The sequence below is a fragment of the Candidatus Desulfofervidus auxilii genome (assembly GCA_030262725.1).
In the GTDB taxonomy this organism is placed as follows: Bacteria; Desulfobacterota; Desulfofervidia; order Desulfofervidales; family Desulfofervidaceae; genus JAJSZS01.
The window spans coordinates 1-52825 of the sequence record JAJSZS010000014.1 but is presented as its reverse complement, the minus strand read 5'-3'; the positions used below and the strand labels follow the sequence as shown (position 1 = coordinate 52825).

The following is a 52825-nucleotide window of genomic DNA, read 5'->3' as shown; positions in this document are numbered from 1 at the left end:
TTTAGCAATAAGGGGAAGAAAAAATGAGTGAAAATTTTGGAGGTATTGGAGAACTTATTAAAGAATTTTTAACTGGTAAAAGAAAATCAGTTAAATACAGATACGTTGAACCTGATTTACCTGTCCATGTATTATCAAAGGAAAATGGTGCGTTAATTTATACACTTTACTGGACTAATATATGTATTTTTGAGCCTTATAAAAATAACTACAGCTATTATAAGAGGAGAATTTTGACGCTGAATAATGGTGGTTATCTTACTGCAACAACAAGAAATGCAATGTGTATGTTCCTTGATAAATTATACTGGGTAAAGTTTATACCAAAATATTGTGGAGTTTTTAAATATGCCACTGTTTTTGAAATTGATAATAAGAGATTTAAAATTGAGCCAGCTTTACTAATATACTTCTGGGGTAGAAAATCTTATAAAAGAAAATTTGGAAAATTTACAGGTATAGCAAAAGAAATTATTTATGGTAACAAAAAAGGTGTTTTAATTTGGCTTAATGACTTTTTTGATAAAGTAGCTGTGGAAGCTGTTATTGGACGATTTATAAATCGATTGCCTAAATGTTTTGAGCTTGATAAAGGGCTGGATTATATGATTGAACTTGCGCCATATTTTATTGCTTTAATTTCTTTAATTAAGAAAAAATTTGTGAGGTATTTTGGTGATTGACTTTTAATGAAAAATATATCAAACTATTAAAAAACTAAAGGAGGCAATTATGGCAAAAAAAGTAACACCCTTTGAAGACCCAACAACAGACGAATTAGGAGAAATTGAAAAAATTCTTGAAAGTGTTGAAGAAAAGAAAGCCAAAAAAGAAAAGCAAGCACCTCTATCTGCTCCTTCTCCTGCTGCAAAAACTCTTGAAGCATTTACTAAAAGAAAGGTGGTAAAAGAACTTGAATCAATTAAACATCTATTAGGTGATAGTATTAAAATTAAATTCAAAAAAGTAGATGAGGAATATGGCAAACACACACCAATTGTTGTTTTGAGTAAGTCTGAAATAGACCAATATTCTAGTCTTGAAGAATATGTTTTACAATTTCTTGTTCCAAAAGAAGGGCGAGGTCTTTATATAGCTGAGGTAATTGCTGATGATGGGTCTATATTGAAAAAAATAGAAATAGATACAGGTAGAGAACCTAAAAAGGAAGAAGAAAAAAAGACAAAAGAAGAAATAAAAGAGAAAAAAGAAGAAAAACCTCCAACAGAAGAAGTAATCCAACAAAGTGTTAATGTCGTAAAACTAATGAATGATGTCCAACAACATTTATTCCAATTACAGGAACAAAAAGCAGATGTTATTAAGAAAATTTATGATGAGCAGATTAATCATCTGCAAAAGAAAATAGAAGAGTTATCAGAAAAACCAGGAAACGAACATTTAATTTTTATGCTTCAAAATCAAATTGAAAATTTAAAAAGAGAAATGACCAATGTTGATAGAAGTGCTGAATGGGTTAAAGTTTTAACTCCTCTTTTATCCCCAGTAATTCAAAAATTAATCGAGAAAAAAGAACCTAAAGAAAATGTTTTTAAAGAAACTGTTGATGTTATGACAAAAATTATGGACATAGGACATAAACAAACAGAAAAATTTGAAAAACTTATTGAAACTTTAAAAGAAGCATCTGCTAAAAAAGAAGAAAAATCTATTGTAGAAAAATTCATTGAGAATGTTTTCTCTAATCCAGATAAACTTGAAGATATAGTCAACAAATTTTCAGGTAAAGATGCTTTAGAAAAACAAGTTGAAATACTATCAAAACAACTTGATGAAATTAAATCTCAACCAAAAACTGATCCTTTAGATGAATTAGTTGAACAAGCCAAAAAATTTGAAACACTTCAAAAAATATTTAATCCACCAAATGAAAAGCCACCTGTAGAAGTAAAAGAAGAGACAAAAGACCCCATTGACCAACTTCTTGAAAATGTTGAAAAAATTGAAAAATTAAAAGCAATATTTGGTGGTAAAAGTAATTTAGCAAGTATTATAACAATAGCCACTGATGTTTTAAGTAAAGCTTTTCAACATTTAAGCCCATCTATTCAATACATAGTTGATGGATGGGTAAAAACAAAACAAATAGAACTTGAAAGACAAATTATAGAAAAAACTGGAATGATTCCTCCTTCTTATTTAAGACAAGTCCAGCAATATGGTGAATTACCTCAACCTGAAATTCAACAACCTCAACCTCAAGAAACAGAAGTTGAAAAAGAAAAGTTAGATGGTTTATTCAAAGAATATTTTGATAGAACACTTATTGATATAGTTGCTGGGCTTTCAGGAGTGATAACTGAAAAAGGAATTACTCTTGAAGACCTAGGAGGTATTTTAATCAAAGAGGTATCAGAAGAATTATTAAAAAATGAAAACTTACTTAATAGTTTTAAACATGGCATTGAAAACCTTGACAATTTAAAAGATGATATGAGAAAATCAATAATGAAAGTATTAGAAATTAATGAACAAGAGGCTTATGCTTTAACAGAGTTTATACTTAAAGAATTAAAAGAAAAAGTTTTAGGATAAATGCGATTAAGAGCTGAACATGAAGTAGGATGGGGAGAAACAGCAGATTGGGCAAGAGTTCAAATTATTGCAGACCTTATAGAAGAAGGTGGTAAAGATCCATACATTAGAGAATTTGCTGTTAAAATAGTTCGTTCCTGCCCACCTAAAGATTATCATTGTGAAGTTGAAAAAATTTTTAATTGGGTAAAGAAAAATATAAGATATGTAAAAGATGTATATTTTGCCGACAGTTATCATACTGCTAGAAGAATATTAAGTTTAAAAAGTGCCGATTGTGATGATTTTACAATTTTATTAGGAGCTTTATTAACATCTATTGGCTATCCCGTTTTAATAAGAATAGTAAGAGCAAAAGGAAAAAAGACTTTTCATCATATATACCCTCTGGTTGGAATACCACCTGATAGACCTAGCTGGTATCCTCTCGATGCTACTTTTGCTCAGAGTTATGTTGGTTGGGAGCCTGTGTATGTAGAAAAAAAAGATTTTAAAATAATATTTGAATAGAGGGAAGTTATGCTTGAATTGGAAGAATTAAAAAAGGAATATGAACCTTTCAGTAATTATGGTGCTATTCCTTATTTAACAAAAGGTATACATTATTTAACTGAAACTCCTAAAAAATTTAGCCCAGTTAAAGCTGCTGTTAAAACTACTTCTAAAGGTGGAATTTTTAGGTCTATATGGGGTGCTGTTAAAAAAGTTGGTAAAACAACATGGAATATTACTAAAGGCGTAGCTTCCACAATAGATAAAGTTGTAGGTTCAAAAACAATGCAAACAACTCTTCAGGCTGCTGGTGTTATATTACCTGCTGTTATTCAAATTAAAGCGCTTAAAGCAGCCAGAAAGCCACCTCCTAAACAAACAGTTGAATATGTATACAGATATGCAGATAATACTGTTAGAACAACACAAAGAGCAGGCACAGCCAGAGCAGCAGAAGAATATACTGAATATTTAGAGCCTTATGCCACAGAGGAAGAAAGACTTGCTGAAGCACGAAGGAGATATGTAATTAGAAAAATAAGAAGAAGAGAAGAGGAAGAAACAATACAAACTATAAAAAAATACTCTCCTTTAATTATTGGTGGTGCTGCTTTAACTGCATTACTTTTAGGAAAAAGTGAAGAAATTTAGGAGGCTAAAAATGTATGAGTATGAAGGTATAATTGATTGGATCAAAAGAAAATTAGGAATGAAAAAGGCTGAGAAAAAACCTGAAGAAGTAAAGAAAGAAGAAGCGATAGAAAGAGAAGAAATTAAAAAAGAATTAATTAAAAAAATAAAAAGACCTTTATTAAGAAGAACTAATAGGGGACCAGAGGTTGCAAATTTACAAAGGATTTTAATTATTCTTGGCTATTTAGGTAAGGGAGAAGATGACGGTATTTTTGGTCCAAAAACTGAAAGGGCTGTCAGGCAATTTCAAGTAGATGCTGGTATTAAAGTTGATGGAATAGTGGGACCAATAACTTGGGCAGCTTTAACTCAAGCTTTAATTTTAGAAAGAAAGAAGACAAAAAGAAAAGCAATTAAAGCTGTTACACAACCATCCATAGCTGAACTTTTAGCTATTTTAGGAGTTGGTTTAGCAATTTCTGGTTTAATACTGTTAAAACGTTGACAGATTCCACTTAAATTTGATATTCTTTAAATAGGAAGGTTTTGGAGGCAACTTATGGCGAGAAGAACTTTAAAAAGAGGAATGAGCGGTCCTGATGTTAAAAAATTACAAGAAATTTTAGCTTATAATTTAGGTTTATTATCCCCTGCCGATATTACTGGTCATTTTGGTCCTAAAACAGAAAGGGCAGTTAAAGAATTTCAAAGCGATTATGGTCTTAAAGTTGATGGCATAGTTGGTCCCAAAACCTGGGCGGCTCTTGATGATGCAGTTTATACTGTTGAAGAAGAAAAGAAAGAAAAAACATTGGGCAAAGGGTTATCAAACTTCATAAAACATCTTACTGAAACAGCTAAAACTGGACTGGGCATATGGAGGCAAGTGGAAGAAATTAGACTTATGAGTAAAAAAGCGGTAACTCCTACAATGAAAAATGGTAAAGTTGAGATTATTGTGCCCACTGCGCCTCGTAGACGTCCTCGTCGTCCTGGTGTTGTAGTAGAAGAAAAACCTATGTTAGCAAAAGTAATGCCAATTTTAACATTGGCTGGTGTTATTTTTGTAGTGGTTTATATTATTGCTAAAAGAACTTAAAGTATTGACAAAATTAAATGGCACTATGTAAAATTAAATAGGAGGTATAAAAATGGCAAAAGTATTAGTATATGAAGGAGGAGGGTCAAACATGTTTGGACAAGCAGCAGCAATTGATCGCACAATGTTAATGAACTTTTTTAAAGGTGGAGCTATAGGTGCTGGTGGTGTAACATTATTAGACATGATTATTCCTAAAATTCCAGTTATTAACAGATTATCTCCACTTATGAGAAATGTTGCAATGTTAGCTGGAACTGGAATTCTTGGAGCTTACTTATACAGACGTGGGCAAACTGATTTGGGAGTTGGAATTGGTTTAGGTGGTGGTTCAATTTGTGCTTATAAAATCGTTCAGCACATGTTAGGTAAAGTTGTGACTGTGCCAGCGTTAAGAGGCTATGGTCAGGCAGAAGAGGAAGAGGTAGCTCCAGAGGAAGCTGAGGTTACTGTTGAGGAGACACCACCATATGGCATTTTAACAATGACTGAATATGAAAAGCCATATGAGGAAGCAAGTGAAGGATTAGGACAAGAAGAAGAAATTTTAGTTGAAGAATATTAAAATTTAATAAGGAGGTCAATAAAATGGCTGTTGTAACTGTAAAGAGCCCTACAGGAAAAGTAATTACTAAGAAAAAATTAACAGATGCACGCCCATACTGGATTTATGATACTGCTACTTTAAGCACAAGTTTAGCCGACACATACGTATTCCAATCTCCTGAGGGAAGTGACAATAAGACAATCATTGATACCAACTTAAAGCAATTCAGCACCTTACAGGTAGGCTGGCAGTTTGTATGCAATAAGATTCGTATTATTCCACGCTTTATGTCCTATGGTGCTAGCACTGATGCTGTAAACTTAATGAAAGACATTGATACCATTTTCAGTTATGGTGTTTTAAGCTTCTTAAGAGAAGGTGATATTGAAGTATGGCGTGCTCCATTAATTCTTTTTGGAGCAGGTTGCGGACCTGTAGCTTCATTAGCAACTGCTGACAGCACAGACGCTCCTGCTTTAGCTAGCTGGAGCAATGGTTTACCAAGTGCTGGTTCTGTTATGGTATTACCAATTCCTATCATCTTGGTTGGTGGTAGAACCTTCACATTCAAGCTCTCATTTGCCACTGGAAAGACATTACAAGCTGAAAGGAAGTTGTGGGTCTGCTTAGAAGGAATGCTCAGCAGAGAAGTTGTAGGTGGGTAATTTAAAATAGCAAAAATCCCCACCATCTTTTAAATGCTAATTTCAAAGATGGTGGGGTTTTCTAGCCAATGTCTGCTAAAACACTTTTAATTTTAGGTGCTAGTAGTGCATTATTAAGTCTTGTTTTTTTACACAGGAAAGCTTTAGCCCATCCTTTTTGTTTAAGACCTGCTAAAATAACTCCATCTACTAAAGTATTAAGATGGAAAAATCTAGCTATTAAATATGGTAGAAGATATAACATAGACCCTGCATTAATTTTAGCCATTATTCATACAGAAAGTAATGGTAATCCTAAAGCATATAGATACGAGCGACACATAGAAGATGCTTCCAGAGGATTAATGCAAATTTTATATAGAACTGCCAGAGAAATGGGCTATTATGGTAAACCTCAAGGTCTTTATGATCCAGAAATTAACATTAATTATGGTGTAAAATATTTAGCAAATAGAATTAGAAAATATGGCTTTTATAAAGGTATTGCTGCATACAATGCAGGCTCACCAAGATATACAAAAGAAGGCTGTTTTATAAATCAAGCTTATGTTAATAAAGTTATCGGTGCTTATTATGTCTATAAAAGAGTTGCGTTTTGAGGTGATTTTATGTTAAATTAAAAGTAAATAAATGAGGGGGTTGAAAAATGTTAAAGAGGCAAATAGCTAGAAGTCCACAAAAAGTTACTAATATTGAATATGCTGGTAATCCTGAATATAAAGGTTATGAAGCTTGCCCACCAGGGTATGCAGTAAGTGTTGTTCCAGGTAAAAGATTTACTGCTATACCTTTTGATTTCAGTAACATTGCAGCAAGTGGCACAAGTAAAAAGAGATACACCTTATCTACAGGATTTCATTTTGTAGCTTTACAGATAAATGCTTATGGTGTAAATCATGGAACAACTACCGAAAACATGAATTTTACTGTTCTTATCAGGGATGAATTTACATCTCAAGACTTAACCAAAGATCCAGTTCATGCAAAGTGTATCACAGGTAGTGGTAAGAGACCTTATAACATGCCTTATCCATACAGGTTTTTAGGAGGAACAACAATAAGTGTAGAAATTAAAAATCTGGATAGTAGCAATGCCATAGACGTATATTTTGTCCTTATTGGTTATGAAGAACCAGCAACAGCATAGAGGTAAATTATGAATGGAATTAGACCAGAAAGAGCATTAATTATTAGCTGGATAACAAGAGTAAGAGATTATATACGCAAATATCAAAAAGAATTAAGTGGAGTAGATATTCTTTTACTTGAAGGAGAAATCTTAAAACTTGAACTTCTGGCTAATATATGTCTTTCATGCGCTCAAATAGCAGCAATGAATGGTGTAATTGCTTCTCCAAGAACTTACAAAATAACTGTTACACCATCTCCCACTGTTTTAGCAGGTCCTGTAAGCACTTTTAAGATTTTATGGGTATACAATAATGATATAGCTGAAGCCAAAACTTTATGGGTAGATTTTAAGCCTACTTTAAAAGTGGGAGAAGCTTTTCCTGTTGGTCCAGGAAATATTATTCCTTTTGGTTTAGAGCCTAATTTGATTCTTTATGGTATTTGTGCAGAAGCTTTATCAGAACAAATTGAAGTAAGAATTATGGAATTTGATATTTGTTAGGAGTAAGTTATGGCTTTGCAATTAAAAGGTGATGTTGGTCCTGCATTAATGATAACACTATGGGGCTGGAATCAAACTGAAGACACAATATATCCAGTTTATGTAATTGATAATGGTCTTAGAACAACTGCTAACCTTTATGCCTATGATGTTGCCAGTTCAGAATATAAAAAACTCACTTTAACTCCATCTATAGATGATAGTTTATCAACAGCAAATTTAATAAATGCTTTAAATGTTGTTTCATTATTATACGCATTTGATGGCACAAATTTTAGAAGACTAAATGTAGAAGCAACACCAGGTGAAAGCATTACTCCATCAAATTGTTTACATAATTGCTCTATTATATATGGATATGATGGAAGTTCATTTATTTGTCCAAGGATAATTGGCACTCCAGGAGCCACCATATCACCAGCCAATTTTTTAGGTGCTGTTACATTACTATATGGATACGATGGAGCAAATTATAGGCGTGTTTTAGTAAATACAAGTGGTAATTTAGAAGTTGTGCAAAAGCCTGATAAAACAGAAGGTAGTAGTAGTGGAACTACAACTGATTCTGAAACTGTTGTAGCAACAATTGATTTAAGAAATAAAAAAGGAGTAACTATCTTTGTTAAAAACAATGGGGATACAAATGATATGGATGTTAAAATAAAATCATATGTAAGATATTCTGGAACAATTGATTATGAAGAAGATAGCAAAGTTTTAGCACCAGGAGAAAAAATGAAGATAAATCTTGAAAATTTACAAAAAGTTACTGTATCAGTTAAATCTACTACAGCAGGTGCTTCAACGAGTTATATAGTTGAATATCTTAGTTATCAATAGGAGAAATTATGTGGTTAACTGGCTGGCAATATAGAAAGAAAATAACAATACAGGGGCAAAGTGGAGCAGGCAGTGGCTATCAGGTTTTATTAAAAGTTGGAGAAAGTTCAGGAGCTTCAGGATATGATTTTCACGTTGAAGGACACTCTGCAATTTTCCCATCTGGCAAAAATGATAGTGGAGATTTAAGATTTACTAAAAGTGATGGAATAACAGAGTTACCAATATGGGTAGAAGCTGTAGAAGGCACATCTCCAAATAGAGTTGCTTATGTTTGGGTTAAAGTTTCTGACAACTTGGATAGTAATGTTGATATATATTGTTATTATGGGAACAGTAGTGCTAGTAATGTAAGCAATGGAGATGATACATTTGACTTTTTTGATGATTTTGAAGGAACAGCTCTTGATTCAAATAAGTGGAATTCTATACAGCTTAGTGGTTCAGGAGGTTATCATTCGGTAAGTAATTCTGAATTGATAGTAATACAAACTCCTCAAAGCACTGAAAGCGTTTATAAAGTATACTCAAAATTAAATTACTTAAATAAATTTTTAGAGTTAAAATTAAAAATTCCAAATTATAAGATAAAAGATGGTCAATATGGTGGTAGTGGATTTGATGAATATAGCACTGAATTTAATAATCAAATAAAAACAGCAGCTTGGAATGCAATTAATATTATTAAAAGGTATCGTTGTTTTTCAAATGGGAATGAATCATATTGTGATATATCAGTAGATCCAGAAGATTATCATATTTATGGAATTTGGTGGAAAGATTCATCATTAGTAAAATTTTATGCAGATTTTAATCTTGATTGTGAAATAACATCTAATATACCAACAATAAATTTACCAATAGTGTTTCATACTCGCACATGGAAAAGCGATACAGTTGATGGCAAAGTTATATGTGACTGGGTAAGAATAAGAAAACGTGTTGATCCAGAGCCAAGTTTTTCTTCAGCAGCAAGTGAAGAAGAATCAAAAACTGCAAGTTCCATAACTGCAAGTAATCATTTTAAATTTAAATTAATGTCAGGAGATATAGACTTTGATGTCCATACATTCAAGATTTGCTTAATGCAAAGTGGATTTACCTTTGATAAAGATAACCATGCAACATGGTCTGATGTATCATCTTATGAGTTACCTACAGGTAATGGTTATACTCAAGGTGGCAAGACATTACAAAATGTTCAAGTTCAAGAAGATGATGTTAATGATAGATGTGTTGTTAGTTGGGATGACATTGGTTGGCAAGCATCTGGAGGAGACTTAGTAACGCCTGGAGCGATAGTATATGACGATGATACATCAGATGACACGATAGTAATGTATATTGAATTTGATAATGGAAATGATGTAACAGTAAAGGATGGTCAAAGCTTATATATAGAAAATATTAAAATTATCCTTTATTAGAAAAAATATGGCAGTTAAAAATGAGCGAAATACGAATAACAGATTGTCAACTAAATATACATGTATTAGGAAATATATGTTACGAGATATATACAGATTTACATATTGGAGAATGTATAGCAAATATAAGTTTAATATTTAATGCTGAATATGAAGCTAAAGAAAGTTACATTCCTGTTATTGCAAAAAGATTGAGAAAAAGGATAAAAAAATATAAACATAAGGAGTTAATTATGGCAGAAACATATAAATCAGGAAAAATTGAAGCAAGTGACAGCACTCCTCAGGAAGTTATATTGAAAGGAAGTGAATATATATGCTTACATTCAAAACAACTTGACTGGCAAATTAAAGTGTTAACAGTTAAAGACAAAATTAATGGTAAAACATATGATGATGTTGATATAATATACCTTGATGAAGGACAAACAATTGACGATTTATTAAATGTTTATAGTATTCAATTTATATGCCCAAATGCAAGTGGAACAACAAATGGAATTTTATATTATTATTCCAGTAAATAGGAGATAACGATGATTAACATTTGGGATTTTTTGAAGCATATTTTAACTAATGAATTGGTTCATATTGCACCAACAGGTCTAAGTATTGGAATACTTGTATATATTTATTTTTTAGATAGAAGAATAAATGATTTTAAAGAAAGAATAAGAAATTTAGAAAATAAAATAGAACGTTTTGAAACTATTATTTTAGATATTATTACAAGTAGAAAAAATGGCTAAAATTGTTGAGGTTAAAGGATTAGAAGGTTACGGTCAATTACCTGATGTATTAGCTCTTTTAAAGGAGACTATTATTCCTGAAAAGATTCGTATTAAATTAAATCTTTTACCAGATTTTACAATTGATGTTAGTAAGTTAATACAACCTAAACCAAAAGAAAAACCTTCTATATTATCTAAATTATTATCACCAAAAATTATTTTTTTAAAAGAAGGTAAAGCATATGAAGTAAATCCATTTGCTAAAGAAAAAATGAGAAGAGTGCCATTAACTATGGATTTATTAAAACCAACTTGGTTTGACCAGTATGCTCCTACTCTTGGAGTGCTTTTAATTGGATTAACAATTATTGGTTTTGCTTCAGTAATGAAGTTGATATATGAAGAGTTATTTGGTAAAAAAGGGAAATAAATTGAAGTTACCAGCAGGAACTCAATATAAAGGAGTAAAAAACGGATGGCATATATATTATCATCCATTATTTGGTAAATACTGGTTTATTAAAAAAACAATACTTGGTGATTTATTAGTTAAAGAAGAAAGGAGATGCCAATGTTAGAAACATACGAAGAATTTGGCTTTATACCATTAATTCCAATAGCTTTAGGTATTACAGGAATTAGTGGAGCTTTAGCCACCTATTTCATTACTCACCCTAAAAAACCAGCAGAGGTTGTTGCATCAAAAATAGAAAAATGTGCTAAAGAATTGCAAGAAGAAGGTTATAGCCCTGAAAAAGCAAATAGAATATGTTTAGAAAGATATAAAATAGCTCAGGAAGCTGTTGTAAAAGAAATTCAGAAAAAACCTTTAAGTATAACTGAAGTTATTTTTCTATTAGGTTTAGGCGCTTTAGGTTTATATGCTTATAAAACTTTTAAAAAAGGAGCTAAGTAATGCCAAAGCCAATTAAAATAGTCATTCAACCAGAAACACCAGAAGAAGCTAAAATTTTTGTTGAAAAAGCACATGAAATAGAAGATTTAATTGATTTTTTATTAAGGACAGAATTAACACCAGGTGATGTGAAAAATATAGTTGAACGTTACCTTGGTGAAGAAGTGGCATTAAGAAGAATTATAGGATACAGTGACCTAGAACTTGAAGGACTGGTTGAAATTGATGAGGGTTATGGTGGTCTTGTTATTGATGAAGCCAAAGCAGAACTTTATCCATGCACCTGTTATGATATAGGAGAAGGAAAAAAGCTTTGTTTTTCTAAAGGAATTATAGGAGCTTTAACTGAAGAGCAGATTAAGAAATATTGTAAAAAAGGAATCGTTCATAAAACTTCAGAAAGGTTAAAAGAGAGAATAATGAATTTTAGAAAAGCAGTCAGAACATGCTGGGCACGAGTTAAGGCTTTAAAAATTGAAAAGAAAGGGAAGAAATTAGAAAAATTCTGGCAATGCATGAGTGAATGGTTTTGCGATTAAACATCATGCACCTGTTGCGGTGAATATAAAACATAACTACATCCTGCTAAATCTCCATTCGCTTTTTCTGAATGTAATAATGACAAACTAGCACCATCAAATTTATATAGCTCCACATATCCATCCTGCCTTGAAATAATTATTAAGGACATATCATCTGATGAAGAAATATCACTTATTCTTGCTCCTATTGTTTTAGATACTTTTTCAACCAAACTACCTGCATTTTCATCAAAATAGTATATATAAAGATTATTAACAACAGTAGCAGCCAAGTAATTATCTATTAAATTTACCAAACCATTTACATTCGCTAATGCTTGATCTATAACATGATTAATAACTCCATCATATTTATAAACAGATATATTCCCACCCTGATATACTGCAAAATGGTCTTCAGATATTCTTTCAATATTTTCTACAGTTCCTGCTATTGTAACACTAGCTAATTCAGTAAAATAAATATCACGAACTTCTATTGTATTCCCATAACCAATCGCTATCAAGTCATCAGTAAGAAAACATGCAAAAACATCTTTATCAAAAGTTATATGAGCTAATAAATTACCCTGCAAATCATATTTATATAAAGTGCTTTTTTGAGTAAAAATTACAACATCATTTCTCACACTAAATGATGTAACAGAACTTAATACACCAGTATCTATTTCACATACTTTACTGAGAGTTTGATTTTCAAATTTAAGTATTTCTATTAAAGCCATTTTTTTTATAATACTCTTCTAAAAGTAATTGTCAATATTTTGATTTGACAAAAAAAACAATAATGGTAAAATAGGCTAGCAAAATAATGGAGGTCAAAAATATGGAATTAGAAGTAAAAGATTATGAAGAAGAAATAAAAGAAAAAAAAGAAGAAACAAAAGAAAAAGATGAATGTTTACCATGTAAGCTTTCAGGAGCATTAGAAATTTTATTATCACAGGCTGAACCAGAACAGAGAAAAGAACTTGTTAAAAAATATATCAGATGTGAGGCTACTTTAGAAGATATTGCTAAGGAAGTTAAAGCAGATCCAGAAATAGTTGAAGTAATCAAAAAAGAAGTCCCAATTGATAAAACCTGTTGTGAATTAAATGCATGTCAGATTAGTTTAGATAAAGAACTCGAAGATAAAGAAAAACCAGAAGAGCAATAAAATGTTCTGGATAGCTCTATCATCTTATGGATTTACTTTAGGATTTTTTGAGTTAATTCGCTATTTTAAATTAGCAAAAAAACTAAACTTCAAACCGTTTAATTGCCAAATTTGTTTATCTTTCTGGTATGGTTTTTTTATTTCTTTACTTAAAGGTTATCAACTTATAGATTGTATATTAATAGCTTTTTTGAGTATCGTTTTTACTAAAATTTTAGACAATTTTGCTCCTAATACAAATAATAAACTTTCTGAAATAGAAGTGGAATTATGAGAGAAATTTTGACACCTTTAAAACATTCTCAAAAATTAATACCTCCCAAACATTATTTTTCACTTTTATCAACCAATGGCTCAACTGTTAAAAATATAATTTATCAATGGGATACTAAAAATTTAACTAACATAACTTCATTAAATGTTTCTGTTTATAATAAAATGCATATTCCTAAAGGGCTAAAAACTTATCAAAATAAATATATAATCTCAAGATATACAGGAGTTGGTAGATGGATAGCTGTTGCTGATATAAGTTCACCATATTTTATTTTATTAGAATGGAAAGATGAAACTCAATTAATTAAAAAAGCTGAATATAATTTAGGTAATAGTGCATATGGAGTTGCTTTTTCTCCAAATGGACAATATATCGTATGTGGCACTGAAGGACATCCTAATGTTCACTTGCTTAAATGGGATGAAACTAATTTAACAAAAGTGGCTGAATATACTTTACCAAATAATGCAAATCATAATTGTTATAGTGTTGATTTCTCACCAGATGGTCAATATATTGTATGTGGATACCAAAACTTTTATGGAAATTATCCTTATGTATCTATATTAAAATGGGATGGAACAAATTTAACAGAACTAGATAATTACAACATTGGTGGAGACTGTTATGGAATAAATTTTAGTCCAAATGGGCAATATATTGCCTGTGCTCATATATACTCTCCATGTATCACTTTATTAGAATGGGATGGAACTAATTTAAAAAAAGTGGCTGAATATGATTTAGGGGGTAACTCTGAATGTAAATTAAAATTTAGCCCAGATGGTCAATATATAGCTACAGGACATAATAACAGTCCATATTTTGCTTTACTTCAATGGGATGGAAGCACTTTAACAAAAGTAGCTGACTATACACTACCTGATATTTGCTTTGGTGTATCATTTTCTCCTGATGGTCAATATATAGCATGTGCACATGCTGATTCTCCTTATTTTACACTATTAAAATGGGATGGAACTAATTTAACAAAAGTGGCTGAAAACAATTTACCAGTAAATTATCCATCAAAAGCATGTTCTTTTGATATAAGTGGTCAATACTTAGTTGTTACTTACACTAGAAGTCCTTTCTTAAGCGTTTTTAAATGGGATGGAACTAACTTGACCAGGTTAGATGATTATACCTTACCAGGTGAAAGCCATGATTGCGAATTTTATTAAAAACTTGCTTTTAAAAATATTTTTTGATAAAAAAATAGACAAATGCCAGTTATTGAAATTTTAAAATATGAACAAGAACAACTCAGTAAAATTGCTGAAATATCTTATGACATTACCTATCCAATTCTTTCTTTTGATACAATTGCTAGTTATATTTCAGTTACTACAAGAAAAAGCCCCAGTGAATATGCATTAAGCATTTTTAATTTAAGTGGTTCAAAATTAGGAGAAATAATTTATTACTCACCAATTATTAGCGCTTTTTTATCTTCAGAATATCTTATTGTTGGTAATTACACAACAATTGAAATGAGAACTATTGATTTATCCTTAATAGATTCCTACGATATTGGTTATCCAATTTCAAAAGTATTACGATTAACCTATCCATATTTTTTAGTCTATAGAGCTGGATCATTAGAACTTTATAAATTTGAAAACACAATAAGCAAGCTATCCTCAGTTGCCATTAATATTAGAAGTATGACTAATTTAACCAATAATTATATCGCATGTGATACGATAAATAAAGAATTATTAATTTATCGTTTTAATGGCTCTTCCTTAGAATTTATAACCAAAGCAACACTAACAGGTTATATTTCAGATATGGCATCCATAGATGGTCAATTAATAGCAGTAACAACTCACGATGGTAATTTGCATTTATATAATTTTGATGGGCAAACTTTAACTTTATTAAAAACAGAAAACATAGGAATTCACGCTGCTGGAGTTACTATATTTGAAAAAAAAGAAGAAGTTATAGACATATGATAATACCCAACTTAAAAAGAGAAAAACTTCATCCTCCACCAGAATATAAAATAGCAGTAATGTGTGAGGAAAGTTTAAAAACAAAGGTATATAAATGGAATGGAACTACTTTATCTCAATTAACTTCAAGAGATATGACCGTTTTTAATCATGCATATAGAGCAAAGGGATTAATAAATAACAATAAAAACATTATAGCAAGGTATTCGGATGGGCAGTGGATTACAATGTTTGACTCAGAAATGCACATTTTAAGTTTTAATGAAATAGAATTAAGAACAGTTAAAACATTCTATACAGAAGGATTCGATAAATTAACTGATGTAACAGGACGACCAATAGGAGTAGCAAATAATGACCGATACATTGCTATTCCAACAACTGTTCCTAATGTTATATTTTTAGGATGGAATGGAGAAGATTTTACAATTTTAGATACTTTATCCACTAACGATAGTCCTATTAGTTGTATTTTTAGTCCAGATTCAAATTATTTAATAGTTTTAAAATATTCTTCTCCACATATATTAGTTTTAAAAATAGAAGACGATAAATTAAATTTAGTAAATCAATATGATGTGCCATCAGGAAATTTAGCTAAAAGTGGTGCTTTTAGTCCAAATGGAAATTATTTTATAGTTTCTTATTTAGGAGATTCACAAATTTACGAATTTGATAATGGAACCTTAACGCCAATAACAACAATTGGTAACACAAGCCTAAGCTGGGACATTCAATTTTCTCCTGATGGTCAGTATATAGCATTTGTTGATTACGATAAAAATTTGCAAATATACAATTTCGATGGAAGTCATTTAACACATATTACTACTTATGGATCTAATGGAATGTCAAATGCTTGTGCATGGTCTCCTGATGGTAATTACATTGCTTTTGGTAAAAAAGAAGCATATGAAAATAAGTGGTATATCCAAATTTTTGAATGGGATGGCACATCTTTAAATTTAAAATATCAATCGCCTAATGTTGGTGATTACTTTCAACGCCCTTGTTTTTCAAAAGATCAAAATTATTTTGCAGTTGTTATCGGTTGCCAACTACATATATACCATTTTTTAAATGGTCAATTATACTATATTTGTCAAACTAGTGACACACATTTAAAATATGGTATAAAATTTTTAAATAATTTATAAAGGAGCAGACTATGCGACTCAAAGTAAAAGACATAATTTTTGATACAGATGAAATAATTGCTTATGGTAAGTTAGAAGTATCAATTGCTTCACCAGGTGTAGAAGGTATTGCTGGTCCTATGGTCATATCAAATCCAGCTATTATAATTTATTTAAAAGGTGGAGGACAGTTAGCTATAAGGTTTAATTCAGCAAAGGAAAGAGATGAGTTTTTTAATAGGTTGGAGAAAATATTACCTCCTCACGAGGAATTTATTTTGAACAAACATTAATAATGAGAAGAATTAGTCGTAGCTTAAAACATTTTCAAAAACTGATACCTGCAAAACACTACATTTCTATTTTATTGACTAGTGGAGGAATTAAAAACAAAATTTATCAATGGGATGGCAAAAATTTTAATAATATAACTTCATTAGATGTTTCTGTTTATAATAAATTACATATTCCAAAAGGTCTTATAAGTTATAGCAATAAATACATCATTTCTAGATATACTATGGCTGGCTATTTATGGGGGTGGGGACGAAATCAATATGGTCAATTAGGTTTTGCTAATGGTGTTGGCTATTATAAAACACCACAGAAAATAAGTGGACAAGAAAATATTTTACAAATAACTTGCGCCAATCATTCACTAATTTTAAAAGCTGATGGCACAGTTTGGGGAACAGGTTATAATGTTTATGGGCAAATTGGTGATGGCACAGAAGAAAATAAAAGTGAATTCACTCAAACATTAGGCATAGGAGGAAGTGGTTATTTAGAAAACGTTAAAGCTATTGCATGTTCAACGGCTGGTCATAGCTTGGCAATTCTTGCAGATAATACTTTAGCTGGATGGGGACGTAACTATGATGGTGAATTAGGAGAAAATGGAGGAGCTGGTGAAGAACATGTTCCAGTTTTATGTAATATAACTGATGTAATTTCAGTGCAAGCAGGTTATAACGCTACTATAGTTTTAAAATCTGATGGAACTGTTTGGGCATGGGGTTATAATGCTTATGGTCAATGTGGTGCTGGAGACACTGAAGCTTATAAAACATTACCAGTTCAGGTTATAAAAGAAGATGGAACTCCTTTAACAAATATAAAACACATTGCTGTTGGAGGAACGTGTAGTTTTGCCATAACAGAAAATGGAGAAGTTTATTGCTGGGGTAAAAACGGTTATGGTGAATTAGGATTAGAAACACTAGGAACCTATACAAAAGCTAAGTTAAATCCAAATATAAACGATGTTGCTAAAATTAGCTCAGGATGGGAACATACATTCTTTTTAAAAAATGATGGCACTCTTTATGCATGTGGTCATAATTATTATGGACAACTAGGTGATGGAACTACACAAAATAGAAAAACTCCAGTTTTAATTGATATTGAAGGAGCAGTAATAGATATTGCCGCAGGCTATCATCATTCTTTAGCGATAACCACTTAAAATTATCTTTCAAATCTTGCCTTTTAATATATTTTTATGGTAAAAAATAATTAAGATGAAGCCCGACATTTTAAAAGAAAGAGACAACATTATTTCAGAAATTAATAAAAAAGAAACAAGACTTAATAAAATTCCTGCTTTAATAGCATGGCATTCCCGTCAAATGGATATATTAGGCAGAGAATTAATATCTTTAGGTCCTAAATACACAAAAGAATTACAAAAAATAACAGCAGAAAAAAAAGCTGTTTTACAAAAATTAGAAAAAGATCCTACAAATGTTGAATTGGATAGAAAACTCAAAGAATTAATAAAAAAAGAACTTAATTTACCAGAAGAAATCAAAAGAAGAAAAAAAGAAGTTAAATCAAAAATAAAACAACATCAAGACACCATATTAAAACTATTTGATGAAAAAACTAAATTAAGAAATGAAATAGCTGAATTAAAATCAAAATTAGAAAAAATTGAATTAAAAATAAAAGAAGAAGCTAAAAAAGAAAGTAAAATTAAACTTGAAAAAGAAAAAAAGAAGCTCATTTTTAGTTTTTTAATAGGCAGCACTCTTTTATTGGTAGGTCAAGAATAAATGGAAATAACAGAACAAGTTTTAGAAATATGGAGTGAACCAATTAAAAACTGGCTAACACAAAAATTAAATGAAACAGGTTATTTAGGATTATTTTTACTTGCAAGTGGTAAAGTTATGCTTGTAAACAAAGAAGGTAAAAATGAATTTTATCCAACATTAAAAGATGCTTTAAATAAATTAAATGGGAGGAGGTAAAAATGATTTTAGTAGAAAGACCAAGAAGAATGCCATATAGGTATAGGGTTTCACATGTGCCATGGTGGTGGAGAAGAAAAAAAGTTTTAGTAAGACGAAGATTACCTAAATGGTTTATTGGCGCTTTAAGGTCAAAAAGAAGATGGGAACAAGTTTGGTATGGTAGTATGTTAGAATATATAGGACGTTTACCTAAGCCAATAGCAGAAAGAATTTCACGTCAAATATTAGCAAGAGTGCCAAAAGCAGGAGTATAAAATGTTTTTTCTTAAAAATTTAGAAAGTTATGATGATTCTTTTGGGCGAGTCCGAGCAAAAGTTGGAGCATGGACAGTTAGACGTGTTCCACGAGTTGCTCGGCGTCCACGTCGAATATGGGAAAAAGGTCGTTATGTAGTAACACCAAAAGTTAAAGTGGTCGGAAAGCTAAGGCGAGTTTCACCTGCACCACCAAAGCCTGTTATTGTTAAAGCACCTCCAAAAGAAAAAATTGTAAGAGAAGTAATAAAAGAAAAAGTTGTAGAAAAAGTAAAACCTATGCCTTTAATTTATCATCTAAGACCACTTGAACCAGTTCGCTTGGAGCCTGTAAGAGAGCTTCTTCCTCCTCCAAAATATAGAAGACCAGCTCCTCCTTTAGTAGTTAAAAAACCAGAAGAAAAGAAAGTTGAAAAACCAAAACCAGTTAAAAAAGAAGACCTTAAGAAAATTTTGCCATTTTTAATAGGAGCAGGAATTTTAGCCTTGACAGCAGGAGGGGGAGAAGCTGAAATAACATAATTTTTAAAATAATTTAAAAGGAGTGAAAAATGTTAATTTTGGAAGAAAAACCCAAATACAGGCACTATGGTTATGCTTATAATTATGAATTCATTGATATAAAAACAATCCCAATGTGGGTCTGGCTTGCTCTTGGTGGTGTAGTTGCTGTTTTTCTCTTATTAAAGAAAAAAGGGATTAAAGGGTTAATTGCAAAAATGAAACGATATGAAGAGCAAGCAGAAAAAGCAAAAAAGAAGGCGGAGGCTTTGAAGGAATATATAGAACATTTAAAAAGAATAAAAGAATTAAAAGCAAAATTAAAAGCCTAAATGGGACTCATATTAAAATCAATAAAACGAGAAAAATCAATACCAAAAAGTGAGTTATACTTATATAATTCAATATACACATGTGGTTATAATAATGGTTTCTGTAATTTAGGAATAGGTAGTGAAGTTCTCAATAGAAATTTACCATCAATAGTTGTTAAAGACCCAATAGGATATGTGACAGATGTTACATTTATATCATGTGGTAGTAACCATACATTAGCATTGACAAAAGATAATAAAGTAATGGCTTGGGGAGTTGGAGGAGCTGGAAGACTTGGTAATGGCTCAACAGAAAAAGCTTGTTCTGCTATATATGTAAAAAATCCCTCTGGAACTGGACATTTAAGCAATATTAAAAAAATAGCAGTTATGACAAGTGGTAGCCATAGTTTAGTAATTGATTTTGATGGTTGTGTATGGGCATGGGGATGGAACTTTAGTGGTCAATTAGGCGATGGAACAACAACAGATAGATATTTACCTGTAAGAGTTAAAGGAATAAATGGAAATGGATATTTATGCAATATCATAAAGATTGTAGCAGGCGGCAGATCATCTTTTGCCTTAACAGAAGACGGATTTGTTTTGCGTTGGGGGCTTAAATTTGAAGATTTTGCTAATTATTATACTACACCACGTATCCAACCTGGACCTGGAGGTTCTGGATATTTATATAATGTGACAAATATTTTTGCTAGTGGCAATACAGCATTTGCAATAAAATCAGATGGAACCGTATATGCATGGGGAGCCAATTACTATGGTCAACTTGGTATCAATTCAACTGACCTTACTAAAGATTATCCAACAAAAGTAAAAGATGTTGATGGTGTATCAGATTTAAAAGACGTAATACAAATTGCACCTGGATGGGAACATACCTTATTTTTAAAATCAGATGGAACAGTATATGCATGCGGTAGAAACAATGACGGTCAATTAGGCGATGGAACAACAACAAATAGATATAAAATTGTGCGAGTAAAAAATTTAACAAATATTATATACATAGCAGCAGGTTCATCACATTCTCTTGCAGTAAAATCAGATGGAAGCGTATATGCATGGGGAAGAAACAATAATGGTCAATTAGGAGATGGAACATATACAAATAGACATACACCTGTTAAAGTAAAAAATGAAGATGGCACTGGTTATTTATCAGATATTGTATGTGTTTCAGCAGGAATGGAGTTTAGTGCTTTTTTAAAACAAAAAAGAATTCCAACTGAAGACATTTAGAGGTAAAATAAAATGAGAGACTTAATACTTATAAGCCTAGGAGCATTAGCAGCAATTTTAATAATAAAAGGTTTTAAATTTGTAAGTGCTTTAGAAGGTCTCAAACTTCCAAAATTAGCAGAAAACACTGAAACATGGGAATGGATAGATTACAAAGGAAGAAGAAGACAGATAACTGTTAAAAGAATTGTTAAATTGCATTATTAAAGATGGTTAAAATTGAACCTTTTGATAGGCTTAAAAAAATTATAAATCCAAAACAATTAAAAATAACTCCAGAAATTTTTCAAATAATTCTTTTAGATGAAATAGCAGAAAGGCTAGAAGATATTGCAGAACTATTAAAACGAGAGCAGGTAAATGGAGACATTGAAAGTTTTGTTTATAATGTTACTGATAGTGGAGTAGAAATTAGAGTTTTAAGCTATAAATGGGTCAGTATGACAATATTAAATGATGGAACAAATGATTTATATGTTAGTAATAAGTTATATTCTCAAACAGCGCCACTCAAACAGAATGAATCTTTAAGAATTCGCTTAACTAAAAAAGCTATTGATAAAATTTGGCTTTGGACAGATCCTGGATTAACAACAATAGCTAGAGTGTTTGCATTGCGTTAGAGTTCAATAACCTTTGGAATTTTTATATTTTCAATATCTGAATGGGTTGCAAACCAATCATCTTCTGATAATATAGTTATTGTCATTGCATCTTCTATATTATCTGTTACATCAACACATTTAACTAAAAAATCACCCACTCCCCATGATTTATAAAAAGTTAAATCATAATAATATATTCCTGTATTTCCTATTTCTGCCATTTCTATATTAACTACTTCAGCTCCATCTGGTTTATACACATAGATTTTAACTTTATCACCACTTTTTGATTTGAACCTCACTTTAATCTTAGAACCAGTTTTATGCATGGTTTCTCTATTCAAAATGCCATAGCTACCTTTGAGAAAATTATATATATTATCAAGTGTATAATCTAAAGCATCTAACTGCCACACGAGGTTTTTCATTGTTCTGTCTATCGTAATTTGGACTTCTAATGTAGTATATCCATCTTTGGTTATCTTGACGGTATAGGGGTTGTTATCAATAGTTTCCGTGGGTGTATAAGTGATACTAACTATACTGTGTTCTGAAGTTTCCCCATTTGAGTTGGTTAACTCTGCAAATACTAAATTACTGTTTTTGTCATAAAGCTCTACCAAGGCGTTTTGAATTGAGTTTCCATCTTTATCGGTAACTTTTATCTTTAATGTATACGCTCGCTCAAGTTTTGCATTAGCTGTTGGAGTTCCACTCCAAATAATGTTCCAGTTATCTGACTCACAATCAGTTAACCTTTGAATGGTGTCGGCATTATACCACTCAACCATTCTATTGTTCTTCAAAAAAACTCCATTAAATATGTCCGCCTTCCACCCCGCCCAGTAGTAAACCGCTGTATCACAATGCTCGACAAATATCAGATTAAGGTATTGCGGGGTAGCCTGCGGATACATGCCCACCCAAGGACAACCAATGATGTGAACATCATTGGCATCGGTAGTAGATTCTGGAAGAAAACCTACATAAATGTGTTGTAAATAACAGCTCCAAACCCTTGCAATCGTGCCTTTGAGATGGACACCTTCTGGTCTATCTTGCCCCAATACAGTCCCATAATTAGTCTGTATTATACTCCCATACAGTCTGACATCGCTTTCATTTAATCCATAAATGAACATGACCCATCTATCGTTTAGGGCAAGTTCCCACAAGAAAATACACCCGTCATATCCCGTTCTAGTCGCTTCATCTCCTTCCCCAATCCAAAAATAGGCATGCCTTGTAATTTCAATAGCCCCTCTATTCCAATCTGGCTCAATATCTTTGAACATGACCGTTTTCAGCTTATCCGCAAAATAAGTCCATGTAGAGCTATCGCCTATTACCAGTTTAGCTTCAAACACATAGCTATTATCAGTAGGCTTATCTACTACCCCCCAACCATTGGTAACTGAGGCATTATAGATGTCTTCAAACGTGCAGGGAAAGGCTTCGCTAAAACCAATTACGGTTATGGTATTAGTTCCTGAATCATATGTAATGGGCATATTAGAAACCTAAAGGATATTTAACTGGTATTTTTTCACATTCATCAAATTTTATTTCAATATTAAGGTCAGAAATCTCTATAACATCTTTTTCAAATTCTTTTAAATAATCAGGAACTTTATGACCTTGTAATTTTAAACCAGCTACATATAATATTTTAAATTTCTCTGGCACTTTTTCCCAATCAAGCCTATACCAATGTTTATCATAAGGAAATACAATTTCTAATTTTTTTCCTCTTTGGTTCACATTTATCATATTAAATAAAACTTTTACTATCATCTCTATTTTTTTATAACCTCAACCTCAAAATATTTTTTCAATAAACGTATTGTGCTCTCACATTCTTTTTTAGTGCCTTCTGTAATAAGCTCTAAAACTTTTTCTTCTTTAAGCCCATGTATTCTCACAGATTCATATTCCATATATAGCTTCCAATTATCTTCTTTCTTAACAAGGAAAAGCCTCACTTAAAAAGTTTACCAAAGCTAGTGCTAAAAATTGCCAAATCTGAACCATCAACATCACAATCTTTATCAAAATCACATCTTATATCTAAGTTTAAAGTATCAATTATTTGGTCATCTGCTAACATGGCACCAGAAATAACAATTCTTTCAAAATAAGAGAGACAAATATTTATGTGAAATGTTCCTTTATAAATTATATTAAGTGGAATTGTAAAATTAAATACTTTCCCATTCTCTTCAAAATTCCATTGTGCTCCATTTAAAGAGTTTAAAGGACTACAAGAATGATTTGAATAATCGTGAAATAAAACAACAGGGTCACACTTTCCTCCTTGATAAGAAAAAGAAATTTCATAGTCAATTCCTGGATAGCCACAGGCATTATAACCTGTTTCAGGATTATTATCAGAATCAAATCCAATATGATAAGCTAAAAAATTATTTGTAGTAACAACTCTTCCTTTAAAATTATCACCTTCAATCCAGAATTTAAATGATTTTATCTCACATTGAACAACAACTGGTATTAAAAGAAATAAAATTATTAAAAAAATTTTTTTCTTCATGTTTTGTTTCTTTTCTCCTCAATTTTTTTCATATATCTTTCAAGTAAACTATCAACTATTTCATTTAAACTTACCTGTCCTTCTTTTATCATTTTCAATAAGATAGTGATTTTAATTCCAGTTTCAACTGTATCTCTTAATTTAACCATATCTGATGGAGATAAATTTGATAAATAGCTTTTAAGAGTTTCTTTTAAAAGGCTTTTTAATAAATCTTTATCCTGCATTTTTTACCTCTTCATTATTTTTCTAAAAACTAAATAAGCCAATCCAAGCCCAATACTTTTAGCTAAATAATATTCCTCTTTTTTTTCTGGTGGTCTAGGAAGTAACCAGTATGCACCACTTAGAAGCAAACCACTTAAAGCACCTGGAATTGGTAAAGCTCCAATAAAAAACCCAAATAAAAATGCATAAACATGATAATCTTTTATTTCTTTTTTAAGTTCTCTCTCAATAATACGCAGCTTTTCATAAATAGATTGTTGTTTAAGCTCTTTTAATTTTTCTTTTATTAATTCTTCTTGCAACATCTCACCAACTATAGTCCAACATCCATTTTTCTCTTTTTTGCTCTAGGCAATCCTAATACAAATTTTAATTCTCCAACTTCCTTAAATTGATAATAAAGCCAGTCAAAAAATTGAGTGCCAACTGGACGCCCAGGTATAACCTCAGTTGATCCCAAACTACCTCTTAACATCACTCCCATTGCTGTTGTTTTTGCTGTTAACTCTGCTTCCCAAGATTTTATAACAGCATTTATAAAATCTTCAATACCTGAACTAAAACACCACAAAGCAATAGCTCTACCAGTAAATTCAAGGTTTCTTGGACTTATATGTTTTTTATACTTTGCTGCTCTCATTTCTTCTGGTCTTGCCTCTCTCATCAAACTAAGAATACGACTATATATTTGATAATATGAAGTTCCACTAATTGATTGTTCCTGATGTTCTACTGCAAACCTTCTTTCAGCAATCTTCTTGGCAATTTCAGGCTCAAAACCTATATCAAGAAGCACTCCTTCAGTTTTTTTAACACAAATTTCTCTACCAATAACTTCTTCTTTACCATTCAACCTAACCCTAATTGTTTTTTTCTTAGCTAAAATCCCTTCCTTAACTAATATACAGTAAGCTAAAAAATCTTTAATTAATCCATATCCAAATTTAAATGCCTTAATAGCCCTATCTTCAATACTTTCTTCCTCTCCATATCCCTCATATGTTTCAAATAATGTTGTAAAATACCTGTATACTTCTTCAGCTTCAGGAGTTAACCCAAAAACAGGGAAGAATCTTTCAAGTAATGCTTCAGGAATTTCCTGAACCTGTGCACCAAATGCCACAGGATTTATAGCTGAAATAATTGCTGCCCTTTCTCTTAATTTTCTACCAGCAAACACCCTCTCTAATGCAAGCCTTAATAATTGATTCAATACATCTCTCTTAGCTCTATTTAACTCATCAAGAAATACCAAAATATATTGCTCTCCTTTTTCAAAAAGCCTGTTAAACGGTTCAGGAGGGAAAAATTGTGTATATTCTGGAGCTTCTACACTAGGCATTAAACGACCATATCCTAGAAGATCTCCTACACTATATATTGCAACCTCAATTACTATCGGTTCAAATCTCTTCTTAAGTTTTTCAGCCGTCCTCCTCCCCAAATCTTTTATAATACTTGTTTTACCCCAACCAGGAGGAGAAATAATCATTGGCACAGCAGGCATCAATTTTTCACCAAAATATTTATAACAATCGTTAAATAAAGGAGTATAAACTAATCTATCTAAAAGTCCTATCGTTTCATCGACATCTAGAATATTTTCTCTACCTATTTGAAGTTGCCAAGCCATCTTATCCTCCTAATAATACTTATTTTTTTATACCACTCTAAAAACTTTTTCTTTCTTAACTACTATTTCAATAATATCAGGATAATATTCCTTAAGACTCTTATAATATTCAGGATAAAGAGCAACTATTGTATCAGCATTAGGGTATTCTTTTAAAGGATATGTCTCTCCATCAGTAGCAAATATGAAAATATCAAAAGGACCATATTCATTTAATGCTACAATTCCAGGGTCTAAATATGTTCCCCCTCCTGTTTCTGGACTAAATTTTTCCCAATTTTCATCTATTCTATATGGTCCCTTTTGAACTACCTCATCAACCTCCACAACCCAAAATTCCGCTTCATCTATATATTGATGAAATAAACCTCTTAAAACTCTTGCAATTTCTTCAGCTACACCAGTCATACTACCAGAAACATCAAACAAAATCCCAACTTTATAACTTGGCACTTCAATTGTTCCAGGAGGAAAACCAGTTTTCTTCCATGGTCTTGTCCAGATATATTCACTTCTACTTTTTTCTAAACTCTGACCAAATACTGTATTAAAAATTTCTGACCAATCATATACTGTTAAAATAATTCTATCACCATGTTTATATCCAAATTTCTGTAATACCCTACCTCTACCAGCTTTTTTAAATGGTCCTTCTGGAATAGGCTCTTTATATTCTTCCTTTATATCTTCCTTTATTTTTTCAAGTTGCTCTTTATCAATTTTTATACCTTCTTTTTCTAATTCTTCTTCAATTTTTTTAGCAATTTCTTCAGCAATTTTACCCCACACTTCCTCCTCACCTTCATATTGCTCTTTTATGTTTTCTGCTGCTTGTCTTGCCAATTCTTCAGAAGGAGAACCGCCAGTTGGAACAGGTAAACCACCTGGTCCAACAGGTGGCAATTTTTCTTTTAATTTTAAATATAAATTTGCATAATATTCGCAACTACCATGTCTTGCTGCATCTATTTTTGCTGGATAAAATACAGTTTCTACAGTTGCAGGTTTCATTTTCTCCATAACTTCTTCAGGAGGTTTAATCATTTCATGTATAGTCACATCTTCAACAATATTCGCCTCAAGTGGAGTTAACCCTTCTATTTCACGCCATAAATCTTTTAAATCAACATGACTTAACTCATGCGCTATAAAAAAAGCTCTATGCTCAACATTAGGAAAAGCATCCCAAAATTTTTTATTTATAAAAAGAACAAATCCACCTAACTCTCCCTTAGCTAAATTAATAGGCAAAGACCTAAAATAAGCTATAGCCATTGTATATTTTCTTATATTAGGATGTTCAGCAATAGCAAGCCAACAATCTCCTTTTAAAAATTCAAGCGCATTTTCTGAATATTTCTCATCACATTTTTTTGCTGCTTCCATAATCTCATCACAGAATTCAGGATCTGTTCTTGATAGGTCAAACATAGTAGTAAATTTTATTTCAAGCTCTTCAATTATACCAAAATTCATCATCAGCTCCTTTTTATTTTATTTCAAATTTCTTTACAAGGTCAAAAACTGCCTTTTCAATTTGTTCCTTAACCCATGTTTCGGCATCACTCTTAGACTTTCCTAAAACTCTTTCAACCATCTCAACCATCTGATCAAATGCCCAACTCAAGTTTTCTTTAAAGAAATGATAAAGTTGTCCATAAGCCTCATCATATGCAATTCTTGCCTGACATTCAGCATAAGTTTCATAAAGATCTTCTTTTAACCCTGGTATTTTTTCTCTATATTGCTCAATTTCTTTTCTGATTGCCTTCCAGTATACATCTTCAGCCCTCTTTAACTCACTGGGATTAGAACTCCAATAAGGAATTCCTAATTTATCTAACTCATCTTCAACATCAATTCCAGGAATTTTATTAAAAAAGTTTGGACATTCAGCTATAGACCTGAACCTATAATCTCCTGTATCTTCTCCATTACTTATCAAATGCTCCTCTAAATCAACAGCTCCAAAATCACTATATTCAGGCAAAGGCTCTATATGAAGCTTTGGCTGCTTTAAAGTAGATTCCATTTCTCTAAATAAAATCAAATCTTTCTCAGTAAATTCAGGATCTGGTGCTCCACGTAATGACCAGTTAAGAGGGAATAAATTTTCTCTTTCAGAAAGTTGCACTTGAGGAACTATTCTTTCAGCATCAGCTAACCAGATACCTCTTCTTTTCAGAGCTCTAATTAAAAACATGCGATATAAATACGGTGCTGGAGTAACAATAACAAAGAACCACCACCTTAAAAATGAAATTATCTCTTCTTCAGTCCAACCTTTAGCTCTTTTCTTTCTTTCTTCATAAATTTCTGCTATCCTAACTGGCACTCTTAAATTTTTAAACTCTTCAATTTTTTCTAATGAATAAGCAGGTTCTGGTTCTTCTAAATCTGCTAAATCTATCCACGACATGGCTCTTAAAACTTCTTTTAAAAACTCTTCTTTTTCTTCTAAAGTCATTTTATCCCATTTGTCCATTGCTTCTTTTACAGTCATATTCAAACCTCCTATTTTTTTTCAATTATACTTTAAAAAAAACATTAAAATCAAGACTTATATTTAACCACTTCTTTAGCAAAACCTAAAATATTTTTTGCAATTCTTTCTTTTCTCTCCAAGCTTTTTAAAATATTTTCATCAATTGTTCCTTTCATTAAAAAATGTAAATATGTAACTTTCTGCTCCTGTCCTATTCTATGACATCTATCCTGTGATTGCCAGTATTGTTCAGGAGAATAACTTAAAGAATAGTAAATAACATCAGAAGCTGCTGTTAAAGTAACAGCCAATCCACCACTTAAAGGATGTCCAATCAAAACCATAGGTTCAATTGCTTCCTGAAATCTTTTTTGAATTAAATCAGCTTTCTTACTTGTTTTAGAGTAAAGCAATAAATAATGCACTTTCATTCTTTTACAAAGTTCAGCAATTTTATTTATATCATATATCCATCTTGCCCAGATTATTAATTTCTTTTTGAAACTGAATATATGGTCATAAATTATCTCTTCCAGTTCTTTAAGTTTAGGATTTTCAAATTCAAAAATTGTATCTTTTGAATATACAAAACCACTTGTAATCTGACTTAATTTATTAAGTTTTACAAATAAATTACTGATAAATAAAATCCTTTTCTTTCTTTCTTCTTTATATTTTTCTAAAAGTTTCTCAAATTTATATTTAAAATGAGGTGGAATTCTATCTCCATATTCTTCAATAATTCTTTTAAGTATCTTTTCTTTTTTTGTTGCTTTGATAATAATATCTTCATATTCATCAATGGCTACAGTAATTTCTTTTTTAACTTTATTATACATTTTTCGTTGTTTTGAACCCATCTCAAGATAAATGTTTTTATAAACTTTATCAGGAAGATCCAAACATTCTTTTTTAGATTTTTTATAAGAATAAGCTTCTACAAGTTTTTGCAATTGTTTACCTTCATTATCTGCTGTAATTTTAGCACGAAATTCTAAAAGACTATATGAAAAAGTGATTTTATCAAGAAATTTAAACTGAGGATATAAATCAAGTGGTGTATTAATAATTGGAGTTCCTGCTAAAATATACCTTCTTTTACTATAATCTGCCAGTTCTAAAATAGCTTTTGTTCTTTTAGCTTTTGGATTTTTAATTCTATGACTTTCATCTATAATAGTCATATCAGGTCTAAATTCTTTTAAAACATCAAGCATTTTATGCACCACATCAAAATTTATAATAACCACGCTAAGAAAAGAGAAAAATGTGTGAGATGTTCTATAAATTAAATTTAATAACTTTTCTTTCCTCTTCTTTACACTGCCTTTATCTAAAACCAAAACCAAAGGTTTAACAGTCGCAAATTTTTTAATATCATTTAACCATGCACTCCTTATAGCTGATAATGGGCAAATAATTAAAACTCTCCTTACTTCATTTTCACTAAAAAGATGACAAAAAGCATCAATCATAATTCTTGTTTTACCTGTTCCCTGCTCCATAAAATAAGCAACTCTTGGCAAATAGATTGCTAATGTGGTTCCAATTTTTTGATGTTCATAAGGAGGTGGATTGTTTGTATAATATTTAGTTATGATTTTATCTTTTTTGATTTTTTCAATTAAAAGAAATTGTTTACTCAAATAATTTAAAAATTGCTTAGCACCATTTAAATATTCTACTTTCTTATCTTTCAAAAAATCTGCAAGTTTAAAAATATTATCATAAGTTGGAGGCAATAACCAGCTTTTTTCATTTTTATTATAAATTGCAAAATCATAACCTTCAAAAAGCTTACTAACTGGCGACCATATTATATGCTTATGACCTTCTTTGATCATTTTATTTAATTCTCTCTTATCAATTTTTTTGTATGGAATTTCTTTAGGATCTACAAAAATTTTTATTTGATTTTCAACCACTTCAATCTTCATTATTTTTCCCCTTTAAGCAACCAAAATCTACAACTTCCCAAAATACTTACAAAAAAAGGGTTTAAAAAAAGAGCTTTTAAACTACATGGAAAAATATCAGTTACATCGTTTATTTCATGCGAAACATCAATAGCATTATCACCATAAGCAAAACCAGAAGCAAGCGGAAAAGGAACTAATCCATGAAATAGATTATTTCTTTTAATCATATATTTATCAATGTGTTTACTATGCGGCAATTCAACTCCACGCAATGTCCCCATACGGACGATTGAATAACCTAGCTGTGATACAGTTAAAACCTTTGGTCCAGTTTTAAAATCACGAAATATGAATAAATTATGTTTTTGATAAAGATTTGTCAATTTAATCATTTTCCCTCAACATCCATCTCTTTTTACCTACACCTAAAACAGCCACTAAAAAAGGACATAAAGACAAAACTTTTCTATCAGCTTTAAAATGAGCCTTAAAAACAAAAGAATAATGGCGAATTCTTAAATATTTTTCTCTTTCTTTTATCTCACTCCCTAATGGAAATGGCACTAACACATGAAACAAACGTTTTCTAAGAAATCCTTCTGATGGAAAACGAGTGTAAAAATAAACATAAGAACTTGTTTGAAACATTCCCGTGCATAAAAGGTGTTCGGAACTTTTAAACATTTAATAGCTCCATTTGTAAAGAGTTTGGGTCTATACCCCTTATCTTTACTGGGCTACACCAAAGCCCTCTATCGGGTAGCCTTAAAAAGGCATCCCCGATTACTTTTCTTAAAATGTTTAAAGCTCCATTCACATCTGCATTCACTAAAACTCTTATTGATGATTGAAATAATCCTCTTTTAATTCTTTTACCATTAAACTCCTTCTGAGGGGCTTCCTCAGAAGGAAATGGCTCTAATGCTAATGCATCAACTTTTGATGTATAATTTTCTTTAACTAAATATGTTTTTATTCCTACAAGTTCTGCTTTATATCTTAAAAAATTTACAAGCATTCTAAAAGGAATATATTGAAAACTTTGATTATTTTTCTTTCCTAAATTTACTTTGTTCTTCCAATCTTTATTATACCCAATAACAAGATTTCCTATTTTATTCTTAACCAAAAATCTGATAAGGTATTTAGAAATTTGATGAAATTTATCTTTAAACCAATTTTTTCTTTTTTTCTCAAGCTTGTTAAGTCTTTTTGTATTACCTCTAATTTTCATTTTATCTTTAATTGATTGTAAATAAGCTCTTCTTTTATTATAAAATTGATTATAAGACTTAAAAGGTCTCCCATTAATAAGGATAGGATTAATATCTGCATTTACAACTAAAGCTACTAAATTATTCACTCCTAAATCAATTGAAGCATAAAGGTCATAATTAAGCTCTTTATTTTCACACTCTTTATTATAAACCACATCAACCTGAACATAATCTTTTTTAGGAATTAGTCTTATTTGTTGAAAATTTTTAAAGTCATCTATATAAACTCCTTTAGGAATATTAATTGGCTGAGAAATCTTACAAAGTTTTATTTTACCATCATTGGTAATTTTAGAAGTTTGATTAGTAAAAATTAAAAGATTTAAACTCTTTTTAAAAGAAGGAAAACTTGCTTTTTCTCTTTTCTTTAGTTTTTTAACAAAGCTTTTTACATCCTGAACAGCAAGCTTTAAAATTTGTTGAGCTGTTTGAGAAGGAAGAGATTTATAAAGATTTGGATAGTTATTTCTAATAATTTTATAAAGAGCAAGATAATTTAAAGTTTTTTTAGTTTCTTTATAATGGTTTTTAATTAAAGAAAGAGCTTGGTTATATAATTCTTTAGAAGCTCTAAAAAGTTCAATTAAATCTTTTCTATAAGGTATTTTAAAAACTCTTGTTAGTTTCATTATTAACCTCAAGCTTTATTTTTAAATTCTTTTTTCAATCCATAAATCGCAATTAAAAAAGGAATTAAATTTAAAAAACTTCTTTTAATCTTTATAAAATTCCCATGAATAAAATATTTCATATATTTTGTTGTTTCAATAAAAAAATAAAAAGTATATTTCAATCCAGCCAATTTATGAAAAGCTACACGATCAATACTAGGAAGTGCATTACTAATAAATTTTGACGGCACTCCAAAGCCATATACAAAACAATTATGAATTTCCTTGTTTATTGGACACTTAGTTATATCTAAATATTCACATCTTAAAGAAATAGTTGCTATGGAAGAAAAAGTAAAATAGCCATAAAAATAATCTGTAATTTTTTTCATCTTTAAAACCGCCTTAATCCACTTCCTCTTGGAGGCAAAGTTTCTGTTCCAAATCTTCTTTTATGCGTTAATCTTCTTTCAGCTTCAGTTTTTGGTCTTCCCATCCTCGGTCTACCCTTTACACCTAAACCTGTTTCAATTCCTGCTAGTCCTTTTCCTGATTTTTTAAGAAAATACCAAGCGCCTAAACCTAATAAGCTTAATAAAAGCCAATTCATCTTAAACCTCCTTCAAAACATCTCTTATTCCATAAATAGCTATTATCATTGGCATAATACCTAAAAAATTTCTACTAATTTTAAATCCTGTTTCAAAAATTTTAACTGGTTCATAATGTATCAATGGAAGATCTCTTGAAAAAATACTATACCTTAACCCAGACAATTTATGAAAAATTTTTTTACGTGCTAAGTTATAAATTTTCTCTCCCTTTACAAAAGAACTCGGCACACAATAGTGATAAATAAAAGATAAATACAAGTTACCTCTTATAGGATATTCCCCTACTTCTAAACTATCTACTATCAAATTAGGTTCACCCCAACAATATTTAAAAGAAATTATCCCTCTAAAATAATCAGTTAATTTACTCATCTTCTTCCTGTAAAACAAAAGATTCCAACAATTGCATCAGATAATCGTTAGTTGAACCCCTTATTAATTTAGATAGTTCAGCACTAATTGTCGTTTGAATTTTAACAACTTTATCATATAATTTGCTTGGAACTTCTCTTCTTATCTGTGTGCCATATTGACAATCGCTTAAAAAAGCTGCTAACTTATGAATTTCGTGATATGCTCTAGTTAAATGCAAAACAGCTCTTACATAAATTGCTAAATCCATTTTCTCCATTTTTTACCCTCCATAATTTTTTATTTAAAATATTAAATACAAAACACTAAAAAAAATTAATACATAAATGGCTAATAAAACTAATTTTATAACCAATTATGTCTCCTTAAACTTTTTTCTTTATCAATTCGTTTAAAGCTTCTACAATTAAATTAGCAATATGTTGCCTAACTTCTTCTTTTTTTAATAATTCATTAGTTTCTTTATAGTCTATAAATCCTATTTCAATCAAAATCGCTGGCATTTCAGTATGCTTTAAAACATAAAGTCTATCACTCTCTTTAATACCCCTAAAAGGTTGATCTAGAAATTTCCTCACATAAGGCTCAAAGAGTTCTGCCAATTGTCTACCTCTTTTAGAACCTTTATAATGAAAAATTTCTGCACCACTTACATTATGGCTTCTACAGGCATTACAATGCAAACTGATAAAATGAGTTGCCATTAATGCATTAGCCATAATACATCTATTTTTTAAACTAACATGAATATCAGACATTCTTGTAAGCGCAATCCAAACATCTTGTCTTTCAATAAATTTGTCATGCACTTTTAAAGCAATATCAAGCACTACATCTTTTTCATGTAAACCATAATATGATGCTCCTACTTTTTTACCCCCATGCCCTGGGTCTAAAACAATCCTCATTTTATCCTCCTTCTTTTATTATTAAAGTTGGAGTTGATTTTTTAATTTTATCTTTTTCAGGAATTTCAAAACTAATTTCATCAAAAAGTTGACTTTCTAATTTTTTTAAAAACCATTCAGGATTTATATTTAACAAATCACAAATCCATCTAAAAGTTCCAACATTATTATTTTTATTATAAAACCATCTTTTTAAAGATAAGAGAGTCATTTTTTTATTACCTGTTAAAGCTTCTTTATAATCATCAACTGCTCTTTTTAAAACTGCCGCCCACAATCTAAGAAGTGATGTTAAATCAATTTCTTCTTCTACTTTTAAATCTTTAAATTTACAAAAAGAACAAGTAGGCGCAATACCTTTTTTAGCCCATTCTGTAAGACAGGTAGAATAAAATGGACATAAATAATTTCTTTGCATTAAAACACACTCAACTGTTCTTTAGAAATAATAATCTCATCAGCAATGCTTTTTAAATATTTTTGACCTACAACCACCTTCCACAACAACCTATCATTTCTATTTTCAATTATTGCATATTCTTTCTTCCCTTTAAGCCCTTTTATTTTATGAGCAAATTCCAAAATGCTATTAAAATTAGAAAACCAAAATAGAAGAATAGGTTCACTTTCAGGATAAAGAGTTAAAATCACCCCTCCATAAATAACACAAAGACTCCAATCAACTCCTCCAATAAAATATTTAGTCTTTTTATTGGCTAAAAGCTTACTTTCCAACCCATAAATTGATTCAATTGCCTTTTCTACTTTACCTTTTTCTAATAACCTTCTTATTTTAATTATTTCGCTTAACATCAAAAAAGTTTTAATTGTTTTGCTTCATTTAAAATCCTCTCTTTTGCAATTTTACAAAATTTTTCGTTAATTTCAATACCAATCCATTTTCTTTTCAATTTTTCGCAAATTACGGCTGTTGTTCCACTTCCAATAAATGGGTCTAAAACCAAATCACCTTCAAAAGACCACCATTTAATTAAAGGATAGAAAAGTTTTAATGGTTTTTGAGTAGGATGTTCTGTTCTTTCACTTCCCATGCAGATAGGTGTTGAAATTACATCACCAAATTGCCCTTCTTTATAATTATAATGATGCCCACTACCTTTATTTTTTGTAGCAATAATAAAAGGCTCCCATGCATTCATCCATTGAACTTTTCTTGCCTGTGGTGGAGGATTTGTTTTGTGCCACACTCCAATATGTCTCACAACCATACCTAACTCTTTTTCTAAAAACTTTGCTATATCTGAAATATCCATTTTCTGACAAAAAGTTATCAAAACACCTGCTGGTTTTAATTTTTTATAAGCCAGAGGAATCCAATCTTTATAAGAAATTCCTGAAATCACCTGTTTATCTAAATTAGCACCAATAGCTTTAGCCTTACCAAATTTACCACCATTCCTTTTAATAACAGAAACATTTTCTAAACCATATGGCGGATCAGTTAAAATTAAATCAACACTATTATCAGAAACCTTTGCCAAAATTTTTAAAGCATCACCTTGATATAAAACACCTAGTTCAGTTTTAAAGATAACCATTCTAAAAAATCCTTTAAATGTTCAATTAATTCTTTTTCTTGTTCTTTATTTAACTTTTTAAAAATTTCTATTTTGATAAAACATGAATTATTCTTACTTAATAGACTTATAGAAAATATCTCACAAACTTCATATTTAGCTACTAACATCTTGCTTTTTTTCAATGACAAATTCAATTTTTCCATCTACCACATTCACTTTTAAAACAAACACACCGATTTCATAATAAGGTTTAATAGAATCAGGCGCATGTTCCCACAACCTTAATAAATAACGAATAGTATCCCCAAGCCAATCAAGGTCGTAAACATTCATGATCGTTTACCTCCTTTTTTTATTGCATTTAAAGCAAAAACAAAAATAGTGCAAAAATTTAAATATTTACTTTCATATTCAGGAATTTTAAAAACAGCAGCATGACTGAATGTGAAAGATTTAAATAAAGAAGAATGATAAATTACTTTTTTTCTTCTTATTACTAATTCCTTAAGAGGAAAAAGTGGTGAAAATTCCCTTAAAAGCAAAATATATTTTTTACTAGATACAGATTCTTTAAATTTAAAACAATCAAAAAGCTGATGTTCTTTTAATTTAATATACTTCAATATCACTTTAGTTATGTTTTCTTTTTTATAAAAAATAGAAGTAAATTTCTTCATTTTTTTAAAGCAGATAAAGCAAAAACAAAAATCCAACAAAATGTTGGAGCTTCCGCAATTCCTAAAATAACCTCTCCATGATAAAAAGGCACTCTTTTTCTATAAACAACTACCTTCCTTAAAGGAAAGGTTTTATAAGATTTTATAATCGACAAGGAACGGGTTCTTAAATAAATATCATATAGTTCATATAAAAATAAATGTAGCGATCCTTTACTACATTCAATTTCTACATTAGTTATATTATCTTTTTTTTGAAAAATGGCACTAAATTTTTTCATAAGCTACTCCACATAAGGCAAAAATAAAAATCCAAAAAAATATAGGAATTTTCTTAATATTTAATGCTAAGAAATCACGTATCTCTATTGAATAAAAAGGAATTCTCTTTCTAAAAAGTTTTATATCAAAAAATTTAGGACTACCCTTAAAAATTTCATATATATATTTTGAAAAACGCTTAGGGTCATAACCTTTAACTGAAAAAAACAAATCTGTTATCCCTTTTTTATGTATAATTCTTACTTTACTTATATTTTCTTTTTCTTGAAAAATGGCACTAAATTTTCTCATCAGTTACCCCACACAAAGCAAAAACAAAAATCCAACAAAATATGGGAATTTGTTTAAGATAATCTAATGTTCTCCACTCTATAAAATCTCTAACTTCTGCTGTATAAAAAGGAACTTTCTTTCTCAAAATAATCGCATCATCAAGAGGAAATTTTGAATAAGATCTTAAAATAGTTAATAAAAAATCTTCTGCTAACACAGGGTCAACTGTTGTAGATAAAACAAAATACTTCTTTATCTTTTTATAAGACGCAATCTTTACATCACTTATATCTTTTTTTTCTTGATAAAAACTACTAAATTTTTTCACTCCATCAACCTCTGTTTTAACTCTTCTAACAATTCTCTTTTAGCCATTTCTTTAATATCCCTTCCAAATTGCCTTTCAACAAATTCTTTCAATTTATCACAAACCTCCTCAGGATTTTCTCCTTCCTCTACAACTGCCCTAACTGTGATTTTTTCGTTATTAAAATCACTACTAATTAATTTACCATATTCAATTTCAATAATTCTCATCTTTTACCTCCTTTTTAATTTAAAATTATTCCAAACACCTTCATATTTGGCTTATAAGCACGTTTCAAAAGCATTCAAATATAATAAGACCTGTTAGTCTCTAAATCAAAAATACAAAGCATTCTCATAGACATTCTAATGGCAATTTTTTTTGGTTTTTTAAAATTCTCCTTTTTGCTATTTCACAATATTCAGGATTTAACTCAATACCTATCCAGCATCTACCTAGCTTTTCTGCTACTACTGCTGTAGTGCCAGAACCTAAAAAAGGATCAAGAACAACACCAGGCTTCCAACCAGCATCACAACCACAATCTGTCCAGCCAACGCTATAATGAATTGCATTAGCATGACCAGGAATTGTTGCCATTTGTTTACTGCTTTGTTTTTCCCCCATTGTTTTCCCTTTGATTTGCCATTCATAAACAGTCTGTATTATCCTTTCCCTTGCTTTTTTACATTTTTTACATATATATTGAGGACAACTTGTTTTAATTATCTTTTCAACTAATTTCTCAGGAAAAGCACTATAATGAGCTTCCTTTAATTTTTGAGTTGGGATTTTCCAAATATTACCAGGATTTTTCCCAAGTGGATGTAATGGTCTATTATGTAAAGGGTCATCATAACTACCGACCCTACCAAGAGCTATATCATGTTTAATGTTAGACCTTGGTTTATTTAAACCACCTCCTCCTCCATATTCAGGTAAAATTGCATATTTATGATTTTCACTTACACCTCTCATTGCCCTTTCAATTGAACTCTGTTTATGAGGCTCTCTTACTATATCTAAATCAAACCAATACTTTTCACTTTTTGTTAACATAAATATTGGCTCATAAACTCTTGTAAATCTATCACGACAACTTTCTGGAAGATGATTAGTCTTTTCCCAGATTATTATATCTCTTAAAATAAGCCCTAATTCATCAATACAACGTATAATAAAACGATAATTCTGGAGACACATACATTTTTTAGGTAAATTTGTTTTAAATTTGCGTTTAATCATATTTCTCACATTTACAGCAGAAGGATATTTAGGGTCCACCATCCCAAAACCTTTACCACTACCTGAATAACAATCGCTGTGATTCCAATAAATAATTCCTGTCTTTTTTAATACTCTTTTTAATTCCTTCATTATTTCTAAAAGATGGTCAATATATAAATCCAAACTGAATTCTAATCCTAATTGACCATAATATGCTCCACATTTTTTGCAAACTGCTTCCTCTACATCCTCACCAATTCTAAAATCCAAAACTTTATTACTACCAACACAACTTTTTTCACTAACCTTATTGGGTCTTAAATTATCATGTTTTGCTATTATAGTTATCCATTCATGTTTACAATCAGGATTCCCACCCCATATTACATTTGTATTAGGATAATATCTCTGACTCCAGTAAGGTGGCGAAGTAATAATACAATCCACGCTTTCATCAGGTAAACTTTTTAATACTTCCAATACATGTCCTTGATACAATACCCCTAAATCTGTTTTAAAATATTCTTTCATTCTTCTATTCTTTTTAAAGGAGTCCCACAAACAGGACATACAAGTTCATATGCACTTTTAGGAAAGATTATTGCATCACACTTAGGGCAATAACCAGCTTCTAGCCACTTATAATAACGTTCAGTGTCATATTTTAAATCACTTTTTAATTCCTTTATACATTCATTCACCATATCATATAAAAAATCTTCACTAGACCATACTAAACTTAAAGCAAACCTCCCTGGAAACGTTAAATTATCCATTTTTAAACAAATTTTTCCAGTTTCTTTATCAAAATAAACTCTTTCTATTATTTCCCAACAAAGACCCTCAAATTCATAAAAATAATCAACATCTATACCATTGTCATAGATTGCATTTACCATAATATCACATATCTTTTCATAATTTGTATAATTGAGTAAACGCTCATAATCAACTTCAATTGTATATCTATAATCATTATATTCTGTAATTGGCTCAACAACTTCTTTATCTATTTCTTTAACAAATTCTTCACATAAAGTCGGTTTTTCAATTTTTGCTAATCCCAATAAAGCAATTAAAAAAGGGTTAATGAAAGAATGTTCAGAACAAGAAGAAAATACAGGTCGTAAAAGTGGTATTGTTTCATATTCATTTATAAAATATTCAAAAAATTTTTTTTCAATAAAAATTTGTCTTAATTCTTCATCATATCTATGCCTTTTTGAATCCCCTAATAAACAAAAGAAATCAAAATATTTTGTTAATTTCTCCATGTTTCTTTTAAGTATTTTTTAATTTGATCTAAACAAATATTCCAAATCTTTCTTCCAATATTACCTGAAAGCCTATCTAAAGGAAATCCTAAATGTTTTATAAGCAATTCATTTATTTTTTTATATTCCTCTAAACTTATTTCAGGAAAAACACTTTCAGGATATGGATTTTCTTTTCTAACTTTTTCAATTAAATAAAGGATTTCTTTCATTCTTCCAAAGGAATATAATAACGCCGAGTATCATCTTCTAAATCTTTTTCCAATTCTTGCTCACACCTAAATACCATATCACCTAAAAAATTTAGATTAGGATATATTAAACCTACAACAAATCTTTCTGGAAGTGTTAAACTATCCATTTTTAAACAAATTTTTCCAGTTTTTTTATCAAAATAAACTTTTTCTACTATCTCACAACAAATATTTCCAAATTTATAAAAATCAAAATCTATACCATTATTTTCAATTTCACCTATCATATCTGCACATACCTCTCCATAGTATGTATAATTAAATAAACGCTCATAATTAACCTTAATCATATAATCATACCTTGCAAGTCGCTCAACAATTTCTTCATTTATTTCTTCAACAAACTCCTCACATAAAGTCGGTTTTTCAATTTTTGCTAATCCCAATAAAGCAATCAAAAAAGGGTTAATAAAAGAATGTTTAAAACAAGAAGAAAATACAAGTCGTAAAAATGCTATTCTTTCATATTCATTTTTAAAATATTTAGAAAGTTTTTTTTGAATAAAAATTTGTCTTAATTCTTCATCATATCTATGCCTTTTTGAATCCCCTAATAGACAAAAGAAATCAAAATATTTTGTTAATTTCTCCATGTTTTCCTAAAATTCCATTTACTCTCTACTTTTTGTTCTTACAAACATAGCCAATTCTCTTTCTTTCTTTTCCTTTCTTAGCTCTTCACACTGTTCTGGTGTATAATTAGGATCATAAATAAATTGATAACAAATCTCATCCAGCCAATTATAAATACGACTGATAGGCATAAAATAACTCATATGAGTAATAGCATTAGCTGCCCATCCTAGAAAAGTTACTGAAACACGACTTGGAATGCCAAAGAAATACCAGTGATTATTAATTGGAGTAAAAATACCACCGCCAGAATTATGGACCAAAACTCCATTAGCAAAGAAATTATGAATATTATCTAACTGTATATCATAAGTTTCTTCTTCACTTACTGTTTCTATTTTTCTAATTCTTTCAAAATTAATATTATTTGAATTTAAAGTAATAACAGTATCTCCTTCTTTTAGACTTCCAAGCTTTCTCCAAATAAGAGTATAAGAAGCCTCATTATCCACTGACCACACTTTTTCAAGACATAAAACAGGATGATTATCAGACGCTCTTAATTTTTTTGTTTTTGTTCTCATTTCTAAAATAGTTTTTTTACCACTATTAATAAGACGTTTAACATAAGATTTTTTTAAACCATAATAACCAAGAGACCAAACACAATCACCTTCTTTAATTTCTGATATTTTCTTAACAGAACCATCATACATAGATATTAACGTATCACTGGGTAGACAATTACCAAATATAGCAGGAGCTGAGCTGAGGTAATACTCATAATTATCTATCTCTATTTGTATTCCATTTAAATGACCAAACGTAATAATAGGTTTCTGCCCCAAAGCAGCACCACAACAAGCAAGCGGCACCATTAAAGGCACTTTATCAGCCATTTCTTTAGGATAGAGTTTTGCTGTTGGATATTCCATTGGGTCATCTATAACTAAAAGAGCAATATCCTGTTCTTTATTATAATCCGCAATATGAGCTAAAACTGACTGCAAACCTAAAACTCTTCCAGTGTCATCTAATCTATAAGTATGAACCTCAACAGGACTTGTAAAATCTTTTTTCACATCTTTTTTAATCACAGTATCCCATACCTGCTTATATTCAATATTATTTTCAATCACATGGTGATTTGTCAGTAAATATGTCTTCCCATTTTTAGAATAAACAATAGTAGCTGAACCAATTGCATTTTTTGCCATTATTCTGGCTGTAACACGCATTACTTCATTAATTAATAATAATCTTTCTGTCTCTTGCATTTTATCATCTCCTTTATAATTTTTAACTTATTTTATCACATTTAACAGCTTCAAACAAACCCTTCAACTCTTTTAAGAAATCAATTATTTTTTCTCCTTTTATTTCTCCTTTTTTATTTACAAAACTCAAAAATTCCTCTTTTACCTTATTCAAAAATGTTAAATAATTTTCTATAGCCTCTTTTTCTCCATAAATATCAACTAATTTTAAATTAAAATTTGCAACAACCTCACCAATAATACTAAAATCCTTTGAAAGATAAAGATCGCCAATTTCTAATGGCACTTCTTCTTCAAAAAATTCCTTATTAAAATAAAGAAAATCATCACTCCACATTTCTTTTCTTATAATTTTTCCAGCTAAACTTTCTAAAACAACAACCCCATCTTTTTTAACAGCTTTAACTCCTGCTTCCTGAATGCTTTTCTTATAATCTTTTAAAATAGGATAAAGCAATTTCCACGCTGTTTTAGGAGTGACAATTTTCAATTTTAATCCAATAACCAACAAATTAAACAGTTCTATCTTATCATTAATTGTTAGATTTTTTATTTGCATCTTCTTCTCCTTTTTTCTTTGGTTTATAAAATGGACAAATCTCTCTGCAATCAAACACTATTTCCACTTCCCAAAAATCACCCTTATCATAACTCCAGTAAAATTTAAAATCAGGATCTTCTATATTTTTAAAAGCACATTTCTCCGTGCCAAAGTTTTCACAATCTATCTTGCCCTTCATCTCTCCAAAATTCAAAAATTAACAACAAACAACTTACTGCCCAAATTAAAATTAAATCTCTTACACTAATTTCAAAAAACATTATCAATTTATAAACTCCCAGACTCATCAACCCTGCTGAACTTAACAAAAAAACTATACAACAAATAGCTAAAAGAAAACCTTTAAAAATACGCCAAAAACTCTTCATACTTACCTCCTTAAATTTCTAACTCATCCAACTGGCTAAAAGGTATTTCTTCAACTAAACTGACATCTAAAATTGGTTCTTGAGGCATAAATACTTTTTTACTTAACGCTTCAAGTTTTCGTTTAACTTCTTTAAATTTTTTAGGAAATTTTTCAACAAGTTTTTTACCCACATTACAATTTTCAATACATCCTTTTTTATAGATTTTATAAAAACATGTCTCTGGATTAGTAAAAAAACAATCATATTTTGGACACCAATATGTCATAATTGCAGTAGTCTTAAATGCATCTTTAAACATATTTCTAACTCGGTCTTTTTGTGCTTTTTTTACTCTTTCTTTTAATTCTGGGTCAATAAAATCAAAATCCTGTTTTAAAATCTCCTGAATCATCCTTTTATATATAGGCTTACCTTTCTTACTTAACACACCTTTTTGATTTAAAATCTTTACCACCTTTCTCACACCATACTGCTCTGATAATTCATAAATTAATTTAATAGTCTCTTTATCAAGCCCAAACATCAATGGACATTCACCTCCTGCGCCTTTTCTAAAAAACTCAATACATCCTCTTTCCATCTCATTAACATATCTTCAGGTAAAATATTCGCATTATAGAAAAACTCTAAACACATCGCAACCAAATTGTTACCATAACCAAGTGGAACACATTCAATAAAACCATCTTTATATGCAATAATACATAAACCAGATAAAAATTTTTCAGGATTTTCTTTTTCTAATTTATCCAACAATTTTCTACAAACCTCAATAAATTTTTCCAACTCCTCCTTAGTCGCTTCTCTTCTCAACGATAACACCCCCCAAAAATTTTTTAATATTATGAATTGTTATTAAAGCCTCTTTATTAGGTTTTTTTAAAACTAAATAAATTACTTCACTTGGAGCATAAACCACATATCCTTTATTTCTATATTCATTTATTTTCTCCCTTACACAAAAAGCAATTGTCTCACCTAAAATACGACTACGCACTAATAAAACACCATCAAATACTTGAAGAATTTTTAACCATTTTTTAAATAAATCTTTATCCATTCTCTTTAACCCAAAAAACTTTTCTTCCTTTCCACCTCTTTACCCACCCTCTTTTCTTAATTGTTTTATAAAGTGACATATTAAACCTACCAGCATATCCAAGCTCTTTTAATATTTCTGTTAATGTCTTTCCTTTTTCTAATTCCTGTTCTATAAAAGCCAGCTCTTTCTCTCTTTTACGCCACGGTCTCCAATAAGTTCTTTCTAATCCTAATTCCTTTACCTTATCAGCAACAGCTTTTCCAGATAACCCCAGTTTTTTTCCAATAGCACGAAGCGACATTTTTTTTATAACATACAAATCTTCTAGCATTTCTCTCGCATCCACATAACCTTCTATCCACGCAATTGCATCCCAATCTATCATATTCTTTCTTAGATAAAATGGTCTCCCCATTACCACACCCCTTTAAAAGAAAATTTAAAACTTTTAACAAAAAATCAAAGCTAATATGAGCATCAACTAATGTTTTATTTTCTTCAAAAACTCTTATATTAACTACATTATCACTTACTTGATCTACTTTTATTTTCATCTTTTTCTCCTTTTATAAAAATCAACTTCACCATCAAAAAATTTTTCCCCTAATTCTCTTGACCTTTCCATTGCTTTTTGTAAGTCATCAAAAACTTCATAAGTCACTGCCCACTTATATACTTTTCTATGGGGATATGGAATTTCTATCAAATCATCATCAACTATTACTACCTCAAAAGGACGAAAAACAGGACATAAAATCATTCCTTTAATATGCGCATTCCTCTCCAATAAAACATCAACTTTCTCATCCCATGTTGCAGGTATGAATTTAAATCTATCATTATGCTTGATTAAATAACCATCCTCATCTGCCATGTTACCAATTTCTATATTACCATCCTTACAAATTTTAAAAAAAGAACCTTTAATTACTAAAAACTTCATCGGAACAACTCCTCATAAAAATATTCATAATTTGGCTCTAAAATATATAATCTTTTTTTTGCCCTAGTCATACCAACATAAAAAACTCTTCTTTCATCCTCTGGATATACTTTGGTTGAAATTAAAGTCTTATAACTAATATTAGAAACTAAAATAACATTATCTGCTTCAAGACCCTTTGACCAATGAATACTTGCAAGTGTAATCGTTGGTTCTTTTTGCAAATATTCAATACCTTTTTTAATAAGTTTTAAATAAAAATTTTTATAACTTGCATCTATTTTAAGAACATCCAAAGCATCTTCTAATTTACTAATTTTATTTAAAAACAATTCTGTCATAAATTGTTTATACTCATCAAAATTATAAAATTTTTCTTTTTTCTCTTTTTGAATTTTTGTTTTTGCACCCAACACCAGCCACGGTTTTGCACTAATCAATTTAAATAATGCTTTTAAATCACTTGTAACAACTGGTTCTTTTTTTCTAATTTTTTCTAAAGCCATAATTGCATCAACTATACTTTTTTTATATAAAGAAGTTAAACCAATAGTTACAAAAGGTATAGCTGACTTTTCTAAAGTTTTTGCTATTTCTTTTAAAAAAAACCAGTTTCTACTTAAAATAAAGGTTTTCTCATTTAATAACTGGTCAAAATCTAAATAATTAATATCCCTAATATATTTAAATTCTCCTTTCTCATTTTTAGGTAAATAAATTAAATCCTGCTTTCTAATATGATTCCTTTTAATTAAATTAAAAGCCTTCTTCCAAACCGCAATTGGCACTCTATGACTATCAGTCAACATCTTATCCTTACCAGGAAAATTAAGAAAATATTGTGGTGCTGCACCTCTCCATACATAAATAGTTTGATCCACATCTCCCGCAATAAAAGCTATCTTGGCATTCGCTATCAAACGCTTAACATATTCCCACTCAAGCCTTGTCAAATCCTGACACTCATCAATAAATACAACATCAAGCTCTGGAACCAAACCCTCTTTTAAACATATCTCAACAAAATCACTAAAATCAAATAAACCATTCTTTTCTTTATATAAATTGTATTTTTTTATAAAGTCCCTATATTTAACAACATTAATACCATAACTTGGCTCTGGGAAATAGTTTAAATATTCATGTAAAGTTTTTTCAGGAGGCACCATCAATTCTCTTGACAATTGATAAAGTGCATACATTTTTGTTGTTGTATTATCAATATTAACCACATCATAAATATCCATGCCAAATTCAAGTGCCTCTTCAACCATAGTTTTTCTCAATTTATATTCATAACCATTTTTCTCACAAAACTCAGCAAATTTATGCTCATCAAGCACTTGAGCTTTATCCAAATTGAGTTGCTTAAAACATTCTGAATGTATAGTGCCAAAATGAGAAAAATCCTTCCACTCCTTTCCTGTCACAGCTACAGCCCTTTTCTTTGCATCATATGCCGCTGCTCTTGTAAATGAATAAAAACCAATCTTATCTGGAGCATACTTCTTCGCTAAATTATTTAATATACCTATTAATGTTCTAGTTTTACCTGTGCCTGGGGGACCAAAATATTTTATAACTCCCATCTTACAAAAAAAGGATTACCATGAACAACATCTTCAATATCATAAAATATTATATCCATTTCAGCATCTTTACAAAATACCTTAAGCACACTCCTACTTTTTTTAAACTCCACATCATGTTTCTTTTTACAAAAAGGACAATAAAACGAAAGATTTTTTACTAAAGTTAAAGGCACTACACACTTTAAATCCTTAATATCAAATCTTCTTGTAAAAGTTTCACAATGATCTTTTTTATAAGGGAAAATTCCATATTCTTTCAAACCCCTTAAATTTTTTCTATGTAAAACAAACTTTATCTTCCTTAAATAACAATAAGTAACATAAATACCAGCACGATCACTTTTTTGTTTTGATAAATTATGATTTTTCCCACAAAATGGACAAGATAAATAACCATATCTTTGATGACGAATTTCTTTTGGTTTAATTATTTCTTTTATAGGTTTAAATAAATGTTGTTTTAAAGGAAAAGTAATTAATTTCAATAAAACTTCTTTTAAATGTGCAGGATTTTCAATATCCACTTTATAAATAGCTTTTATAAGAGCACGAATGTGATTAGGTAAAGTAGAAAAATATGAAACTATTGGATCTTTTATAGCTTTATTTAACTTATCTTCTGAAATATTTTTAAGTTCAATTTTTTCAACATCAATCAAATATTTTTGCACTTCAGGATTTGAAGTAATTAACCCTAATAAGATCTTCTTCAAACGAGAAGGGTCTTCAACATCAACATCATAAACCCACTTTAAAGCAACACGAACATCTATCGGTAGACTATAAAAATATGGAATAACTGGGTCTACCATTTTCTCAATTTTACCTTTAAGTAATTTTTCTTTATCCAATTGCTCTAAACAAAGCCATCTACAAAACCTTAAAAAAATTTCTTCTAAATCAATCCCATAATCTTCAGCCATTTTCTTTATTATTTCTTTATACTCATCCTTATTAAAATACAAAATACACATCACATGACGGTCAAGCTCCTTGTAAAACATCTTACCACCTCCTGTTTATATATATAATACTTCAATAACTTTGTCAAGCCCCTCCTTATTATATTATATAAAAAACCCCCTTTTTTCCGCTGTTCAAATGGAATATTTTATGGGCAATATTCCAAATATTTCCACTTTTAATGATTTATACATAACTTATTTATTCTCCCATATCGGAATGTAAAATATCATCTCCTTCTTTTTAACACCCTTTTTTTTAAAAATATTACAAAATATCCGAAACTTACATTCTGCAAAAAATACGGAATATATACTTAATTTGGCATATGCCTTTTTTATATATAGCAATAATTTCATTTTTACGTAAATCTCCTATATTTTATAAAAAACATTCTAACAAACTATATACTTCCATAACTAAATTCTATATATATCAATTTCCTATAAAATATAGGTAAGTTATTTCAAAAATTACTTTGGACTATACTTTTTTTATTGATTTATTGGGTATTTACAAATTTTATTGATTTATTGGGCATTTAGACATTTACTTAAACCCGCAACTTTTGTTTTCACAGCAGTGCGAATGGAATATATATGTGGTGTTTAATCCATATTTAATTTTATACTATAAATAGGATATTTATTAAAAAATACATATGGAATGTATTTTTTTAATGGAGAGATATATGCTTTAAGTATCGTATATGTTATTAAAAATTAAATATATATTAATGCATTCTTCCAAAGAGTTTATTGGTAGTCGGTTTTTTTGCAGTAAATAACTATCCTATATATTATAAAAAAATTAAAAAAATAACCATATTCCATTAGGATATGAAGTTTTATGTTCCAATCTCTTTGTTGTTATTAAGTGCCCTATATATTATTAAAAGAAATACTCATTGGAATATGGAACATTTCATATTCCATTTGAACAGCGGAAAAAAAGGGGGTTTTTGTATATTATAATAAGAGAAGTGATAGCTATAATTTTAGACATTAGTTTCTTCCTTAAAAACATCTAAACCAAAAGGAGCTACCCAAGCTTTTACTTTTTTGCCTTCAATAATTATATCTTCTAGCTTCCAATGATGAAATTCTTGAAGAATTTGGAAGATTTTTTCATTAGGAAAGGCAATTTTTCTTGCTTTTATTTCATTTATGATAGAATCTGTTGGGAAACAAAATACTGCTTTTTCAGGATGATAAACAGGTAAATCTCTTTTCCATTGTTTTAGTGTATATTCAGCTTCAACTCTAGTTGCTAACTGTCTTAAAACTTTTTCTATTCTACCATATTCTCTTTGTTCATATTGATCTTTTGGCATAGGAATAACTTCAGTTACTGTATCAATTAAAAATCTAACTATTTCTCTCCATTTTGGTGATTGTGGCTTTACTGGAACAAAACCAAAAAAATCTAAAAAAAGACTTTCTATTGATGAAAAATTTAATAAATTTTTTGATGTCACATTTTTAAGTATTTTATAATGACTATTTAATTTAATATCATAAAAAATATCAGGACCCTGCTTACGATATATTTTAATTATTTTAAAATTAGGAAGCTCTCTAAAATGAAACATTTTTGCAACAGGACATGTTTTTTGCATATCTGTGCTACAACAATAATGAAACCATATATAATTCTTACAAACTGATATTGGATTTATTTCTTTTTCAGTAAAAGTTGCCAGTAATTCAAATATATCTTTCCATAATGGATCATTTTTTCTTTTTTCTATTTTTTTTAACAAGCCATGTTTATATAACAAATCATCCACTGTAGTATCATAAGAAAATAAACACATTATTATGAACATTTCTGCTAATTGTCTTCTCCATTTATGAGGTATTTCTTCTCCATTCAGAAAATAAAACATTCCAAGACACTTAGCAATTTGTTGTTTTTGTTGCATTCTTTAAAGTTATTCAGAAAGTTGAATTAATTTATTCTGATAATAACGTTTAATTTCGTCTCTTTCGTTGGGCTTCATTTTATCAATAATAGACCTTTTATTTGACACCCAATCAACAAGTTTATCTATAGTATCAATTTCATCTATCTCTTTTTTTAAGCTTTCAAATAAATTTTCTTCTTTACCTACTTCTTTTTCCTCTTCTTCCTTTTTTTCTTCCTCTTCTTCCTTTATAACCTCAACTTCTTCTTCTTGAGCTACTCCATCTAATAATAAAGGTGTTTCTAAAGGTTTCTCTTCTTCTTTTTCTTTAGGTATTTCAATTACCTTACCTTTCTTTGTTTCTAAAGCTTCTGGTGCTTTTTCTAAAGGTTCTATTTTTTCTTCTTCTACTGCTTCTTCTGCTTCTATTTCTTTGATTTCACTTGCCTCTTCAGGTAATAAAGCACCCATGATAATATCAGGAGCTACTCTTCTTAACCCTCTACTGACACACCTGTGAAAAAGCATATCCTTTGGATATTTCAACCAATTACTATCCTGTCTTATCAATTGTGCTTTTTTAGCCTCCTCTATTGTAAATCTGCTTATATAACTTACGGCTTTATCTCTAATTATTCTTGTGAATTTGATAATACATTCATGGTCATCATTTTTTTCAATTTGATAGATCACATTATTTCTAATTGCTAACGTTAACATTAATTGTGCTGATAAACAAAGCCTTCCTTTCACAATTGAAATATTCTGTAAGGCTACTACAGGTGGGATTCCAAGTTCTCTACCATACTCAAGTATTGCAAATGCACCTTCTTTATTCTTTGCATTAGGAAAAAGACCACTCTGCACTAAAATATTTGCAATTTCAAGGACTTCTTTATAATCCATAACTATTCCTCCTTTTTTATTTTAATTAATTTAATTTCTTTCTTTAAAAAGATTTTTCTTTTTTCTTCTGGAGTTAAAAGGTTAAATAACAAGCTAGGTATTTTAATTTCTTTTTTATTCTTCGATTCTTTGGTAGGTTTCATGTCTTCTTTTCCCATAAAGGCACTCATCATAATATTCACAATACTCAGCACTGCATTTCCATGAGTTAGGCTGTGCAGGAAAAAAGATTTTATTTTCTATCGCTTTTAATATAGCTTTTACTTCTTGAATCAGTATTTCTGGCTGTGCATCTACATTTCCATCAATGCTATGTTTTAAAATATATTCTTTAGTTTTTGTGTAAATAAGGTCATAAAAAGTTAAATGTTTAGGAGGTTTTTTACAAAGTTCTTTATAAGCAAAAGAGTAAAGTAAAAGTTGATTAAAATCAGGGACAGATTTTCTTGTTTTAGTTTTAAAGTCAATAATACCATCATAAACAATAAGGTCAGGTTTGATAATAATTTCAAGATTTTCTTTTGGTATTTTCACTCTATATTTATCTTCAGCACTGAGAGGAATAAGCTTTTGAGCAATAGGGTAAAACAATTTGACTAACTTAAGACCTTTATTTTTATGAAATTCTAAAAGCTCTTCTTCCTTACCTATTTGACTTGGTGACCATCTGACTTTTTTAACTAACTTATCATATTTTTTTATAAAAATCTTTTGAAGATTCTCAACAGACATGTCTTCATTGATTGCCAATTTTTGTTTGAAATTTAGTTTATAAGTATCATGGAAAGCAGTGCCTAAAATCATACCAATAGTTGGTGGATATTTTTTACCAACGATATAGTAAAAATAATAAGAAATACCACAAGTTCTATACCTGTTTAATCTAGAGTAACTAACCACCATTATTTTTTATCTTCTTTTTTAAGGTCTCTTAATAACCTTTCGATTCCTATTTTGATAAGCTCAGTTTTTGTGATACCCAATTTCTTTGAATAATCATTAACTTCCTTCATCAATTCTGGTGGAATCCTTAACAAAAAATCAACCCTTGGATTTACTTTTTTCTCTTTAGCCATTCTCTCACCTCCTTTTGGGATATATAGCTCATTTTTTAAAATTTGTCAAATGCTAAATCTTCAACTGCTTCTTTAAACGTTTTTCCTGTAACTTCCATATAAAATGTAATTACATTACCACCTTTTTGGCATCCAAAGCAGTAAAAAATGTTTTTTTCAGGATTAAGGCAACAACTTGGATGTGTTTCTTCATGAAAAGGGCATTTAATAAAATAATTTTGTCCAACTCTTTTAGGGCTAAAACCAAGTTCTTCAGCTAAAGTGACAATGGGATATTCTTTTGCTCTTTCAATATCAAATTCTGTAATTTTTTCTTTTTCTCTTTGTTTTTTTACTTTTTTAGGCTTTAAAAAACTATACAACTCTCTTATTTTTTTATCATACTCCTCAATGACAAAATTCAAAATTGCTCTCCTTGCCACAAATTCATATTCATTTCTTGGAGGAGGTAATCTTTTTAACTTATTTTCAAATTCTTTTTGACGCTTTTTCAACTCTTTAATTTTTTCAGGTAAAATCTTCTTTATTGTATCAGAAAAAGCACTTAATACTTCCGACCTAGATGGCGACTTTAAATAAGGTTTATATTCAGGGAAAAAATTGGCTATCCAGTTATAATAATCCTCTTTAGCTGCATCAATACCTGATTTAATCGCTTCCATTATCTCTCTCACCTTCAGCATGACGTCTTACTTCTTCAATAAATCTTAAAAAAAGCCCTTCAGCATCATAAGCATAGGATATGCATGACTTTCCCCCAATTAATTTATTATTCCAAAATATTTATTATAAAATTTTTTTAATTCCTCATCACTCAAACCACAAACTACATTTTTTATAAATTCTAAATATTCTTCTTCTTTATCATAAACTATGCTTTCAACCCATTTAACCAACATTTCTTTTCTTATCCTTTCACAAATCTCACAAACTTTCTCTAACTTTTCTTTCAAATCCATTTTTTCCTCCTACCATCCTTAATTAATTATGGTTTTATTTAAACTGAAATTACATTGTCCGATTGCTTCAACCATGAACCACAAAAAAGCTATTAGAAGTTCTTTAGGAAGTCGTTTTAATTTTTCAAATAAAAAGGCAGAATCTATATAATCACTATCAGGGTGATATTTTTCAAGGTCAAACATAAAACAACTACCCAAAACAATATAAACCTCTAAATAAACTTCACGCAAGGCAAGAATACCTAATCCAGCACTAAATTCAGCTAACATCATAGCTAAAAAATTCTCTGAAAACTTTTGACAACGTTGATAAAACTCCCGAAAATGTTTTGAATTATCAAGAGCTTCACAAAATTCGTCTTCAAAATCTTCCCAAAATTCTTTTTCAACTCCTAAAATTTCGTAAGGTTGTTTT

General features: G+C 29.9%; 84 protein-coding genes and 3 pseudogenes (1 of these 87 cut by a window edge). 35 read left to right on the top strand and 52 right to left on the bottom strand.

All coding sequences use genetic code 11. From position 1 onward, the window contains the following. The 20 genes and pseudogenes from LWW95_08500 to LWW95_08405 all read left to right on the top strand — a co-directional run. Positions 1 to 31 carry the 3' end of a hypothetical protein gene (locus LWW95_08500; protein MDL1957065.1) on the top strand. It extends 596 nt beyond the left edge of the window, so 31 of the gene's 627 nt are visible here — the last part of the coding sequence; its start codon lies off the left edge, out of view; it ends in the stop codon at positions 29 to 31. Beyond that, positions 24 to 683, top strand: a complete 660-nt coding sequence (locus tag LWW95_08495; GenBank protein MDL1957064.1) for a hypothetical protein — start codon at positions 24 to 26, stop codon at positions 681 to 683. The genes LWW95_08500 and LWW95_08495 overlap by 8 nt, the downstream gene beginning before the upstream one ends. 49 nt (positions 684 to 732) lie before the next feature. Next, positions 733 to 2556 (top strand): hypothetical protein, encoded by a 1824-nt coding sequence (locus tag LWW95_08490; GenBank protein ID MDL1957063.1) that lies wholly within the window; start codon positions 733 to 735, stop codon positions 2554 to 2556. Beyond that, positions 2557 to 3066, top strand: a complete 510-nt coding sequence (locus tag LWW95_08485; protein MDL1957062.1) for a transglutaminase-like domain-containing protein — start codon at positions 2557 to 2559, stop codon at positions 3064 to 3066. Positions 3067 to 3075: 9 nt separating this feature from the next. Then, complete coding sequence (locus LWW95_08480; GenBank protein MDL1957061.1) at positions 3076 to 3699, top strand: hypothetical protein; 624 nt, start codon at positions 3076 to 3078, stop codon at positions 3697 to 3699. A 10-nt stretch (positions 3700 to 3709) separates the two neighbouring features. Next, positions 3710 to 4186 carry a peptidoglycan-binding protein gene (locus LWW95_08475; protein ID MDL1957060.1) on the top strand — a complete coding sequence of 159 codons (477 nt, stop codon included), beginning with the start codon at positions 3710 to 3712 and terminating at the stop codon, positions 4184 to 4186. Between the two features lie 81 nt (positions 4187 to 4267). Beyond that, positions 4268 to 4447 (top strand): annotated as a pseudogene (locus tag LWW95_08470) (peptidoglycan-binding protein). A gap of 385 nt (positions 4448 to 4832) precedes the next feature. Next, a complete protein-coding gene (locus LWW95_08465; GenBank protein ID MDL1957059.1) occupies positions 4833 to 5345 on the top strand; it encodes a hypothetical protein in 513 nt (170 codons plus the stop codon). 23 nt (positions 5346 to 5368) lie between these two features. Beyond that, positions 5369 to 5992, top strand: coding sequence for a hypothetical protein (locus tag LWW95_08460; protein MDL1957058.1), 624 nt, complete (start codon positions 5369 to 5371; stop codon positions 5990 to 5992). A gap of 68 nt (positions 5993 to 6060) precedes the next feature. Next, positions 6061 to 6591 (top strand): transglycosylase SLT domain-containing protein, encoded by a 531-nt coding sequence (locus LWW95_08455; GenBank protein ID MDL1957057.1) that lies wholly within the window; start codon positions 6061 to 6063, stop codon positions 6589 to 6591. A 47-nt stretch (positions 6592 to 6638) separates the two neighbouring features. Continuing rightward, positions 6639 to 7139: a hypothetical protein gene (locus LWW95_08450; protein MDL1957056.1), complete on the top strand. Its 501-nt coding sequence runs from the start codon at positions 6639 to 6641 to the stop codon at positions 7137 to 7139. Positions 7140 to 7148: 9 nt separating this feature from the next. Next, a complete protein-coding gene (locus LWW95_08445) occupies positions 7149 to 7625 on the top strand; it encodes a hypothetical protein (GenBank protein MDL1957055.1) in 477 nt (158 codons plus the stop codon). Between the two features lie 9 nt (positions 7626 to 7634). Next, the gene (locus LWW95_08440; protein ID MDL1957054.1) at positions 7635 to 8465 is read left to right on the top strand and encodes a hypothetical protein; all 831 of its coding nucleotides are present in this window, start codon (positions 7635 to 7637) and stop codon (positions 8463 to 8465) included. Positions 8466 to 8473: 8 nt separating this feature from the next. Next, positions 8474 to 9892, top strand: a complete 1419-nt coding sequence (locus tag LWW95_08435) for a DUF2341 domain-containing protein (GenBank protein MDL1957053.1) — start codon at positions 8474 to 8476, stop codon at positions 9890 to 9892. Between the two features lie 20 nt (positions 9893 to 9912). Then, complete coding sequence (locus tag LWW95_08430; protein MDL1957052.1) at positions 9913 to 10419, top strand: hypothetical protein; 507 nt, start codon at positions 9913 to 9915, stop codon at positions 10417 to 10419. 9 nt (positions 10420 to 10428) lie between these two features. Further along, entirely contained in the window at positions 10429 to 10641 is a 213-nt protein-coding gene (locus LWW95_08425; protein MDL1957051.1) for a hypothetical protein, read from the top strand. Continuing rightward, positions 10634 to 11053, top strand: a complete 420-nt coding sequence (locus LWW95_08420) for a hypothetical protein (protein ID MDL1957050.1) — start codon at positions 10634 to 10636, stop codon at positions 11051 to 11053. Before LWW95_08425 ends, LWW95_08420 begins: the two co-directional genes overlap by 8 nt. Continuing rightward, a complete protein-coding gene (locus LWW95_08415; GenBank protein ID MDL1957049.1) occupies positions 11022 to 11201 on the top strand; it encodes a hypothetical protein in 180 nt (59 codons plus the stop codon). The genes LWW95_08420 and LWW95_08415 overlap by 32 nt, the downstream gene beginning before the upstream one ends. Beyond that, positions 11195 to 11539: a hypothetical protein gene (locus LWW95_08410; protein MDL1957048.1), complete on the top strand. Its 345-nt coding sequence runs from the start codon at positions 11195 to 11197 to the stop codon at positions 11537 to 11539. Before LWW95_08415 ends, LWW95_08410 begins: the two co-directional genes overlap by 7 nt. After that, positions 11539 to 12078: a hypothetical protein gene (locus LWW95_08405; GenBank protein ID MDL1957047.1), complete on the top strand. Its 540-nt coding sequence runs from the start codon at positions 11539 to 11541 to the stop codon at positions 12076 to 12078. The genes LWW95_08410 and LWW95_08405 overlap by 1 nt, the downstream gene beginning before the upstream one ends. Here LWW95_08405 and LWW95_08400 read toward each other — a convergent pair. Next, entirely contained in the window at positions 12075 to 12806 is a 732-nt protein-coding gene (locus LWW95_08400) for a hypothetical protein (protein ID MDL1957046.1), read from the bottom strand. The genes LWW95_08405 and LWW95_08400 overlap by 4 nt on opposite strands. Before the next feature lie 101 nt (positions 12807 to 12907). On the opposite strand from LWW95_08400, the gene LWW95_08395 reads away from it, so the two are divergent. The 15 genes from LWW95_08395 to LWW95_08325 are packed head-to-tail and all read left to right on the top strand — an operon-like array spanning position 12908 to position 21825. Beyond that, complete coding sequence (locus tag LWW95_08395) at positions 12908 to 13240, top strand: hypothetical protein (GenBank protein ID MDL1957045.1); 333 nt, start codon at positions 12908 to 12910, stop codon at positions 13238 to 13240. A 1-nt stretch (position 13241) separates the two neighbouring features. Next, positions 13242 to 13514 (top strand): hypothetical protein, encoded by a 273-nt coding sequence (locus LWW95_08390; GenBank protein MDL1957044.1) that lies wholly within the window; start codon positions 13242 to 13244, stop codon positions 13512 to 13514. After that, on the top strand, positions 13511 to 14701 hold the full coding sequence (locus LWW95_08385; protein ID MDL1957043.1) for a hypothetical protein: 1191 nt from the start codon (positions 13511 to 13513) through the stop codon (positions 14699 to 14701). The genes LWW95_08390 and LWW95_08385 overlap by 4 nt, the downstream gene beginning before the upstream one ends. Before the next feature lie 42 nt (positions 14702 to 14743). Beyond that, positions 14744 to 15478, top strand: a complete 735-nt coding sequence (locus LWW95_08380; GenBank protein MDL1957042.1) for a hypothetical protein — start codon at positions 14744 to 14746, stop codon at positions 15476 to 15478. Further along, positions 15475 to 16635 carry a DPP IV N-terminal domain-containing protein gene (locus LWW95_08375; protein ID MDL1957041.1) on the top strand — a complete coding sequence of 387 codons (1161 nt, stop codon included), beginning with the start codon at positions 15475 to 15477 and terminating at the stop codon, positions 16633 to 16635. Before LWW95_08380 ends, LWW95_08375 begins: the two co-directional genes overlap by 4 nt. A gap of 11 nt (positions 16636 to 16646) precedes the next feature. Continuing rightward, positions 16647 to 16907, top strand: coding sequence for a hypothetical protein (locus LWW95_08370; GenBank protein MDL1957040.1), 261 nt, complete (start codon positions 16647 to 16649; stop codon positions 16905 to 16907). Between the two features lie 2 nt (positions 16908 to 16909). After that, entirely contained in the window at positions 16910 to 18079 is a 1170-nt protein-coding gene (locus tag LWW95_08365) for a hypothetical protein (protein MDL1957039.1), read from the top strand. 55 nt (positions 18080 to 18134) lie between these two features. Continuing rightward, positions 18135 to 18668 carry a hypothetical protein gene (locus LWW95_08360; GenBank protein ID MDL1957038.1) on the top strand — a complete coding sequence of 178 codons (534 nt, stop codon included), beginning with the start codon at positions 18135 to 18137 and terminating at the stop codon, positions 18666 to 18668. Then, positions 18669 to 18866 (top strand): hypothetical protein, encoded by a 198-nt coding sequence (locus LWW95_08355; GenBank protein ID MDL1957037.1) that lies wholly within the window; start codon positions 18669 to 18671, stop codon positions 18864 to 18866. Positions 18867 to 18868: 2 nt separating this feature from the next. Further along, a complete protein-coding gene (locus LWW95_08350; protein MDL1957036.1) occupies positions 18869 to 19123 on the top strand; it encodes a hypothetical protein in 255 nt (84 codons plus the stop codon). A gap of 1 nt (position 19124) precedes the next feature. After that, on the top strand, positions 19125 to 19646 hold the full coding sequence (locus tag LWW95_08345; protein ID MDL1957035.1) for a hypothetical protein: 522 nt from the start codon (positions 19125 to 19127) through the stop codon (positions 19644 to 19646). A gap of 29 nt (positions 19647 to 19675) precedes the next feature. Then, positions 19676 to 19957, top strand: coding sequence for a hypothetical protein (locus LWW95_08340; protein MDL1957034.1), 282 nt, complete (start codon positions 19676 to 19678; stop codon positions 19955 to 19957). Further along, entirely contained in the window at positions 19958 to 21202 is a 1245-nt protein-coding gene (locus tag LWW95_08335; protein MDL1957033.1) for an RCC1 repeat- and reductase domain-containing protein, read from the top strand. A gap of 12 nt (positions 21203 to 21214) precedes the next feature. Then, on the top strand, positions 21215 to 21409 hold the full coding sequence (locus tag LWW95_08330) for a hypothetical protein (protein MDL1957032.1): 195 nt from the start codon (positions 21215 to 21217) through the stop codon (positions 21407 to 21409). 2 nt (positions 21410 to 21411) lie between these two features. Continuing rightward, positions 21412 to 21825 carry a hypothetical protein gene (locus LWW95_08325; protein MDL1957031.1) on the top strand — a complete coding sequence of 138 codons (414 nt, stop codon included), beginning with the start codon at positions 21412 to 21414 and terminating at the stop codon, positions 21823 to 21825. Here the strand turns inward: LWW95_08325 and LWW95_08320 are convergent. The 51 genes and pseudogenes from LWW95_08320 to LWW95_08070 all read right to left on the bottom strand — a co-directional run. After that, positions 21822 to 23318: a carboxypeptidase-like regulatory domain-containing protein gene (locus LWW95_08320; protein MDL1957030.1), complete on the bottom strand. Its 1497-nt coding sequence runs from the start codon at positions 23316 to 23318 to the stop codon at positions 21822 to 21824. The genes LWW95_08325 and LWW95_08320 overlap by 4 nt on opposite strands. 1 nt (position 23319) lies before the next feature. Next, positions 23320 to 23601, bottom strand: a complete 282-nt coding sequence (locus LWW95_08315; GenBank protein MDL1957029.1) for a hypothetical protein — start codon at positions 23599 to 23601, stop codon at positions 23320 to 23322. Positions 23602 to 23603: 2 nt separating this feature from the next. Then, positions 23604 to 23789 carry a hypothetical protein gene (locus LWW95_08310; GenBank protein ID MDL1957028.1) on the bottom strand — a complete coding sequence of 62 codons (186 nt, stop codon included), beginning with the start codon at positions 23787 to 23789 and terminating at the stop codon, positions 23604 to 23606. Beyond that, positions 23786 to 24355, bottom strand: a complete 570-nt coding sequence (locus LWW95_08305; protein ID MDL1957027.1) for a hypothetical protein — start codon at positions 24353 to 24355, stop codon at positions 23786 to 23788. The genes LWW95_08310 and LWW95_08305 overlap by 4 nt, the downstream gene beginning before the upstream one ends. Next, positions 24352 to 24582: a hypothetical protein gene (locus LWW95_08300; GenBank protein ID MDL1957026.1), complete on the bottom strand. Its 231-nt coding sequence runs from the start codon at positions 24580 to 24582 to the stop codon at positions 24352 to 24354. The genes LWW95_08305 and LWW95_08300 overlap by 4 nt, the downstream gene beginning before the upstream one ends. Before the next feature lie 3 nt (positions 24583 to 24585). Then, positions 24586 to 24888, bottom strand: a complete 303-nt coding sequence (locus tag LWW95_08295) for a hypothetical protein (GenBank protein MDL1957025.1) — start codon at positions 24886 to 24888, stop codon at positions 24586 to 24588. Positions 24889 to 24896: 8 nt separating this feature from the next. Continuing rightward, entirely contained in the window at positions 24897 to 26216 is a 1320-nt protein-coding gene (locus LWW95_08290; GenBank protein ID MDL1957024.1) for an AAA family ATPase, read from the bottom strand. Between the two features lie 27 nt (positions 26217 to 26243). Next, a complete protein-coding gene (locus LWW95_08285; GenBank protein MDL1957023.1) occupies positions 26244 to 27692 on the bottom strand; it encodes a hypothetical protein in 1449 nt (482 codons plus the stop codon). Positions 27693 to 27705: 13 nt separating this feature from the next. Beyond that, the gene (locus LWW95_08280) at positions 27706 to 28719 is read right to left on the bottom strand and encodes a hypothetical protein (protein MDL1957022.1); all 1014 of its coding nucleotides are present in this window, start codon (positions 28717 to 28719) and stop codon (positions 27706 to 27708) included. 50 nt (positions 28720 to 28769) lie between these two features. After that, positions 28770 to 30638: a DEAD/DEAH box helicase gene (locus tag LWW95_08275; GenBank protein MDL1957021.1), complete on the bottom strand. Its 1869-nt coding sequence runs from the start codon at positions 30636 to 30638 to the stop codon at positions 28770 to 28772. Then, positions 30638 to 31012, bottom strand: a complete 375-nt coding sequence (locus LWW95_08270) for a hypothetical protein (GenBank protein ID MDL1957020.1) — start codon at positions 31010 to 31012, stop codon at positions 30638 to 30640. Before LWW95_08270 ends, LWW95_08275 begins: the two co-directional genes overlap by 1 nt. After that, positions 31005 to 31304: a hypothetical protein gene (locus LWW95_08265; protein MDL1957019.1), complete on the bottom strand. Its 300-nt coding sequence runs from the start codon at positions 31302 to 31304 to the stop codon at positions 31005 to 31007. Before LWW95_08265 ends, LWW95_08270 begins: the two co-directional genes overlap by 8 nt. After that, entirely contained in the window at positions 31297 to 32526 is a 1230-nt protein-coding gene (locus LWW95_08260) for a transposase (protein ID MDL1957018.1), read from the bottom strand. Before LWW95_08260 ends, LWW95_08265 begins: the two co-directional genes overlap by 8 nt. Before the next feature lie 8 nt (positions 32527 to 32534). Beyond that, entirely contained in the window at positions 32535 to 32900 is a 366-nt protein-coding gene (locus LWW95_08255) for a hypothetical protein (GenBank protein ID MDL1957017.1), read from the bottom strand. Between the two features lie 2 nt (positions 32901 to 32902). Further along, the gene (locus LWW95_08250; GenBank protein MDL1957016.1) at positions 32903 to 33118 is read right to left on the bottom strand and encodes a hypothetical protein; all 216 of its coding nucleotides are present in this window, start codon (positions 33116 to 33118) and stop codon (positions 32903 to 32905) included. Position 33119: 1 nt separating this feature from the next. Further along, positions 33120 to 33494 (bottom strand): hypothetical protein, encoded by a 375-nt coding sequence (locus tag LWW95_08245; GenBank protein ID MDL1957015.1) that lies wholly within the window; start codon positions 33492 to 33494, stop codon positions 33120 to 33122. Beyond that, complete coding sequence (locus LWW95_08240) at positions 33487 to 33753, bottom strand: hypothetical protein (protein ID MDL1957014.1); 267 nt, start codon at positions 33751 to 33753, stop codon at positions 33487 to 33489. The genes LWW95_08245 and LWW95_08240 overlap by 8 nt, the downstream gene beginning before the upstream one ends. A 106-nt stretch (positions 33754 to 33859) precedes the next feature. Further along, on the bottom strand, positions 33860 to 34402 hold the full coding sequence (locus tag LWW95_08235; GenBank protein ID MDL1957013.1) for an N-acetylmuramoyl-L-alanine amidase: 543 nt from the start codon (positions 34400 to 34402) through the stop codon (positions 33860 to 33862). 1 nt (position 34403) lies between these two features. After that, complete coding sequence (locus LWW95_08230) at positions 34404 to 34820, bottom strand: hypothetical protein (GenBank protein ID MDL1957012.1); 417 nt, start codon at positions 34818 to 34820, stop codon at positions 34404 to 34406. Beyond that, positions 34820 to 35215, bottom strand: a complete 396-nt coding sequence (locus LWW95_08225) for a hypothetical protein (protein ID MDL1957011.1) — start codon at positions 35213 to 35215, stop codon at positions 34820 to 34822. The genes LWW95_08230 and LWW95_08225 overlap by 1 nt, the downstream gene beginning before the upstream one ends. Then, positions 35215 to 35961: a site-specific DNA-methyltransferase gene (locus LWW95_08220; GenBank protein ID MDL1957010.1), complete on the bottom strand. Its 747-nt coding sequence runs from the start codon at positions 35959 to 35961 to the stop codon at positions 35215 to 35217. The genes LWW95_08225 and LWW95_08220 overlap by 1 nt, the downstream gene beginning before the upstream one ends. Continuing rightward, positions 35937 to 36110: a hypothetical protein gene (locus tag LWW95_08215; protein MDL1957009.1), complete on the bottom strand. Its 174-nt coding sequence runs from the start codon at positions 36108 to 36110 to the stop codon at positions 35937 to 35939. The genes LWW95_08220 and LWW95_08215 overlap by 25 nt, the downstream gene beginning before the upstream one ends. After that, on the bottom strand, positions 36097 to 36276 hold the full coding sequence (locus tag LWW95_08210) for a hypothetical protein (protein ID MDL1957008.1): 180 nt from the start codon (positions 36274 to 36276) through the stop codon (positions 36097 to 36099). Before LWW95_08210 ends, LWW95_08215 begins: the two co-directional genes overlap by 14 nt. Then, the gene (locus LWW95_08205) at positions 36273 to 36620 is read right to left on the bottom strand and encodes a hypothetical protein (GenBank protein ID MDL1957007.1); all 348 of its coding nucleotides are present in this window, start codon (positions 36618 to 36620) and stop codon (positions 36273 to 36275) included. Before LWW95_08205 ends, LWW95_08210 begins: the two co-directional genes overlap by 4 nt. Further along, complete coding sequence (locus LWW95_08200) at positions 36617 to 36901, bottom strand: hypothetical protein (GenBank protein ID MDL1957006.1); 285 nt, start codon at positions 36899 to 36901, stop codon at positions 36617 to 36619. Before LWW95_08200 ends, LWW95_08205 begins: the two co-directional genes overlap by 4 nt. Beyond that, positions 36888 to 37193 (bottom strand): hypothetical protein, encoded by a 306-nt coding sequence (locus LWW95_08195; protein MDL1957005.1) that lies wholly within the window; start codon positions 37191 to 37193, stop codon positions 36888 to 36890. Before LWW95_08195 ends, LWW95_08200 begins: the two co-directional genes overlap by 14 nt. Further along, on the bottom strand, positions 37180 to 37503 hold the full coding sequence (locus LWW95_08190; protein MDL1957004.1) for a hypothetical protein: 324 nt from the start codon (positions 37501 to 37503) through the stop codon (positions 37180 to 37182). Before LWW95_08190 ends, LWW95_08195 begins: the two co-directional genes overlap by 14 nt. Further along, a complete protein-coding gene (locus tag LWW95_08185) occupies positions 37500 to 37712 on the bottom strand; it encodes a hypothetical protein (protein MDL1957003.1) in 213 nt (70 codons plus the stop codon). Before LWW95_08185 ends, LWW95_08190 begins: the two co-directional genes overlap by 4 nt. Before the next feature lie 124 nt (positions 37713 to 37836). Beyond that, a pseudogene (locus LWW95_08180) lies at positions 37837 to 38004 on the bottom strand (site-specific DNA-methyltransferase). Between the two features lie 246 nt (positions 38005 to 38250). Next, positions 38251 to 39240, bottom strand: a pseudogene (locus LWW95_08175) (site-specific DNA-methyltransferase). Further along, on the bottom strand, positions 39237 to 39983 hold the full coding sequence (locus tag LWW95_08170) for a hypothetical protein (protein MDL1957002.1): 747 nt from the start codon (positions 39981 to 39983) through the stop codon (positions 39237 to 39239). Before LWW95_08170 ends, LWW95_08175 begins: the two are co-directional and overlap by 4 nt. Next, entirely contained in the window at positions 39971 to 40195 is a 225-nt protein-coding gene (locus LWW95_08165; GenBank protein ID MDL1957001.1) for a hypothetical protein, read from the bottom strand. The genes LWW95_08170 and LWW95_08165 overlap by 13 nt, the downstream gene beginning before the upstream one ends. Next, positions 40192 to 40830 (bottom strand): hypothetical protein, encoded by a 639-nt coding sequence (locus LWW95_08160; protein MDL1957000.1) that lies wholly within the window; start codon positions 40828 to 40830, stop codon positions 40192 to 40194. Before LWW95_08160 ends, LWW95_08165 begins: the two co-directional genes overlap by 4 nt. 18 nt (positions 40831 to 40848) lie before the next feature. Further along, positions 40849 to 42087 (bottom strand): hypothetical protein, encoded by a 1239-nt coding sequence (locus LWW95_08155; GenBank protein ID MDL1956999.1) that lies wholly within the window; start codon positions 42085 to 42087, stop codon positions 40849 to 40851. A gap of 22 nt (positions 42088 to 42109) precedes the next feature. Beyond that, positions 42110 to 42646 carry a hypothetical protein gene (locus LWW95_08150; protein MDL1956998.1) on the bottom strand — a complete coding sequence of 179 codons (537 nt, stop codon included), beginning with the start codon at positions 42644 to 42646 and terminating at the stop codon, positions 42110 to 42112. Then, complete coding sequence (locus LWW95_08145) at positions 42621 to 42827, bottom strand: hypothetical protein (GenBank protein MDL1956997.1); 207 nt, start codon at positions 42825 to 42827, stop codon at positions 42621 to 42623. The genes LWW95_08150 and LWW95_08145 overlap by 26 nt, the downstream gene beginning before the upstream one ends. After that, positions 42805 to 43017, bottom strand: coding sequence for a hypothetical protein (locus tag LWW95_08140; protein ID MDL1956996.1), 213 nt, complete (start codon positions 43015 to 43017; stop codon positions 42805 to 42807). Before LWW95_08140 ends, LWW95_08145 begins: the two co-directional genes overlap by 23 nt. Positions 43018 to 43027: 10 nt before the next feature. After that, a complete protein-coding gene (locus tag LWW95_08135; GenBank protein ID MDL1956995.1) occupies positions 43028 to 43543 on the bottom strand; it encodes a recombinase family protein in 516 nt (171 codons plus the stop codon). Next, positions 43543 to 43833 carry a hypothetical protein gene (locus LWW95_08130; protein MDL1956994.1) on the bottom strand — a complete coding sequence of 97 codons (291 nt, stop codon included), beginning with the start codon at positions 43831 to 43833 and terminating at the stop codon, positions 43543 to 43545. Before LWW95_08130 ends, LWW95_08135 begins: the two co-directional genes overlap by 1 nt. Continuing rightward, a complete protein-coding gene (locus tag LWW95_08125) occupies positions 43814 to 44080 on the bottom strand; it encodes a hypothetical protein (GenBank protein ID MDL1956993.1) in 267 nt (88 codons plus the stop codon). Before LWW95_08125 ends, LWW95_08130 begins: the two co-directional genes overlap by 20 nt. Further along, positions 44073 to 44477, bottom strand: a complete 405-nt coding sequence (locus LWW95_08120) for a hypothetical protein (GenBank protein ID MDL1956992.1) — start codon at positions 44475 to 44477, stop codon at positions 44073 to 44075. Before LWW95_08120 ends, LWW95_08125 begins: the two co-directional genes overlap by 8 nt. 135 nt (positions 44478 to 44612) lie before the next feature. Then, positions 44613 to 45005: a hypothetical protein gene (locus LWW95_08115; protein MDL1956991.1), complete on the bottom strand. Its 393-nt coding sequence runs from the start codon at positions 45003 to 45005 to the stop codon at positions 44613 to 44615. After that, positions 45002 to 46594, bottom strand: coding sequence for an ATP-dependent helicase (locus LWW95_08110; GenBank protein ID MDL1956990.1), 1593 nt, complete (start codon positions 46592 to 46594; stop codon positions 45002 to 45004). Before LWW95_08110 ends, LWW95_08115 begins: the two co-directional genes overlap by 4 nt. Then, a complete protein-coding gene (locus tag LWW95_08105; GenBank protein MDL1956989.1) occupies positions 46582 to 47601 on the bottom strand; it encodes a hypothetical protein in 1020 nt (339 codons plus the stop codon). The genes LWW95_08110 and LWW95_08105 overlap by 13 nt, the downstream gene beginning before the upstream one ends. Positions 47602 to 48557: 956 nt before the next feature. Beyond that, positions 48558 to 49484 carry a hypothetical protein gene (locus LWW95_08100; GenBank protein ID MDL1956988.1) on the bottom strand — a complete coding sequence of 309 codons (927 nt, stop codon included), beginning with the start codon at positions 49482 to 49484 and terminating at the stop codon, positions 48558 to 48560. A gap of 9 nt (positions 49485 to 49493) precedes the next feature. Further along, the gene (locus tag LWW95_08095) at positions 49494 to 50372 is read right to left on the bottom strand and encodes a recombinase RecT (GenBank protein MDL1956987.1); all 879 of its coding nucleotides are present in this window, start codon (positions 50370 to 50372) and stop codon (positions 49494 to 49496) included. Between the two features lie 114 nt (positions 50373 to 50486). After that, positions 50487 to 51275 carry a PD-(D/E)XK nuclease family protein gene (locus LWW95_08090; protein MDL1956986.1) on the bottom strand — a complete coding sequence of 263 codons (789 nt, stop codon included), beginning with the start codon at positions 51273 to 51275 and terminating at the stop codon, positions 50487 to 50489. Further along, positions 51275 to 51448: a ribbon-helix-helix domain-containing protein gene (locus tag LWW95_08085; protein ID MDL1956985.1), complete on the bottom strand. Its 174-nt coding sequence runs from the start codon at positions 51446 to 51448 to the stop codon at positions 51275 to 51277. The genes LWW95_08090 and LWW95_08085 overlap by 1 nt, the downstream gene beginning before the upstream one ends. A gap of 35 nt (positions 51449 to 51483) precedes the next feature. Further along, positions 51484 to 52110 (bottom strand): CHC2 zinc finger domain-containing protein, encoded by a 627-nt coding sequence (locus tag LWW95_08080; protein MDL1956984.1) that lies wholly within the window; start codon positions 52108 to 52110, stop codon positions 51484 to 51486. A 99-nt stretch (positions 52111 to 52209) separates the two neighbouring features. Next, positions 52210 to 52407, bottom strand: coding sequence for a hypothetical protein (locus LWW95_08075; protein MDL1956983.1), 198 nt, complete (start codon positions 52405 to 52407; stop codon positions 52210 to 52212). Positions 52408 to 52425: 18 nt separating this feature from the next. Next, on the bottom strand, positions 52426 to 52825 hold a 400-nt coding region (locus tag LWW95_08070), incomplete at its 5' end, for a hypothetical protein (protein ID MDL1956982.1).

Bases quoted from the DNA above. Each gene is read 5' to 3' on its own strand.
- LWW95_08275 (MDL1957021.1), bottom strand. From the start codon at position 30,638: ATGAAGATTGAAGTGGTTGAAAATCAAATAAAAATTTTTGTAGATCCT.
- LWW95_08475 (MDL1957060.1), top strand. From the start codon at position 3,710: ATGTATGAGTATGAAGGTATAATTGATTGGATCAAAAGAAAATTAGGA.
- LWW95_08440 (MDL1957054.1), top strand. From the start codon at position 7,635: ATGGCTTTGCAATTAAAAGGTGATGTTGGTCCTGCATTAATGATAACA.
- LWW95_08155 (MDL1956999.1), bottom strand. From the start codon at position 42,087: ATGCAAGAGACAGAAAGATTATTATTAATTAATGAAGTAATGCGTGTT.
- LWW95_08465 (MDL1957059.1), top strand. From the start codon at position 4,833: ATGGCAAAAGTATTAGTATATGAAGGAGGAGGGTCAAACATGTTTGGA.
- LWW95_08370 (MDL1957040.1), top strand. From the start codon at position 16,647: ATGCGACTCAAAGTAAAAGACATAATTTTTGATACAGATGAAATAATT.
- LWW95_08450 (MDL1957056.1), top strand. From the start codon at position 6,639: ATGTTAAAGAGGCAAATAGCTAGAAGTCCACAAAAAGTTACTAATATT.
- LWW95_08135 (MDL1956995.1), bottom strand. From the start codon at position 43,543: ATGTTTGGGCTTGATAAAGAGACTATTAAATTAATTTATGAATTATCA.
- LWW95_08165 (MDL1957001.1), bottom strand. From the start codon at position 40,195: ATGAAAGAAATCCTTTATTTAATTGAAAAAGTTAGAAAAGAAAATCCA.
- LWW95_08410 (MDL1957048.1), top strand. From the start codon at position 11,195: ATGTTAGAAACATACGAAGAATTTGGCTTTATACCATTAATTCCAATA.
- LWW95_08210 (MDL1957008.1), bottom strand. From the start codon at position 36,276: ATGAATGTTTACGACCTTGATTGGCTTGGGGATACTATTCGTTATTTA.
- LWW95_08490 (MDL1957063.1), top strand. From the start codon at position 733: ATGGCAAAAAAAGTAACACCCTTTGAAGACCCAACAACAGACGAATTA.
- LWW95_08300 (MDL1957026.1), bottom strand. From the start codon at position 24,582: ATGCAGGATAAAGATTTATTAAAAAGCCTTTTAAAAGAAACTCTTAAA.
- LWW95_08495 (MDL1957064.1), top strand. From the start codon at position 24: ATGAGTGAAAATTTTGGAGGTATTGGAGAACTTATTAAAGAATTTTTA.
- LWW95_08100 (MDL1956988.1), bottom strand. From the start codon at position 49,484: ATGCAACAAAAACAACAAATTGCTAAGTGTCTTGGAATGTTTTATTTT.
- LWW95_08315 (MDL1957029.1), bottom strand. From the start codon at position 23,601: ATGATAGTAAAAGTTTTATTTAATATGATAAATGTGAACCAAAGAGGA.
- LWW95_08215 (MDL1957009.1), bottom strand. From the start codon at position 36,110: ATGTTAGTAGCTAAATATGAAGTTTGTGAGATATTTTCTATAAGTCTA.
- LWW95_08320 (MDL1957030.1), bottom strand. From the start codon at position 23,318: ATGCCCATTACATATGATTCAGGAACTAATACCATAACCGTAATTGGT.
- LWW95_08360 (MDL1957038.1), top strand. From the start codon at position 18,135: ATGAAGCCCGACATTTTAAAAGAAAGAGACAACATTATTTCAGAAATT.
- LWW95_08425 (MDL1957051.1), top strand. From the start codon at position 10,429: ATGATTAACATTTGGGATTTTTTGAAGCATATTTTAACTAATGAATTG.
- LWW95_08330 (MDL1957032.1), top strand. From the start codon at position 21,215: ATGAGAGACTTAATACTTATAAGCCTAGGAGCATTAGCAGCAATTTTA.
- LWW95_08350 (MDL1957036.1), top strand. From the start codon at position 18,869: ATGATTTTAGTAGAAAGACCAAGAAGAATGCCATATAGGTATAGGGTT.
- LWW95_08385 (MDL1957043.1), top strand. From the start codon at position 13,511: ATGAGAGAAATTTTGACACCTTTAAAACATTCTCAAAAATTAATACCT.
- LWW95_08365 (MDL1957039.1), top strand. From the start codon at position 16,910: ATGAGAAGAATTAGTCGTAGCTTAAAACATTTTCAAAAACTGATACCT.
- LWW95_08105 (MDL1956989.1), bottom strand. From the start codon at position 47,601: ATGTTTTACAAGGAGCTTGACCGTCATGTGATGTGTATTTTGTATTTT.
- LWW95_08140 (MDL1956996.1), bottom strand. From the start codon at position 43,017: ATGAAGAGTTTTTGGCGTATTTTTAAAGGTTTTCTTTTAGCTATTTGT.
- LWW95_08395 (MDL1957045.1), top strand. From the start codon at position 12,908: ATGGAATTAGAAGTAAAAGATTATGAAGAAGAAATAAAAGAAAAAAAA.
- LWW95_08295 (MDL1957025.1), bottom strand. From the start codon at position 24,888: ATGTTGCAAGAAGAATTAATAAAAGAAAAATTAAAAGAGCTTAAACAA.
- LWW95_08445 (MDL1957055.1), top strand. From the start codon at position 7,149: ATGAATGGAATTAGACCAGAAAGAGCATTAATTATTAGCTGGATAACA.
- LWW95_08400 (MDL1957046.1), bottom strand. From the start codon at position 12,806: ATGGCTTTAATAGAAATACTTAAATTTGAAAATCAAACTCTCAGTAAA.
- LWW95_08075 (MDL1956983.1), bottom strand. From the start codon at position 52,407: ATGGATTTGAAAGAAAAGTTAGAGAAAGTTTGTGAGATTTGTGAAAGG.
- LWW95_08355 (MDL1957037.1), top strand. From the start codon at position 18,669: ATGGAAATAACAGAACAAGTTTTAGAAATATGGAGTGAACCAATTAAA.
- LWW95_08420 (MDL1957050.1), top strand. From the start codon at position 10,634: ATGGCTAAAATTGTTGAGGTTAAAGGATTAGAAGGTTACGGTCAATTA.
- LWW95_08245 (MDL1957015.1), bottom strand. From the start codon at position 33,494: ATGAGTAAATTAACTGATTATTTTAGAGGGATAATTTCTTTTAAATAT.
- LWW95_08240 (MDL1957014.1), bottom strand. From the start codon at position 33,753: ATGGAGAAAATGGATTTAGCAATTTATGTAAGAGCTGTTTTGCATTTA.
- LWW95_08460 (MDL1957058.1), top strand. From the start codon at position 5,369: ATGGCTGTTGTAACTGTAAAGAGCCCTACAGGAAAAGTAATTACTAAG.
- LWW95_08250 (MDL1957016.1), bottom strand. From the start codon at position 33,118: ATGAATTGGCTTTTATTAAGCTTATTAGGTTTAGGCGCTTGGTATTTT.
- LWW95_08380 (MDL1957042.1), top strand. From the start codon at position 14,744: ATGCCAGTTATTGAAATTTTAAAATATGAACAAGAACAACTCAGTAAA.
- LWW95_08325 (MDL1957031.1), top strand. From the start codon at position 21,412: ATGGTTAAAATTGAACCTTTTGATAGGCTTAAAAAAATTATAAATCCA.
- LWW95_08485 (MDL1957062.1), top strand. From the start codon at position 2,557: ATGCGATTAAGAGCTGAACATGAAGTAGGATGGGGAGAAACAGCAGAT.
- LWW95_08405 (MDL1957047.1), top strand. From the start codon at position 11,539: ATGCCAAAGCCAATTAAAATAGTCATTCAACCAGAAACACCAGAAGAA.
- LWW95_08375 (MDL1957041.1), top strand. From the start codon at position 15,475: ATGATAATACCCAACTTAAAAAGAGAAAAACTTCATCCTCCACCAGAA.
- LWW95_08260 (MDL1957018.1), bottom strand. From the start codon at position 32,526: ATGAAACTAACAAGAGTTTTTAAAATACCTTATAGAAAAGATTTAATT.
- LWW95_08335 (MDL1957033.1), top strand. From the start codon at position 19,958: ATGGGACTCATATTAAAATCAATAAAACGAGAAAAATCAATACCAAAA.
- LWW95_08265 (MDL1957019.1), bottom strand. From the start codon at position 31,304: ATGTTTAAAAGTTCCGAACACCTTTTATGCACGGGAATGTTTCAAACA.
- LWW95_08120 (MDL1956992.1), bottom strand. From the start codon at position 44,477: ATGGGGAGACCATTTTATCTAAGAAAGAATATGATAGATTGGGATGCA.
- LWW95_08435 (MDL1957053.1), top strand. From the start codon at position 8,474: ATGTGGTTAACTGGCTGGCAATATAGAAAGAAAATAACAATACAGGGG.
- LWW95_08430 (MDL1957052.1), top strand. From the start codon at position 9,913: ATGAGCGAAATACGAATAACAGATTGTCAACTAAATATACATGTATTA.
- LWW95_08345 (MDL1957035.1), top strand. From the start codon at position 19,125: ATGTTTTTTCTTAAAAATTTAGAAAGTTATGATGATTCTTTTGGGCGA.
- LWW95_08085 (MDL1956985.1), bottom strand. From the start codon at position 51,448: ATGGCTAAAGAGAAAAAAGTAAATCCAAGGGTTGATTTTTTGTTAAGG.
- LWW95_08305 (MDL1957027.1), bottom strand. From the start codon at position 24,355: ATGAAGAAAAAAATTTTTTTAATAATTTTATTTCTTTTAATACCAGTT.
- LWW95_08270 (MDL1957020.1), bottom strand. From the start codon at position 31,012: ATGATTAAATTGACAAATCTTTATCAAAAACATAATTTATTCATATTT.
- LWW95_08185 (MDL1957003.1), bottom strand. From the start codon at position 37,712: ATGAGAATTATTGAAATTGAATATGGTAAATTAATTAGTAGTGATTTT.
- LWW95_08220 (MDL1957010.1), bottom strand. From the start codon at position 35,961: ATGGTTATCTTTAAAACTGAACTAGGTGTTTTATATCAAGGTGATGCT.
- LWW95_08280 (MDL1957022.1), bottom strand. From the start codon at position 28,719: ATGACTGTAAAAGAAGCAATGGACAAATGGGATAAAATGACTTTAGAA.
- LWW95_08390 (MDL1957044.1), top strand. From the start codon at position 13,242: ATGTTCTGGATAGCTCTATCATCTTATGGATTTACTTTAGGATTTTTT.
- LWW95_08095 (MDL1956987.1), bottom strand. From the start codon at position 50,372: ATGGATTATAAAGAAGTCCTTGAAATTGCAAATATTTTAGTGCAGAGT.
- LWW95_08480 (MDL1957061.1), top strand. From the start codon at position 3,076: ATGCTTGAATTGGAAGAATTAAAAAAGGAATATGAACCTTTCAGTAAT.
- LWW95_08290 (MDL1957024.1), bottom strand. From the start codon at position 26,216: ATGGCTTGGCAACTTCAAATAGGTAGAGAAAATATTCTAGATGTCGAT.
- LWW95_08195 (MDL1957005.1), bottom strand. From the start codon at position 37,193: ATGAGAAAATTTAGTGCCATTTTTCAAGAAAAAGAAAATATAAGTAAA.
- LWW95_08150 (MDL1956998.1), bottom strand. From the start codon at position 42,646: ATGCAAATAAAAAATCTAACAATTAATGATAAGATAGAACTGTTTAAT.
- LWW95_08160 (MDL1957000.1), bottom strand. From the start codon at position 40,830: ATGGAGAAATTAACAAAATATTTTGATTTCTTTTGTCTATTAGGGGAT.
- LWW95_08090 (MDL1956986.1), bottom strand. From the start codon at position 51,275: ATGGTGGTTAGTTACTCTAGATTAAACAGGTATAGAACTTGTGGTATT.
- LWW95_08205 (MDL1957007.1), bottom strand. From the start codon at position 36,620: ATGAAGAAATTTACTTCTATTTTTTATAAAAAAGAAAACATAACTAAA.
- LWW95_08125 (MDL1956993.1), bottom strand. From the start codon at position 44,080: ATGGATAAAGATTTATTTAAAAAATGGTTAAAAATTCTTCAAGTATTT.
- LWW95_08170 (MDL1957002.1), bottom strand. From the start codon at position 39,983: ATGGAGAAATTAACAAAATATTTTGATTTCTTTTGTTTATTAGGGGAT.
- LWW95_08080 (MDL1956984.1), bottom strand. From the start codon at position 52,110: ATGGAAGCGATTAAATCAGGTATTGATGCAGCTAAAGAGGATTATTAT.
- LWW95_08200 (MDL1957006.1), bottom strand. From the start codon at position 36,901: ATGAAAAAATTTAGTGCCATTTTTCAAAAAAAAGATAATATAACTAAT.
- LWW95_08110 (MDL1956990.1), bottom strand. From the start codon at position 46,594: ATGGGAGTTATAAAATATTTTGGTCCCCCAGGCACAGGTAAAACTAGA.
- LWW95_08285 (MDL1957023.1), bottom strand. From the start codon at position 27,692: ATGAATTTTGGTATAATTGAAGAGCTTGAAATAAAATTTACTACTATG.
- LWW95_08235 (MDL1957013.1), bottom strand. From the start codon at position 34,402: ATGAGGATTGTTTTAGACCCAGGGCATGGGGGTAAAAAAGTAGGAGCA.
- LWW95_08455 (MDL1957057.1), top strand. From the start codon at position 6,061: ATGTCTGCTAAAACACTTTTAATTTTAGGTGCTAGTAGTGCATTATTA.
- LWW95_08255 (MDL1957017.1), bottom strand. From the start codon at position 32,900: ATGAAAAAAATTACAGATTATTTTTATGGCTATTTTACTTTTTCTTCC.
- LWW95_08340 (MDL1957034.1), top strand. From the start codon at position 19,676: ATGTTAATTTTGGAAGAAAAACCCAAATACAGGCACTATGGTTATGCT.
- LWW95_08225 (MDL1957011.1), bottom strand. From the start codon at position 35,215: ATGTTAAGCGAAATAATTAAAATAAGAAGGTTATTAGAAAAAGGTAAA.
- LWW95_08415 (MDL1957049.1), top strand. From the start codon at position 11,022: ATGAAGAGTTATTTGGTAAAAAAGGGAAATAAATTGAAGTTACCAGCA.
- LWW95_08145 (MDL1956997.1), bottom strand. From the start codon at position 42,827: ATGAAGGGCAAGATAGATTGTGAAAACTTTGGCACGGAGAAATGTGCT.
- LWW95_08115 (MDL1956991.1), bottom strand. From the start codon at position 45,005: ATGAAGTTTTTAGTAATTAAAGGTTCTTTTTTTAAAATTTGTAAGGAT.
- LWW95_08230 (MDL1957012.1), bottom strand. From the start codon at position 34,820: ATGCAAAGAAATTATTTATGTCCATTTTATTCTACCTGTCTTACAGAA.